The sequence below is a fragment of the Microbacterium testaceum genome (genome assembly GCF_029761935.1).
In the GTDB taxonomy this organism is placed as follows: Bacteria; Actinomycetota; Actinomycetes; order Actinomycetales; family Microbacteriaceae; genus Microbacterium; species Microbacterium testaceum_A.
Genome location: NZ_CP121699.1, coordinates 2486852 through 2544522, shown reverse-complemented (window position 1 = coordinate 2544522; position 57671 = coordinate 2486852). Strand labels below are relative to the sequence as shown.

General features: G+C 70.9%; 45 protein-coding genes and 2 pseudogenes (2 of these 47 running past the window's edge). 12 read left to right on the top strand and 35 right to left on the bottom strand.

Features of this window, described 5'->3' with window-relative positions:
• Positions 1–857: the 3' portion of a hypothetical protein gene (locus tag QBE02_RS12285; RefSeq protein ID WP_279365950.1), read on the top strand. 139 nt of this gene lie to the left of the window's left edge; only the last 857 of its 996 coding nucleotides appear in the window; the start codon falls outside the window, past its left edge; the stop codon is at positions 855–857.
• 104 nt (positions 858–961) lie between these two features.
• On the opposite strand, the gene QBE02_RS12280 is transcribed toward QBE02_RS12285, so the two are convergent.
• The 8 genes from QBE02_RS12280 to QBE02_RS12245 all read right to left on the bottom strand — a co-directional run bounded on the left by QBE02_RS12280 (position 962) and on the right by QBE02_RS12245 (position 10393).
• Positions 962–2218 carry an alpha-hydroxy acid oxidase gene (locus QBE02_RS12280; RefSeq protein ID WP_279365949.1) on the bottom strand — a complete coding sequence of 419 codons (1257 nt, stop codon included), beginning with the start codon at positions 2216–2218 and terminating at the stop codon, positions 962–964.
• Positions 2219–2408: 190 nt separating this feature from the next.
• Complete coding sequence (locus QBE02_RS12275) at positions 2409–3254, bottom strand: transglutaminase family protein (protein ID WP_279365948.1); 846 nt, start codon at positions 3252–3254, stop codon at positions 2409–2411.
• A gap of 46 nt (positions 3255–3300) precedes the next feature.
• The gene (locus tag QBE02_RS12270; protein ID WP_056224458.1) at positions 3301–4233 is read right to left on the bottom strand and encodes an alpha-E domain-containing protein; all 933 of its coding nucleotides are present in this window, start codon (positions 4231–4233) and stop codon (positions 3301–3303) included.
• Positions 4227–5957 carry a circularly permuted type 2 ATP-grasp protein gene (locus QBE02_RS12265; RefSeq protein WP_268102494.1) on the bottom strand — a complete coding sequence of 577 codons (1731 nt, stop codon included), beginning with the start codon at positions 5955–5957 and terminating at the stop codon, positions 4227–4229. The genes QBE02_RS12270 and QBE02_RS12265 overlap by 7 nt, the downstream gene beginning before the upstream one ends.
• A 131-nt stretch (positions 5958–6088) precedes the next feature.
• The gene (locus QBE02_RS12260; RefSeq protein WP_056224462.1) at positions 6089–7270 is read right to left on the bottom strand and encodes a zinc-dependent alcohol dehydrogenase; all 1182 of its coding nucleotides are present in this window, start codon (positions 7268–7270) and stop codon (positions 6089–6091) included.
• Positions 7271–7356: 86 nt separating this feature from the next.
• Entirely contained in the window at positions 7357–8076 is a 720-nt protein-coding gene (locus QBE02_RS12255; RefSeq protein ID WP_279365947.1) for a glycosyltransferase, read from the bottom strand.
• Positions 8073–9440: a PIG-L family deacetylase gene (locus tag QBE02_RS12250; RefSeq protein ID WP_279365946.1), complete on the bottom strand. Its 1368-nt coding sequence runs from the start codon at positions 9438–9440 to the stop codon at positions 8073–8075. The genes QBE02_RS12255 and QBE02_RS12250 overlap by 4 nt, the downstream gene beginning before the upstream one ends.
• Positions 9434–10393 carry an acyl-CoA dehydrogenase gene (locus QBE02_RS12245; RefSeq protein WP_279365945.1) on the bottom strand — a complete coding sequence of 320 codons (960 nt, stop codon included), beginning with the start codon at positions 10391–10393 and terminating at the stop codon, positions 9434–9436. The genes QBE02_RS12250 and QBE02_RS12245 overlap by 7 nt, the downstream gene beginning before the upstream one ends.
• Before the next feature lie 231 nt (positions 10394–10624).
• On the opposite strand from QBE02_RS12245, the gene QBE02_RS12240 reads away from it, so the two are divergent.
• Complete coding sequence (locus tag QBE02_RS12240) at positions 10625–12163, top strand: molybdopterin-dependent oxidoreductase (protein WP_279365944.1); 1539 nt, start codon at positions 10625–10627, stop codon at positions 12161–12163.
• A gap of 92 nt (positions 12164–12255) precedes the next feature.
• Here QBE02_RS12240 and rocD read toward each other — a convergent pair whose 3' ends face one another.
• The 5 genes and pseudogenes from rocD to QBE02_RS16250 form a co-directional block, all read right to left on the bottom strand.
• The gene (gene rocD / locus QBE02_RS12235; protein WP_279365943.1) at positions 12256–13473 is read right to left on the bottom strand and encodes an ornithine--oxo-acid transaminase; all 1218 of its coding nucleotides are present in this window, start codon (positions 13471–13473) and stop codon (positions 12256–12258) included.
• A complete protein-coding gene (ddaH, locus tag QBE02_RS12230) occupies positions 13470–14354 on the bottom strand; it encodes a dimethylargininase (RefSeq protein ID WP_056224470.1) in 885 nt (294 codons plus the stop codon). The genes rocD and ddaH overlap by 4 nt, the downstream gene beginning before the upstream one ends.
• A 241-nt stretch (positions 14355–14595) precedes the next feature.
• Positions 14596–16110: an alpha-N-arabinofuranosidase gene (locus QBE02_RS12225; RefSeq protein WP_279365942.1), complete on the bottom strand. Its 1515-nt coding sequence runs from the start codon at positions 16108–16110 to the stop codon at positions 14596–14598.
• A 197-nt stretch (positions 16111–16307) separates the two neighbouring features.
• Positions 16308–18788: an aldehyde dehydrogenase family protein gene (locus QBE02_RS12220; protein WP_431844597.1), complete on the bottom strand. Its 2481-nt coding sequence runs from the start codon at positions 18786–18788 to the stop codon at positions 16308–16310.
• Between the two features lie 177 nt (positions 18789–18965).
• Positions 18966–20021, bottom strand: a pseudogene (locus tag QBE02_RS16250) (proline dehydrogenase family protein); the annotation flags it as partial.
• A gap of 224 nt (positions 20022–20245) precedes the next feature.
• Here QBE02_RS16250 and QBE02_RS12215 point away from each other — a divergent pair.
• Positions 20246–21346, top strand: coding sequence for a S1 family peptidase (locus tag QBE02_RS12215; protein ID WP_279365940.1), 1101 nt, complete (start codon positions 20246–20248; stop codon positions 21344–21346).
• A gap of 150 nt (positions 21347–21496) precedes the next feature.
• Here QBE02_RS12215 and QBE02_RS12210 read toward each other — a convergent pair whose 3' ends face one another.
• From QBE02_RS12210 to QBE02_RS12205, 3 genes and pseudogenes are all read right to left on the bottom strand, one after another.
• Positions 21497–22870: a DUF4209 domain-containing protein gene (locus tag QBE02_RS12210; RefSeq protein WP_279365939.1), complete on the bottom strand. Its 1374-nt coding sequence runs from the start codon at positions 22868–22870 to the stop codon at positions 21497–21499.
• 24 nt (positions 22871–22894) lie between these two features.
• Positions 22895–23173 (bottom strand): annotated as a pseudogene (locus tag QBE02_RS16245) (DUF7380 domain-containing protein); the annotation flags it as partial.
• A 558-nt stretch (positions 23174–23731) separates the two neighbouring features.
• Positions 23732–29191 (bottom strand): alpha-L-arabinofuranosidase C-terminal domain-containing protein, encoded by a 5460-nt coding sequence (locus QBE02_RS12205; protein ID WP_279365938.1) that lies wholly within the window; start codon positions 29189–29191, stop codon positions 23732–23734.
• A gap of 313 nt (positions 29192–29504) precedes the next feature.
• Here QBE02_RS12205 and QBE02_RS12200 point away from each other — a divergent pair, with 313 nt between their 5' ends.
• Entirely contained in the window at positions 29505–30482 is a 978-nt protein-coding gene (locus QBE02_RS12200) for an acetylxylan esterase (RefSeq protein WP_279365937.1), read from the top strand.
• Between the two features lie 13 nt (positions 30483–30495).
• On the opposite strand, the gene QBE02_RS12195 is transcribed toward QBE02_RS12200, so the two are convergent.
• On the bottom strand, positions 30496–31056 hold the full coding sequence (locus QBE02_RS12195; protein WP_279365936.1) for an acyl-CoA thioesterase: 561 nt from the start codon (positions 31054–31056) through the stop codon (positions 30496–30498).
• A 142-nt stretch (positions 31057–31198) separates the two neighbouring features.
• Here QBE02_RS12195 and QBE02_RS12190 point away from each other — a divergent pair, with 142 nt between their 5' ends.
• Positions 31199–31705 (top strand): GNAT family N-acetyltransferase, encoded by a 507-nt coding sequence (locus tag QBE02_RS12190; RefSeq protein ID WP_074694718.1) that lies wholly within the window; start codon positions 31199–31201, stop codon positions 31703–31705.
• Between the two features lies 1 nt (position 31706).
• Entirely contained in the window at positions 31707–32483 is a 777-nt protein-coding gene (gene cofE, locus QBE02_RS12185) for a coenzyme F420-0:L-glutamate ligase (protein WP_074694717.1), read from the top strand.
• A 172-nt stretch (positions 32484–32655) separates the two neighbouring features.
• On the opposite strand, the gene QBE02_RS12180 is transcribed toward cofE, so the two are convergent.
• Genes QBE02_RS12180 through QBE02_RS12170 form a run of 3 tightly spaced genes read right to left on the bottom strand, consistent with a single transcriptional unit; the run spans position 32656 to position 34540 of the window.
• Positions 32656–33261, bottom strand: coding sequence for an energy-coupling factor transporter transmembrane protein EcfT (locus QBE02_RS12180; protein ID WP_279365935.1), 606 nt, complete (start codon positions 33259–33261; stop codon positions 32656–32658).
• Complete coding sequence (locus QBE02_RS12175) at positions 33255–33941, bottom strand: energy-coupling factor ABC transporter ATP-binding protein (RefSeq protein WP_279365934.1); 687 nt, start codon at positions 33939–33941, stop codon at positions 33255–33257. Before QBE02_RS12175 ends, QBE02_RS12180 begins: the two co-directional genes overlap by 7 nt.
• Positions 33938–34540 carry a biotin transporter BioY gene (locus QBE02_RS12170; protein WP_279365933.1) on the bottom strand — a complete coding sequence of 201 codons (603 nt, stop codon included), beginning with the start codon at positions 34538–34540 and terminating at the stop codon, positions 33938–33940. Before QBE02_RS12170 ends, QBE02_RS12175 begins: the two co-directional genes overlap by 4 nt.
• Before the next feature lie 53 nt (positions 34541–34593).
• On the opposite strand from QBE02_RS12170, the gene QBE02_RS12165 reads away from it, so the two are divergent.
• Complete coding sequence (locus tag QBE02_RS12165) at positions 34594–35148, top strand: TetR/AcrR family transcriptional regulator C-terminal domain-containing protein (protein ID WP_279365932.1); 555 nt, start codon at positions 34594–34596, stop codon at positions 35146–35148.
• A gap of 34 nt (positions 35149–35182) precedes the next feature.
• On the opposite strand, the gene QBE02_RS12160 is transcribed toward QBE02_RS12165, so the two are convergent.
• From QBE02_RS12160 to QBE02_RS12150, 3 genes are all read right to left on the bottom strand, one after another.
• Complete coding sequence (locus QBE02_RS12160; protein ID WP_347710262.1) at positions 35183–36697, bottom strand: cytochrome b/b6 domain-containing protein; 1515 nt, start codon at positions 36695–36697, stop codon at positions 35183–35185.
• A gap of 456 nt (positions 36698–37153) precedes the next feature.
• Entirely contained in the window at positions 37154–38131 is a 978-nt protein-coding gene (locus tag QBE02_RS12155) for an electron transfer flavoprotein subunit alpha/FixB family protein (protein ID WP_279365930.1), read from the bottom strand.
• Positions 38131–38907, bottom strand: coding sequence for an electron transfer flavoprotein subunit beta/FixA family protein (locus QBE02_RS12150; RefSeq protein ID WP_279365929.1), 777 nt, complete (start codon positions 38905–38907; stop codon positions 38131–38133). The genes QBE02_RS12155 and QBE02_RS12150 overlap by 1 nt, the downstream gene beginning before the upstream one ends.
• A gap of 246 nt (positions 38908–39153) precedes the next feature.
• Between QBE02_RS12150 and QBE02_RS12145 the strand changes: the two genes are divergently transcribed.
• On the top strand, positions 39154–39681 hold the full coding sequence (locus QBE02_RS12145) for a MarR family winged helix-turn-helix transcriptional regulator (protein ID WP_279365928.1): 528 nt from the start codon (positions 39154–39156) through the stop codon (positions 39679–39681).
• A gap of 109 nt (positions 39682–39790) precedes the next feature.
• Here QBE02_RS12145 and QBE02_RS12140 read toward each other — a convergent pair whose 3' ends face one another.
• The 3 genes from QBE02_RS12140 to QBE02_RS12130 form a co-directional block, all read right to left on the bottom strand.
• Complete coding sequence (locus tag QBE02_RS12140) at positions 39791–40579, bottom strand: enoyl-CoA hydratase-related protein (RefSeq protein ID WP_268102518.1); 789 nt, start codon at positions 40577–40579, stop codon at positions 39791–39793.
• 217 nt (positions 40580–40796) lie between these two features.
• Complete coding sequence (locus QBE02_RS12135) at positions 40797–41975, bottom strand: acyl-CoA dehydrogenase family protein (RefSeq protein WP_279365927.1); 1179 nt, start codon at positions 41973–41975, stop codon at positions 40797–40799.
• An 80-nt stretch (positions 41976–42055) separates the two neighbouring features.
• On the bottom strand, positions 42056–42790 hold the full coding sequence (locus QBE02_RS12130) for a VIT1/CCC1 transporter family protein (protein WP_279365926.1): 735 nt from the start codon (positions 42788–42790) through the stop codon (positions 42056–42058).
• Positions 42791–42940: 150 nt separating this feature from the next.
• Here QBE02_RS12130 and QBE02_RS12125 point away from each other — a divergent pair, with 150 nt between their 5' ends.
• Complete coding sequence (locus QBE02_RS12125) at positions 42941–46675, top strand: choice-of-anchor I family protein (protein WP_279365925.1); 3735 nt, start codon at positions 42941–42943, stop codon at positions 46673–46675.
• Positions 46676–46802: 127 nt separating this feature from the next.
• Here the strand turns inward: QBE02_RS12125 and QBE02_RS12120 are convergent, their stop codons facing one another.
• Entirely contained in the window at positions 46803–47519 is a 717-nt protein-coding gene (locus QBE02_RS12120) for a Type 1 glutamine amidotransferase-like domain-containing protein (protein WP_279365924.1), read from the bottom strand.
• Between the two features lie 108 nt (positions 47520–47627).
• On the opposite strand from QBE02_RS12120, the gene QBE02_RS12115 reads away from it, so the two are divergent.
• Complete coding sequence (locus QBE02_RS12115; RefSeq protein WP_279365923.1) at positions 47628–48077, top strand: GNAT family N-acetyltransferase; 450 nt, start codon at positions 47628–47630, stop codon at positions 48075–48077.
• A gap of 91 nt (positions 48078–48168) precedes the next feature.
• On the opposite strand, the gene QBE02_RS12110 is transcribed toward QBE02_RS12115, so the two are convergent.
• The 5 genes from QBE02_RS12110 to QBE02_RS12090 all read right to left on the bottom strand — a co-directional run bounded on the left by QBE02_RS12110 (position 48169) and on the right by QBE02_RS12090 (position 53725).
• A complete protein-coding gene (locus QBE02_RS12110; RefSeq protein WP_279365922.1) occupies positions 48169–49347 on the bottom strand; it encodes a thiolase family protein in 1179 nt (392 codons plus the stop codon).
• The gene (locus tag QBE02_RS12105; RefSeq protein WP_279365921.1) at positions 49347–50531 is read right to left on the bottom strand and encodes a bifunctional 2-methylcitrate synthase/citrate synthase; all 1185 of its coding nucleotides are present in this window, start codon (positions 50529–50531) and stop codon (positions 49347–49349) included. The genes QBE02_RS12110 and QBE02_RS12105 overlap by 1 nt, the downstream gene beginning before the upstream one ends.
• A 142-nt stretch (positions 50532–50673) precedes the next feature.
• Complete coding sequence (gene prpB, locus QBE02_RS12100) at positions 50674–51573, bottom strand: methylisocitrate lyase (protein WP_279365920.1); 900 nt, start codon at positions 51571–51573, stop codon at positions 50674–50676.
• Positions 51573–53099, bottom strand: a complete 1527-nt coding sequence (locus QBE02_RS12095; RefSeq protein WP_279365919.1) for an MmgE/PrpD family protein — start codon at positions 53097–53099, stop codon at positions 51573–51575. Before QBE02_RS12095 ends, prpB begins: the two co-directional genes overlap by 1 nt.
• A complete protein-coding gene (locus QBE02_RS12090; protein WP_279365918.1) occupies positions 53096–53725 on the bottom strand; it encodes a GntR family transcriptional regulator in 630 nt (209 codons plus the stop codon). Before QBE02_RS12090 ends, QBE02_RS12095 begins: the two co-directional genes overlap by 4 nt.
• Before the next feature lie 145 nt (positions 53726–53870).
• Between QBE02_RS12090 and QBE02_RS12085 the strand changes: the two genes are divergently transcribed.
• Complete coding sequence (locus QBE02_RS12085; RefSeq protein WP_056224521.1) at positions 53871–54185, top strand: YbjQ family protein; 315 nt, start codon at positions 53871–53873, stop codon at positions 54183–54185.
• A 30-nt stretch (positions 54186–54215) separates the two neighbouring features.
• Here QBE02_RS12085 and QBE02_RS12080 read toward each other — a convergent pair whose 3' ends face one another.
• The gene (locus tag QBE02_RS12080; protein WP_279365917.1) at positions 54216–54791 is read right to left on the bottom strand and encodes a TetR/AcrR family transcriptional regulator; all 576 of its coding nucleotides are present in this window, start codon (positions 54789–54791) and stop codon (positions 54216–54218) included.
• A 113-nt stretch (positions 54792–54904) separates the two neighbouring features.
• On the opposite strand from QBE02_RS12080, the gene QBE02_RS12075 reads away from it, so the two are divergent.
• On the top strand, positions 54905–55879 hold the full coding sequence (locus QBE02_RS12075) for a zinc-binding dehydrogenase (RefSeq protein ID WP_279365916.1): 975 nt from the start codon (positions 54905–54907) through the stop codon (positions 55877–55879).
• A 310-nt stretch (positions 55880–56189) separates the two neighbouring features.
• On the opposite strand, the gene QBE02_RS12070 is transcribed toward QBE02_RS12075, so the two are convergent.
• On the bottom strand, positions 56190–56669 hold the full coding sequence (locus QBE02_RS12070; protein ID WP_279365915.1) for an NUDIX domain-containing protein: 480 nt from the start codon (positions 56667–56669) through the stop codon (positions 56190–56192).
• Positions 56669–57671, bottom strand: partial view of a DUF4407 domain-containing protein gene (locus tag QBE02_RS12065; protein WP_279365914.1) — the 3' portion only. 665 nt of this gene lie beyond the right edge of the window; 1003 of the gene's 1668 nt are visible here — the last part of the coding sequence; the start codon falls outside the window, past its right edge; it ends in the stop codon at positions 56669–56671. The genes QBE02_RS12070 and QBE02_RS12065 overlap by 1 nt, the downstream gene beginning before the upstream one ends.

Here is a 57671-nt window from a genome sequence, read left to right as displayed (position 1 = left end):
TGTCGCCGGCCATCGAGGCGGGCGACATCGTGGTGTCGCGACCCGTTCCGCGGGAGGCCCTCCTGCCCGGACGGGTCGTGCTCGCGACCGATCCCGACCGGGGGGACCGCCTGCGCCTGCACCGCGTCGCCCAGATCAGCGCCGAGGGCGAACTCGTCACGAAGGGCGATGCCAACCCCGCCGCCGACTCGACCCCGCTGCACCCCGATGCCGTCCTCGGTGTCGGGGTGCTGCGGGTGCCCGTGATCGGGCTGCCGCTCGTCTGGGTACGCACCGGCCAGGTCGCTCCGCTCGCGGTCGTCGCGGCCGGATTCGCCCTCTGCCTCGCGATGGCCCTCCGCCGCGGGGTCGACAACGGTCCCGACGAGCCGTCGCCACCCTCGGAGGGCGCCCCGCCGACCCGTCGGGCTGTGCGCGCGCGACCGACGAGGGCACGCCTGTTCACCCGCGGCCTCGGTTTCGCGGTCGCCCTCGCGACGGCGGCGGTGGCCGTGAGCACCCCGGCCGCGGCCTCGTTCAGCGAGGAGTCCGCGGCATCCGGAACCGTCACCGCCGGCCGTGTCACCGGCCCGTCGGCGCTCGGCTGCGACAACGACGGCGGAGCGGTGGTGACCTGGGCGTACGAGGGGTGGGAGCCCCGCAGCTTCGACCTGCTGGTCGACGGACGCGTCGTGATCGCCGACATCCCCCCGCGGTTCCGGGCCGCGAGGGTGCCCGCCGACGGGTCGTACTCGCTGTTCCGCACAGATCGGGTGACCGTACGCACGAACGTGGGCGAACAGTGGTCGACGGAGTCGGACGAGGGCGTCGCCGTCGGCGGCGTGCTGTTCGGATTCGGACGGCCGTTCTGTCGGTGACGGGGGTCTCGCCCTCGCAGATCTTCAGCGATCCGCACGACCTCAGCGGCATCCCGCCCTCTTCGGCTGAGGATGCGCGGACCACCGAGGGTGCGCAGCGGGCGTCACACCCGCACGTCGACCGCCTGATCGGTCACCGGTACGAGCCGCGTGAGCTGCGTGACGTGGCGGGGCTCGAGCTCGTCGAGCGACGAGACGCCCAGCAGGGTCATCGTGCGCTCGATCTCGCTGCGCAGGATCGCGATCGTGCGGTCGACGCCCTGCCGCCCGCCGGCCATGAGGCCGTAGAGGTAGGCACGGCCGATGAGGGTGAAGGTCGCGCCGAGGGCGATGGATGCCACGATGTCGGCGCCGTTCATGATGCCGGTGTCGACCATGACCGTGGCGTCCTTGCCGACCTCGCGCACGACCTTCGGCAGCAGGTGGAAGGGAATGGGCGCGCGGTCGAGCTGGCGCCCGCCGTGGTTGGAGAGCACGATGCCGTCGACGCCCTGGTCGACCAAGCGTGCGGCATCCGTCACGTTCTGCACGCCCTTGACGACGATCTTGCCGGGCCACATGCCGCGGATCACGTCGAGGTCGTCGTAGCTGATCGTGGGGTCCATCGCGGCGTTCAGCAGCTCGCCGACGGTGCCGCCGGTGGTGCTGAGCGAGGCGAACTCGAGCTTGGGGGTGGTGAGGAAGTCGATCCACCACCAGGGGCGCGGGATCGCGTTGACGATCGTGCCGACCGTCAGCTGCGGCGGGATCGAGAAGCCGTTGCGCTTGTCGCGCAGGCGCGCGCCGGCGATGGGGGTGTCGACGGTGAACTGCAGGGTGTCGAAGCCCGCCTTCGCCGCGCGCTCGACGAGCCCGTACGAGATCGAGCGGTCCTTCATGACGTAGAGCTGGAACCAATTGCGACCGACGGGGTTCGCGGCCTTCACGCCCTCGATCGAGGTGGTGCCGAGGGTCGAGAGCGTGAACGGGATGCCGGCGGCCGCGGCCGCGGAGGCACCGGCCGTTTCACCCTCGGTCTGCATGAGACGCGTGAAACCCGTGGGCGCGATGCCGAAGGGCAGGGCCGAGGGACCGCCGAGGATCTGGCACGAGGTGTCGACGTCGGCGGCGGGGCGCAGGATGTCGGGGTGGAACTCGACGTCTTCGAACGCGCGGCGGGCGCGGTCGAGCGACAGTTCGCCCTCGGCGGCGCCGTCGGTGTAGTCGAACGCGGCCTTGGGCGTGCGGCGCTTGGCGATCGTGCGGAGGTCCGCGATCGTGAGCGCGGCGTCGAGGCGGCGCTTGCGCGCGTCGAGCTCGGGCTTCTTGAACTGCATGAGCTCGAGGAGCTCGCCGACCTTCGGCAGCTGACGCTGAACCATGGGGGATCTCTCTTTCATGTGGTCTGACCACATCGTACGCTCGAGAGGGCCCCACGACCAGGGTCAGTGCGCCGGCATCCTTCGATGTCGTCGACTGCTCGGGCGTTCCACTCCCGACACACGATCACCGCGAGCGAGAGGCACGACGCGACGAAGAAGGCCGGGCGCCGCGGCATCCGACTGACCGGAGTCAGGTCTCGCGCGTGATCGTGACCTTCACCTTGAGGTTGCTCTTGCCGGGACCGGCGTACACGCCGCGCAGCGGCGGGACGTCGTTGTAGTCGCGGCCGCGACCGACCAGCACGTGACGGTCGCCGATCTCGATGTTGTTCGTCGGGTCGAACCCCTGCCAGTCACCGGCGAACCACTCCACCCAGGCGTGGGACTCCCCGGTCACCGCTTCGCCGACCTCGGCGGAGGGCTTCGGGTGCAGGTACCCCGACACGTAGCGGGCCGGGATGCCGACTTCGCGCAGGGCCCCGATCGCGATGTGCGCGATGTCCTGGCACACGCCCTTTCGCGCTTCCCAGGCGTCGACCGCCGTGGAGTGCACGCCGGTCACTCCCTGCATGTAGTCGATCGCGTTCCCGATGGCCTCGGCGATCGCGTGCGCCGCGGGCCCGGGCCGGTCGTGCTGGGCGGCGATCGCGCGCGCGAGCTCGGCGACCTCGGCGTGCGGGGTCGTGCGCCGCGTCTGGGTCAGCTGCTCGACCGTCGAGATCGACCGCGCCGCCTCCGCCGCGAGCTGCTCCCAGGTGATGTCGGCGTGCTCGATGGGCCGCGGGCGCACCTCGACCAGCGAACGCGCGGTGATGGTCAGCGCGCCGTGCGGCGACAACACGTCGAAGGCCGCCACGCGCGTGCCGAAGTAGTCGACGTACTGATTGACCGAGGTCGACGGCTCGATGTCGAGCGACGAGCTCAGCACGAACTGGCTGTCGGTCGAATGCGGCAGCATGCGGGCTTCGTTGTACGAGGCGACGACGTCGCCGGGGTAGACGAACCCGGTCTGGTGCTCGATGCGCAGGCGTTTCATCGCCGACCTCCCGAGGTCTTCGCACGGACGGCGGTCACGGCATCCGTCATGAGATCTCTCCGATCCACGACGGTTCGGCCTGTGTGGGGAAGAAGCGCGAGCGGATCGCTTCCGACGCCTCGCGTGTGACCGTCTGCACCCGCTGCATGTGCTCGGGCAGCTCGGCCAGGATGTCGCTGACCGGGCGGTACTCCAGATCGTTGCGGATCTGACCGAGAGCCCGCAGCACCGTGTTCGAGTGCCCGACGCGATCGGCGCGGGGGTCGATCGCGCTCATGCAGTCCTCGGCGCGTTGGATCGAGTAGATGATCGAGCGCGGAAAGAGGCGGTCGAGCAACAGGAACTCCGCCGCGTTACGGGCGCTCGGCATGCCGCGATAGGTGCGCAGGTAGGCCTCGTACGCGCCGCACGAACGCAGGATCGTCGTCCACGACGGGCCCGACACCTCGGTGAGCGAGCGGGTGGCCAGCAGTCGCGCGGTCATGTCCGTGCGCTCGATGCTCCGACCGAGGGTGAAGAACTGCCAGGCCTCGTCGCGGTTGGTCGATGAATCGACGATGCCGATGGCCAGCGCCGCCCGCTCGCGCGTCCACTGGAAGAACTCGTGGACCTTGTCGGTCTGCAGGCGCCGCGGCATCCGGGCGTTCGTGGTGTTGAGGATCTCCCACAGTTCCGTCGACACGATCTCGCGAGCGCGCCGGGCGTTCTCGCGAGCCGCGGTGATCGAGTACGCGATGCTCGACGGGTTCATCCGATCCACCGCGAGGCGAGCGAGCACGTCGTCGCGGCGGACGGTGTCGACGTTCTCGGGCCACGCCGACCCCATGACGCTGAGCAGCGAGCGGCACGCGGTGTCCTCGTCGATCCACGGGTCCTCCAGCAGCAGCTGGAGGTGCACGTCGAGGATGCGGGCGGTGCCGTCGCTGCGCTCGATGTAGCGGCCGATCCAGAACAGCGATTCTGCGATGCGGCTCAGCATGGCCCCGTCTCCCGCGCCTGCTGCTGCTGCTCGGCCTGCGGACCGTGCTGCACGGCGGCATCCTGCTGCTGTTGCTCCTGCTGCTCCTTGCCCGAGGGCCCTCCGCCCGGGCGCGGATCGCGCGGTGAGGTCGAGGGAGCGGGCTGTCCGTCGTAGATGATCGGGATCGACTCGGTGACCGCGGCCTGGTCGGCGACGAGTCCCGAGACGCCGTTGCCCTGGCCGTACTCGACGTGCGAGGGGGCCGAGCCGCCGACGATCCACGTGTCCTTCGAGCCGCCGCCCTGGCTGGAGTTGACCACGAGCTGGCCCTCCGGCAGCGCCACGCGGGTCAGGCCACCAGGCAGCACCCAGATGTCGTCGCCGTCGTTGACCGCGAAGGGGCGGAGGTCGGCGTGACGCGGACGCATGCCGTCTTCGACGAGCGTCGGGATGGTCGAGAGCATGACCACGGGCTGGGCGATCCAGCCGCGCGGGTCGGCCGTGAGACGCTTGCGCAGCGCATCGAGCTCGGCGGGCGAGGCATCGGGACCCACGACGAGCCCCTTGCCGCCCGAGCCGTCGACCGGCTTCACCACGAGCTCGGGCAGACGGTCGAGCACTTCTTCGAGGGCACCGGGATCCTCGAGACGCCAGGTGTCGACGTTCTTGAGGATCGGCTCTTCGGCGAGGTAGTACCGGATGAGGTCGGGCACGTACGTGTACAGCAGCTTGTCGTCGGCGACGCCGTTGCCCACCGCGTTGGCGATGGTGACGTTGCCCAGGCGTGCGGCGAGCATGAGCCCGGGCGCCCCGAGCATCGAGTCGGCGCGGAACTGCAGCGGGTCGAGGAAGTCGTCGTCGACGCGGCGGTAGATCACATCGACGCGCTGCGGGCCGCGGGTCGTGCGCATGAACACCTTGCCGCCGATGCACAGCAGGTCGCGCCCCTCGACGAGCTCGACGCCCATCAGACGCGCGAGCAGCGTGTGCTCGAAGTACGCGGAGTTGTAGACGCCGGGGGTGAGCACGACGATGTTGGGCTCGTCGATCCCGGGCGGGGCCGACGCCTTGAGCGCGGCGAGCAGCTTGTTCGGGTAGTCCCCGACGGGGCGCACGCGCATCGACACGAACAGTTCGGGCAGCGTCTGCGCCATGACGCGGCGGTTCGAGATGACGTACGAGACGCCCGAGGGCACGCGCACGTTGTCTTCGAGCACGCGCATCTCGCCGTGCTCGTCGCGGATCAGGTCGATGCCCGACACCTGGATGCGCACGCCGTTCGCGCTGCGGATGCCGGCCGCCTGGCGGTAGAAGTACTGCGACGACGAGATGAGCCCCGCGGGCAGGATGCCGTCGCGCACGCAGTGCTGATTGCCGTAGGCGTCGTCGAGGAACGCCTCGAGCGCCTTGACCCGCTGCTTCACGCCGGCCTCGATGCGCGACCACTCGTCGTACGCGATGACCCGGGGGACGGCATCCAGGGGGAAGGGACGTTCCTCCCCCGCGAAGTCGAAGGTCACGCCCTGCGCGAGGTACGAACTCGCGAGCGACTCGGTGCGCCCGCGCAGTTCCTCCTGCGTCATCTGCGCGAGCGTTTGGTACAGCTCCCGGTACGCCTCGCGCGAGGGGGCGGCTTCTCCGGGACTCGCCGGAACGCCGAACATCTCGTCGAACGCCGGGATGCCGGATGCGGTCTTGCGCGGCGCCAGCGTGGAGCCGTAACCGTCGAACAGGTCACCCATGCGACGACTTTACCCAGCACCGTGTTGCGGACACGTTTCCCCGCCTCCGTCTTGCGTGAGTCGCCAGAATTCGTCGCTTGGGCGGGTCCCCTGGCGACAGATCTTGGCGACTCACGCGGGTGCGGCGCGGCTCAGGCGCCGGGGCGCAGCACGACCTTGATGCAGCCGTCTTCCTTCTTCTGGAAGGTCTCGTACAGGCCGGGGGCGTCTTCGAGGGGGGCGTGGTGCGTGACCAGGTCCATCACGCCGAGCGGGTCGGCGGAGTCTTCGACGAGCGGCAGCAGGTCGTCGATCCAGCGCTTGACGTTGCACTGGCCCATGCGCAGATTCAGCTGCTTGTCGAACATCGTCTTCATCGGCAGCACGTCAGCCTCGCCGGCGTACACACCGCTGAGCGAGACGGTGCCGCCGCGGCGGACGAGGTCGATCGAGGCGTAGACAGCGGCGAGGCGGTCGAGTCCGGCCTTGTCCATGAGCTTCTGCGCGAGGGCGTCGGGGAGCAGCCCGACGGCGTTCTGAGCCAGCTTGATGCCGCCGTTCCCGTGGGCTTCCATGCCCACGGCATCCACCACTCCATCCGCCCCGCGCCCCTCGGTGAGATCGACGAGTTCGTCGACCACCGTGTCGGTCAGGTCGTAGGTGAGCACGCCGTGGCGCTCGGCCATCGCGCGGCGCTCGGGCTCGGGCTCGATCGCGAGGACCCGGTAGCCGAGGTGCACGCCGATGCGGGCCGCAAACTGCCCGACGGGGCCGAGGCCCATGACGGCGAGCGTCCCACCCTCGGGCACGTTCGCGTATTGCACGCCCTGCCAGGCGGTGGGCACGATGTCGCTGAGGAAGAGGTAGCGGTCGTCGGGCAGGTCGTCGCCGACGCGGATGTGGTTGTAGTCGGCCAGCGGCACGCGGAGGTACTCGGCCTGCCCGCCCGGCACCTGCCCGTAGAGCTTGGTGTAACCGAACAGCGCGGCACCGCTGCCGTACTCGCGCACCTGCGTCGTCTCGCACTGCGACTGCAGTCCGCGGCGGCACATGAAGCAGTGGCCGCACGAGATGTTGAAGGGCACGACGATCCGGTCGCCGACGGCGAGGTTCGTCACGGCCGAGCCGACCTCGACGACCACGCCCATCGGCTCGTGGCCGAGCACGTCGCCCTTGTCGATGAACGGTCCGAACAGTTCGTAGAGGTGCAGGTCGGAGCCGCAGATCGCCGTCGAGGTGATCTTCACGATCGCGTCGGTGGGCTCGAGGATCTCGGGGTCGGGAACCTCCTCGACGCTCACGTTGCGCTTGCCCTGCCAGGTCAGTGCCTTCATGGTGATGCCTCTCGTTCCGGGGGATGGCTAGTCTGCGGCGAAGGTGCGGAGCGGCGGAGGTGGTTGACGAACCCCCACCCGGTGGGTCAGGCGCCGGGAGCCGCCAGCGGTGGAGCGTCGACCCAGGCGTGCACGCGCGCGAGGAACGCGGCGTATCCCGCGGGCGTGCGGCCGGTGAAACGGCCCGAGGTCTCGACCTCGTGCACGTCGCTCGCCCGCTCCCGCGCACCGAGGGTGCGTGCCGCGCGGACGAGGGCCACGTCCTCGTGCTCGACGAGATCCGGGATGCCACCCGCCCGGGCGTACGTGCTCGCCCGCACGCCCAGATTGGCTCCGTGGACGTTTCCGGGAGGTCTGCCCCGGTGATGGGTGGCACGCCAGTACGCGACGTGTCGGGCGCTGAGGTCGGCGAAGTCGGGGCGGACCGTTCCCAGCACGAGGTCGACCCCGGCGTCGGCGAGGTCGAGTTGGTGCGTGATCCAGTTCGGGGGCACAACGGTGTCGGCATCCGTCATCGCGATCCACGTGTCGTCGGCACCGGCGGTGAGCCGCCTCAGCGCGTGCGCGACGCCGATCCGACGGGCGGTGCCCACGCGACGTGCCGCGATCTCGACCGCCTCGACGGGCCAGCGCCGAACCTGGGTGGCGGTGGTGTCGCCGCACGCGTCGAGCACGACGACGACCGCGATGTCGAGGTCGGGTTCGCTCTCGCGCGCGAGCGACACCGCCCGGGTGACCGATGCCAGGCATCGACCGATCAGAGCCTCCTCGTCGTGCGCCGGAATGACCACGGCCAGGGCCCTCACGGGACGAGCCCCGACTCGGCCGCCACCGAAAGAGCGCCCGGATGCGCGTACACCTCGAGCACGAAGTCCTGCTCCTCGTGCCGCGCGAGGCGCACCAGGTCGGGTCGCGCGGCGAGCGCGTCGTGCACCTCGTCGCCGGTGCGCGGGTACTCGGCGACGGGATGCCGCCAATGGCACGCGACCAGGTGGCCGCCGGCGCTCAGCGAGGCGACGGCCGCCGTGAGCCCGCGATCCAGGTCTGCCCCCGCCCAGTAGTACGCCACCTCCGACACCACCACCAGCTCGAACTCCCCCTCGGGCCACGCCGCGGGCAGCGTCGCGAGGCGGAACTCGACGTTCTCGCGCCCCGCGAGCCGCGCCCGCGCGCGATCGAGGGCGGCGGGCGCGAGGTCGACGGCGAGCACCCGGTCGCTCCGGTCGGCCAGCTGCGCGGTCAGAGCACCCGTGGAGCACCCGGCCTCGAGCGTCGAGCGATACGTGCGCCTCGGGAGAGCCGCGAGGAGGACGGCGCGCTTGCGCTCTTCGTACCAGCGCGAGTCGAAGCCCCAGGGGTCCTCGTGCCGGGCGTACATGTCGTCGAAGTACTCGCGGCCGACGCTGCCCGCCGGGGTCGAGGGCTCCTCCGGAGCGATGAAGACCTCCTCATCGCGGACGAAGTGGGCGTGCACGCGCGCGTGGATCATGGCTTCGTCGCCCGGAGCGGCCGACAGCGGCTCGAGCTGACTGCGATGCGCGTGGAGAGCGCGGGTCTTGAGGGCGCGCGCACGAGGCTCGAGGGCGAGGTGCTCGACGCGATCCCACGGCACGTCGTCGGGGCCGCCCCAGTGCCACAGCCAGATCGGGAAGGCGCGCGATCGCACGCCGCGCGCGGCGCAGACCTGCTCGACGATCTCTCCGACGACCCGGTGGTCGCGGTGCCCGTCTCCTCGCCAGGGCGACACCACCAGCACGCGCCGGCCCGCCGCGGCGTCGATCGCTTCGCGGAGCGCCTCGGCGATGGCATCCCGATGCTCGTCCGTCCCGCCGTCGGGCAGACCGAGGAAGACCGGGTCGGCCACCAGCCCCACGATGCGTGCGGCGTCGACGAGTTCTCGGCGGCGGAGCAGGGCGAGAGTGGCGGGGCTGTGCGTCGGCGACTCGGGGTGAGAGCCTTCGCCGTCGGTGACGACGAGGAGGTCGATCCGGATGCCGCGTGCGACCGCGGTCGTGATCAGCCCCGCCGCTCCCAGGCTCTCGTCGTCGGGGTGCGCGGCGACAACGATCAGGTGGTCGACGTCCAGATCGAGAGATGGCGAGTCGCGGCGGAGGGCGTCCGCCCAGACGCGCTCGTCGGTCCCGGGTTCGCGATGGTCGAAGCTCACCACGTGCCCGCTCCCGTCGCGATGTCGGCGCCGATTCTCGCGATATCGCGCTCGCCGTGGTGCTGGCGCAGGTAGATCTGCAGATCGGCGACGCGTCGCGCGTGCGCCTCATCCGCGACGAGGGGCAGCGGCCCGAGGGCGTGCGCGGCTTCGGCGAGGGTCGTCTCGACGGCCTTCGCGACGACCGTGCGGGCGCGGGTGGCACGCAGACCCTCGGATGCCGAACCCCCCGCACCGAAGACCGCCGCCGTCTCGCGCAACACGGTGCGGGCGACCCAGAGCGCGGTGTCGGCGCGAGCGAGGTGCACGCGCGAAAGCTGGTCCGCTCGGTCGGACGCGGCGGCCTCGCGCAGCGCGCCGCGGAGCGGCAGGGCTCCGCCCCACCAGCACGCGGCCACCCCGACCCCACCGTGCGCGAAGCCGGGTCGACGGAGATACCAGCCGGGCTCGCCCACGGGGACCGCGACCGCTCCATCGACGTCGATCGGGGCACTGACGACCCGCTCGAGCCCGCGCGCGTGCCAGGGACCGGTCCGCACCCTCACGGCCGGGTCTCGCAGGTCGAGCGCGAAGAGCTGCCGGCGTTCGTCATCGACCCACGCGGTTACGAGAGCGCGGTCCAGGTCGGCGGCGAGGGAGCACCAGGGCTTGGAGCCGTGCAGCATCCAGACGCCGTCGTGGTGCCGTGCCTCGAGGCGCATGCCCGATCCCTCCGCGGCGAAGACACCCCACGACCCACCCGGTTCGAGGTCGACGTCGATCCCCTCGCGGGTGGCTTCGGCGAGGATCGACAGGGCGTCGAGGTGCGGCTCGAGCACGCGGGCGACCGCGACATCGCGCGCAGCGACCGACGCGAGCAGCTCCCAGGTCGCACCGAGCGAACGCGGCGGGACGAGGCTCGTCGCCCAGGCGAGTGTGGCAGCGACGTCGGTGGCGGAGGCACCGTCGGCATCCATCCGCCGGAGAGCCGCACGGACCTCATCAAGACAGGGGGCGTCGTCAGACAGAAGGAGGGGGGATGCCGGCTGGCCGCGGTGGTTCACCGCGACAGCGTGCGGACGACGGGAAGAAACCGACAGATCCTTGACACGGGGGTCCATCCCGCACAAGCGGAGCGACGGATGCCGGTTGGCTGTGAATACCGCGCGCCCGGCGCCCGAGCGCCCGGCGCTCTCTAGGCTCCCTTCGTGACCCCCGCATCTTCCCGCCGCCGCGACCTCGCGGCGATCGTCGCGTCGATCGCCGCCACCGTGTTCGGCGCCGGCCTCGGCGAGCTCGCCGCGGCGATCGTGTCGCCCACAGCGAGCCCCTTCGCGGTCATCGGCGGCGGCATGATCGACCTCGCTCCGGCCTGGGCCAAGAACCTGGCGATCGACCTGTTCGGCACGGGCGACAAGGCCGCCCTGCTCGTCGGGATCGCGGTCCTGCTGCTGATCATCGCCGGGGTCGCCGGCGTGCTCGAGCGCCGGAAAGCCCCGTGGGGACGAGTCGTCCTCGTCGCACTGGGTGTGATCGGCGCGATCGTCTCGATGACGCGGGCGGATGCCGGGACGCTGTCGCCCCTGCCCTCGCTCGTGGCGGGGGTGGCAGCCGCTCTGGTGACCGGGCTGTTGGTCGCCCGGCTCCGCCGGCGTTCCGCGCAGTCCCCCGCCGACGACGGCGTCTCGCGCCGCAGTGTGCTCGCCCTCTCGGGCGTGGCCGTGCTGGCCGGGGTGATGGCCACCGCCGGGTCCTTCGCGCTGAGCGGGGGTGCGCGAGCGGTGAGCGCGATCCGAGCGGCGCTGCGTCTGCCCACGCCGGCCACCACGACGACGGTTCCCGCCGCCGCCGACCTCGGCATCGACGGGCTCGCGTCGGTGATCACGCCCGCCTCGGACTTCTACCGCATCGACACCGCGCTCGTCGTGCCCCAGGTGGACCCCTCGACCTGGACCCTGCGCGTGCACGGTCTCGTCGAGCAGGAGGTCGTGCTGCGGTGGGACGACCTGGTCGCCCTCCCCCAGCAGGAGACCGTCGCGACCCTCGTGTGCGTCTCGAACGAGGTGGGCGGCTCCCTCATCGGCACCGCGCGCTGGCTCGGCGTGCCCATCCGCGACATCCTCGTCCGCGCGAAACCGACCGCCGAGGCCGACATGGTGCTCTCGCGCTCGGTCGACGGGTTCACGGCATCCAGCCCCCTCGAGGCCCTCACCGACGACCGCGACGCGCTCCTCGCGATCGGCATGAACGGCGAACCGCTGCCGATCGAGCACGGCTTCCCCGTGCGCATGGTGGTGCCCGGTCTGTACGGCTACGTCTCGGCGACCAAGTGGGTCAGCGAGCTCGAGGTCACCCGTTTCGACCGCGCCGAGGGCTACTGGACCTCGCGCGGCTGGTCGGAGCGCGGACCCGTGAAGCTGCAGTCGCGCATCGACGTGCCCCGCTCGGGCGCGCAGGTCGCCGCGGGCGACACGGTCATCGCCGGGGTCGCGTGGCAGACCCACGTCGGCGTCTCGGGTGTCGAGGTGCAGGTCGACGACGGGCCCTGGCAGAAGGCGACGATCGCGACGGCGATCTCGGCTGACACGTGGGTGCAGTGGAGCCTGCCGTGGAACGCCGAGAGCGGCTCGCACGTCATCCGCTGCCGCGCGGTGTCGGCCACCGGCGAGACCCAGACGAGCGCGACCGCGGCCCCCGCCCCCGACGGCGCGACGGGCTGGGATCAGCGCACGGTGTCGGTGGCCTGAGCCCCCTCGCGTGAGGTGCCAAATTTTGTCGCTTGGGTCGTCTCCGAAGCGACAATTCTTGGCACCTCACGCGGGTGTGGAGCGGGGAGCGCTCAGCCCGCGAGCACGTGCCGGATCTGCTCGACGGCCCAGTCGAGCTCGGTCGCGCGGATCGTCAGCGGTGGGGCGATGCGGATGGTCTGACCGTGCGTGTCCTTCACGAGCACGCCGCGAGTAAGCAGCTTCTCGGCGACCTCGCGACCCGTGCCGTACGACGGGTCGATGTCGACGCCGGCCCACAGACCCGCTATGCGCACGGCGGTGACGCCGTGGCCGACGAGCGTCTGCAGAGACGCCTCGAGGTGCGCCCCCAGCGCCTTCGCGCGGGTCTGGAATTCTCCGGATGCCAGCATCTCGACGACCCGCAGACCCACGGCCGCAGCCAGCGGGTTTCCCCCGAAGGTCGACCCGTGCTCACCGGCGTGGATGACGCCGAGCACGTCGTCGTCCGCGACGACGGCCGACACGGGCAGGATGCCGCCGCCCAGCGCCTTGCCGAGCAGGTACACGTCGGGCACGACGCCCTCGCGGTCGCAGGCGAAGGTCTCGCCCACGCGTCCGAGGCCCGACTGGATCTCGTCGGCGATGAACAGCACGTTGTTCGCCGTGCAGATCTCGCGCACACGCTGCAGGAACCCCTCGGGCGGGATGACGACGCCGGCCTCGCCCTGGATGGGCTCGAGCAGCACCGCGGCGGTGTTCTCATCGATCGCGGCGGCGATGGCATCCGCGTCACCGTACGGCACGTGCACGAAGCCCGGAGCGTACGGACCGAAGTCGTCGTGTGCCGTGGGGTCGTCGCTGAAGCCGACGATCGTGGTCGTGCGGCCGTGGAAGTTGCCGTTCGCGACGATGATGGTCGCGGCATCCGGGGCGATGCCCTTGGTGCGGTAGCCCCACGCGCGTGCGACCTTGATGCCGGTCTCGACGGCCTCGGCACCGGTGTTCATCGGCAGCACGGTGTCTTTGCCGCAGAGCTGCGCGAGCGCCGTGGCGAAGGGCCCGAGACGGTCGTTATGGTACGCGCGGCTGGTGAGCGTCAAGCGGTCGAGCTGCTCGCGCGCGGCCGCGAGGATCGCCGGGTGGCCGTGGCCGAAGTTCAGCGCGGAGTACGCCGAGAGCAGGTCGAGGTAGCGCTTGCCCTCGACGTCGGTGACCCACACGCCCTCGGCGCGCGAGACGACGACCGGCAGCGGGTGGTAGTTGTGGGCAAGGTGCGCGCCCTCTTCGGCGATGAGACGGGCGCCGAGGTCGTCGACGGCGGTGCTCATCGGGATCCGCCTCGCAGTTCGAGGGTGCAGCACTTGATGCCGCCGCCGCCGAGCAGCAGCTCGGAGAGGTCGACCATGACGGGGGTGTAGCCGCGCTCGCGCAGCTGCGCCTCGAAGCCGACGGCGCGCGGCGAGATGATCACGTTCTTGCCGTCGCTGGCCGAGTTGAGGCCGAAGACCGCGCCATCGGCATCCGCCACCCGGATGGCGTCGGGGTAGCGCTCGCGGAGGATCGCCTGACTCTTCTCGTCGAACGCGGTGGGGAGGTAGGCGATGTTCGCCTTCTCGACGCCGCCCGGGCCCTCGACGGGGTCGAGCACCGAGATCGCGGTGTCGAGGTGGTAGAACCGCGGGTCGGTGAGCGTCAGCGACACGACCTCGCGCGAGAAGACCTCGCCGACCTCGCGGTGGCTGTCACCGGTCGAGCGGAAGCCGGTGCCGGCGAGGATCGTGTCTCCCACGAGGAGGAAGTCACCCTCGCCCTCGTTGACCTCGACGGGCTCGGCGACCTCGAAGCCGTTCGCCGCGAACCAGTCGATGAACGCGGGGGCCTCGGCGGCACGCTCGCGGAAGCGGAACTTCGGGCCGTACGCGATGCCGTCGATCACGAAGCCGCCGTTGGCCGTGTAGACCATGTCGGGCAGACCCTCGAGCGGGTCGATGAGCTCGATCTCATGCCCGAGCGAGACGTAGGTGTCGTAGAGCGCCTGCCACTGCTGCACGGCGAGGTTCGTGTCGGTGGGCCGCGAGGGCTCCATCCACGGGTTGATGCTGTAGCTCACCGTGAAGTGCTCGGGGCGGCACATGAGGTACCGGCGGTGCTGCTGCACGCGCGCGCCCGTCGAGGACTCGGCGGCGGTGGCGGTGGGGGTAGCGGACATCTCTGCTCCTCGGAGGAAAGGTGCGGCGGACGCTGTCCTGGGGCCCGGTGGCCCTTCGAACCCGTGCGGCGCTCATCGGATCGATGTGGCGCCGTGCGGGGAAAGGTCGGTCCGAGCACGCCGGTGCCATTCTCGCACGCGCCCGCACGCGAGAGCGAGCGGCGCGGCGCGGCGGTCCGCTGCGAAGGGGGTCGCCCTTCACGGAGACGCCCGCGAAGGGCAACGACCGCTGACGCGCGACTCAGCCGACCCGGCGCAGCGACACCGCAGCCCACGCGACCGGCGGCAGAGTCAGATACAGGATGCCGCTCCCCAGGCGCGTCTGCACCGTTCGCGGCCGCACGCGTTCGGGGTCGTCGAGAGTGTTGGACGCCCCGGGGTCGTCGTCGTGCAGCAGGTGCGTCTCGACCACCTCGACCTCGCCGAAGGCGCTCACGTCGATCTCGAGGTCCACCGGTCGCTCGAGGCCGCGGTGGACGAGGAACACCGCGACGGCTTCCGCTGCGTCGTCGACGGTGGCCACGGCATCCACCGCGGAGACCGTTCCGTACCGCGCCGTGTCGATCGTGGGCGCCTCGACCCGCAGACGCACCGCCTCGCCCCGCGCGAGGTGCGAGGTGAGGGCGAAGGGGAAGAACGTCGTCTGGCGCCACGCGGGGCCGCCGGGCTCGGTCATGATCGGGGCGATCACGTTCACGAGCTGTGCGAGCGAGGCCGAAGCGACGCGATCGGCGTGTTTCAACAGCGAGATCAGGAGACTGCCGAAGACGACGGCATCCAGGACCGAATACACGTCTTCGAGCAGGCGCGGCGCGATGGGCCAGTCGTCGATCGCAGTGGGCTTCACGGCGTCGACGCGGTCGATGTACCAGACGTTCCACTCGTCGAACGAGATGTCGATCTTCTTGCCGCTGCCGCGGGCGGCGCCGACGTGGTCGGCGGTGGCGACGACCCCCTCGATGAAGCGGTCCATGTCGACGGCCGAGGCGAGGAACGAGGCCGCGTCGCCGTCGTGCTCTTGGTAGTACGCGTGGCACGAGATCATGTCGACGTCGTCGTAGGTGTGGGTGAGCACCTCGCGCTCCCACTCCCCGAACGTGGGCATCGCGGCCCCCGACGACCCGCACACGACCAGTTCGATCGAGGGGTCCATCTGCCGCATGCCCCGGGCGGTCTGCGCCGCGAGCGTGCCGTAGTCGTCGGCGGAGCGGTGACCGAGCTGCCACGGTCCGTCCATCTCGTTGCCGAGGCACCACACGCGCACGTCGAACGGCTCGGCGCGGCCGTTGTCGATCCTCCGCTGCGACAGCGCGGTGCCACCGGGCACGTTGCTGTACTCGAGCAGGTCGAGCGCCTCGAGAACGCCGCGCGTACCGAGGTTGACGGCCAGCATGAGCTCGCTGCCGGCCTTGTCGAGCCAGTCGGCGAACTCGTGCAGGCCGACCTCGTTCGTCTCGGTCGAGTGCCACGCGAGGTCGAGACGGCGGGGGCGCTGCGCGCGCGGGCCGACGCTGTCCTCCCAGCGGAACCCCGACACGAAGTTGCCACCGGGGTAGCGGATCATCGACACGCCCAGCTCGCGCACGAGCTCGAGCACGTCGGTGCGGAACCCCTGCTCATCCGCCGCCGGGTGGCCCGGCTCGTAGATGCCGTCGTAGACGTGACGACCGAGGTGCTCGACGAACCCGCCGAACAAACGTCGGCGCACGGTGCCGATCGCGAAGCGGGGGTCGACGGTCAGGTGGGCAGCGGTCATCGGTGCTCCTCGGGGTTGCGACGACGCTACCCCGGCGCGGGCGTCACGCTAAACGTTTTCGAAACCCGGTGCAGGCGGCCGAGGACGCATCCCTTCGGCGAAGCCGCACGGAACGGGCACCGATCACGTGCGTCCTCGGCGAACGAGTGCGTCCTGGGCACCGGCCGGGCCGGGCGGCGCCGAGGACGGGACACCGCTCAGATGACCGCGGCACTCCACGCGTCGACCGCGCCGAAGCGGAACGCCCCGATCGACACCGCCTGCTCCCGCAGGAACGGCAGCAGCTCGAGGCGACCCGCGGTGGTCACCTCGTTCGCGTACACGGTGAGCGAGACGTCCCCGCCGACCGTCTCGGCGACGGCCGTGCGCAGGGCGGCGACCGTGTCGGCCGGTCCGACCAGGCGCAGGCGACCCGGTCGCGGGGCCGTGACGAGGGTGTCGGCGTCGTCGGCGGCGGCATCCGGGATGCCACCCGCCAGGCGCTGCAGCCACTCGGCATCGCTCTCGACCGACACGGCGACACCGCTCTCGCCCAGCAGGTGCCGGACCGCCGCGGGCAGACCCACCGGCGTACTGAGGCTGAAGGTCGACCCCGACCGGACGGCGGCGACGAGGACGCGCAGGACCGCCTGCCACGCGGCGTCGGCGGTCGCACGCACGGCCACGTCGACCGGCCGGTAGCGACGGAGGTTGCGCTCGACGCCCAGGCGCGAGACGTCTCGCACGCGACCGAACTCGCGGTCCCACGCGACGGCGTCGGCGAGCGCTCCGCGACGGAGCCAGTCGAACGCCTCGTACGACAGGGTGGGCTGGGCCGCCTCGATGAGCGCCGTGATCCGCGAGTCGAGGCCGCGCAGGTGCAGGGTCGACGACGACGCCCCGCCCGTCGAGGGGCGCCACGAGCCGAGGGTCACGAGGCGGTTCGGCCCGCCCGACATGGCGCCGTCGCCGGCGGACGCCTCGCCCCAGCCGCCGAGCGGCTCGCGCTGGATCACCGCTCCGGTCGAGGGGCGGTTCACCCGCAGGACGGCCGCCTCGACGCTGTCGAGCCAGAGGTCGAGGTCGGCCTCATCGCGGGTATGGAGGCCCGCCACGAACCCCGATCCGATCGCGTTCTGCAACTCGATCGCGCGGGTGACGGTGGGAGCGTGCAGGATGCCGAGCACCGGCGCCGCGACCGCGGCCCGGGTCAGGTGGGAGCCGGCGGTGACGCCCGTGCGGACGCCGGGCGACCAGAACCGGCCGGCCGTCTCGGGCCCGAGGTCGAGCTCTCGCGGCTCCACGAGCCACCGCTCGCCGTCACCGAGGACGGTCAGGGCGCGCCGCACCTCTCCCGCGGGTTCTTCGACGAGCGGGCCGATGTCGGACAGCGGGTCGTCGGACGGCCCCACGCGCAGCGACGAGACGGCATCCTTCAGCTGCTCGGTGAAGCGCGAGGACCGCCCGACGGCGCCCACGAGGATCACGAGCGACACGGCCGTGGCGGCCTGACCGGCGCGCGCGAAGGCGCCGCTCACGATGTCGGTCACGGCGGCGTCGAGGTCGGCCGAGGGGGCGACGATCGCGACGTTCCGTCCGGCCGTGAACGCCTGCACGGGCAGCGCGGGGCGCCACGCGGCGAAGCGTTCGGCGGTGGTGCGCGCGCCGGCGAGCAGCACACGGTCGACGCCGGGGTGCGCGATCAGGGCCCGCCCGGACGCGTCTTCGTTGAGGTCGACGTAGGCGAGCAGGTCGCGCGGTACTCCCGCGGCCCACAGCGCCTCGGCCACGACGGCTCCGGCACGACGAGCGCGCGGCGAGGGCGTCAGCACCACTCCGGACCCCGCGACGAGAGCGGCCAGCGTCTCGGCGGCGCAGAGGCCGACGGGGGCGTTCCATCGGGGGGCGACCACGCTCACCCGATCGGGCACGAACACCGCCCCGGGGACGCGGTCGAGTTCTTTCGCCGTCGCCGCGTAATAGGCGGCGGCATCCACCGCCTGGCTCACTTCGGCGTCGGCTTCGGAGAGCAACGCCCCTCCCTCCGAGGCGAGCACTTCGATCACCTCGGCGCGGCGCTGCTCGAGGCTGCGCGCGGCCGACTGCAGGACGGCGGCGCGGTCCGCGGCGGCGAGCGCACCCCACGGCTCGGCGGCGGTGCGCACGCGGTCGATCACCGCGTCGAGTCCCGCCTCGTCGTCGACGCGCCCGGCGGCGGCGGTGGCGTCGCCGGCGGTCGAGTCGGACACGCGGCCCAGGACGGCGACCGCCCAGGCGCGGTCGGCGGGCACGGTCGGATCGGTGTCGGCGACGTTGCGGAACCCGGGGGCGCCTCCGGCGAGCTCGGCGCTCTCGCGGGCCGAGAACACGGCCGTGTCGACGAACGACTGGCCGCCGAAGAGCATCTGCTGCACGTCCGGTCCCAGCGCGGAGGTGTCTCCGGATGCCGCAGCCTCTCGCGCGATGCCCAGCACCGCCTGCGTGAGCCCGGGGTCGGCGGCGTCGTCGCCCACGCGTTCCCGCAGGATCGCCGGATCGCCCTCGACTCCGCGCCGTGCGACGCGCGCGGCGGGCCCGGGGAGCTCGGCGGCGGCGAGAGCGCGACGCACCCGGGCCGCGATCGACGCGGTTTCGGGTGCATCGTCGGCACCCGGGGGGTCGGCGTCCGCTTCGTCTGCGCCGGCGGGCGGATCGGGCACGGCGAGGGGGAGGTCGGGCGCTCCGGCCACGGCTCGCGCGTATCCGGCGGCGAGGCCGGCGACGACGGCGTCGAGGTCATCGGGATGCGCGGCGGGGGCCGTCTGCACGTACCCGTCCCCCGGCAGCCAGGCGGTGGTGTGCGGCAGCGCCAGCACGACCTCGGTCTCGGCCTCCGCCGCGAGGGCGAGCGCCAGGGCGGCGCGCTCGGGGTCGGCGGTGGCGACCTCGACCGCGAACCCCTCCTGCCCGCGCGCGCTCAGCGCCTCGCGCAGGCCGCGCACGAGCGCGGCGTCCACGTCGTCGCGCGCCGTGACCGAGGGGGCGGGCCACCCGTGACGCGCCGCCGACACGGCATCCGGGGTCTCGATGACGGCGTCGCTCAGCCGCACCGTCAGGCGGGCACCGCCCGCCGAGGTGCGAACGCGCGCCCACGCCGACAGTTCGCGGACCGCGGCGGCCGTCTCGGCGACGGCGATCGGCACCTGGATGCCGGCCCGCAGACCGGTCAGACGGGGCTCCTCGAGAACGCGGGTGAGAACGGCGACGGTGAGATCGAGGTCATCGCGCCCCTCGGCGACGAGGGTCACGTGCGTGCGCGCGGCGACCGCGTCGAGGAACACCGGCAGCAGGCGCTCGGCGGCGTGTTCGACTTCGGCGTCGAAGGCCCACGGCGACGGCGCGACCACGACGTCGGAGATCGCGAGCGAAATCCGTCCCACGTCCTCACGAGCGAGCAGCGATCGGATGCCGTCGAGCCGGCGTCGCGCCCCGGCATCGCCGACCACCGCGGGGCCGACCAGGCGCACCTCGACCGGGGACTCGAGAGCTTCGAGGGACGGCCCGAGGCGCTCGGGCCGCGCGTCGAGGACGAGGGCCGAGACGAGATCGCGCAGAGCCCGACGCGCGATCGGCACGGCGGGACTGGGCAGGACGGGGGCGACGGCACCGCCCACCTGCAGAGCGCCGCGGACGAACCAGTTGAGCGACGTCGGCAGATCGTCGACGAGGCGGTGCAGCGCGGAGGCCGCCGAGGTGAGGGACTCCGGGCGCGAGATCCCGTCGATAGCAGCGGCCAGGAAGTCCGCCGCGGAGGGGTCCGTGGGCAGCGCGCCGCGGCGAGACGAGTCGGTCGGCCGCGTTCGGCGCGAGAGAGTCCCGGCGATGCGAGCGGCACGGCCGGGGCGGTCCGTGGAGAGCGCGGGAACGGGGGTGCCGGAGTCGTTCGTGCTCATGCCCGTCAGCCTAAACACCGCGCGCGTGGCACCTCGGCGGCCCGCCGCGCAACCCGAGGATCGGCCGCCCGCGCCTGTCAGCGTTTTTGTTGGACTTCGATCAGATATTCATAGCAATTCCTTCGCTTTTCGTCCGGGTCGTGTTTGTATGGCGGTGGGTACCCCGCCATTTATCCCCCTGGATGGAAGGTCACTCCAACGTGAACCGCATATCGAAAACCGTCGTGGGCGCAGCCGCCCTCGGCCTGTTCCTGACCACCGCCGCCACCGCCCCCGCGCTGGCGCAGACCCCCACGTCGTCGCCCGACGCGGCCGTCGACGGAGTCGACGCGCAGCTGCTCGAGGCGATGGCCGCCGACCTCGGCACTGACGTCGCCGGCGCGCAGGACGTCCTGCGTTTCCAGGCCGATGCCGTCGGCACGGCAGACGAGGTCGCCGCCGTCTCGGGCGACGCCTTCGCGGGCACGTGGCTCGATGAGTCCACGCGCACGGTGTACGCCGCGGCGACCACCGACGCCGCTCGCGCCGCCGCCGCCGATGCGGGCGCCGTGCCCGTCGCCGCGGAGCACTCCCTCGACGATCTCGAGGCGATCGCCGCGAAGATCGAGTCGAGCCCCGTGCCCGACGTCATCCCCTCGTGGTGGATTGACGTCGAGGCGAACGACCTCGTCGTCGATGTGGTCGCCGGCGGCGATCAGGCCGCCGCCGACTTCGTCGCCACGCTCGACGCCCCCGCGGGCGCCGTCCGTCTCGAGACCGGAGCCCAAGCCCCCGAGACGTTCGCGACGATCCAGGGCGGTGTCGCCTACAACATCAACAACCAGAGCCGCTGCTCCGTGGGCTTCGCGGTGCAGGGCGGGTTCGTCACCGCCGGCCACTGCGGCGTCGCGGGCGACAGCACCACCTACGGCACCTTCCAGGGTTCGTCGTTCCCCGGCAACGACTACGCCTGGGTGAGCACGCCCAACCACACCCCGGTCGGATCGGTGTCCAACTACGCGGGTGGCAGCGTCGCCGTGAAGGGCTCGACCGCGGCCGCGGTCGGCGCGACCGTCTGCCGCTCGGGCTCCACCACCGGCTGGCACTGCGGCCAGATCCAGGGCTTCAACTCCACGGTGCGCTACGCCGAGGGGTCGGTCTCGGGCCTGATCCGCACGAACGTCTGCGCTGAGCCGGGCGACTCCGGCGGTTCGCTCCTCGCGGGCAACCAGGCCCAGGGCGTCACCTCCGGAGGCTCGGGCAACTGCTCGACCGGCGGAACGACGTACTTCCAGCCCGTGAACGAGATCCTGCAGACCTACGGCCTGCGCCTGCTCACGAGCTGATCCCCCTCCGGGTGTACCCCGTTGCCCGGTCGCCTTGCGGCGGCCGGGCAACGTTCTTGTCGTCTGAGCACGGACGCCCCGGTCACCTCTCGGCAACCAGGGCGTTGTTCCTGCTCGCACAGGTCCTGGCTAACGAGGAGCCTGAGAACATCAGAGACCTGGCTCGCTCTCCGCCTCATTTTCGTGCGCAGGCTGTCGGTCGCGTTCCGCAGGCTCGTGGCTGTCGGCGGTCCGTGTGTCGTGTATCCGATTCCAGAACGGGACGAAGGCCAGGCGGAGAACGAACCACCAGCAATAGAGCGCGTGCACAGAGCCAACCGAGGCGTCGCTCACGAGCCCGTGCGCGAAGTCGTTCCGCAGATTCGGTCCGATAGGGCCACAGAACAACGCCCGGATCTCGAACGCGATGTCCTCCCCGAAAATCTCGGGTACGGCATCTCGGCCCATCAAGGCGGATAGGCCAATCTCTTGCTCCACGCCTCGATCCATAGTGCTCGTCTGCTGTCCGGCATTGCGTAGGTGCAGCCTCACGATGTTCTCGACCTGCGGGGCGAGTAGCTGCGCGGCGGTGAGGAAGTCGCCGTCGTATCCGTAGTACAACGCCTGCGCTATGAGCCGCTCCCTATCCGACGGAACAATCGAGCTTCCACGCGTGATCGCGACAAAGTCTCCGAGCATCAAACGGTGCTCGTTGCTGAGCGCCATCCACGCAGGCGCGAGCATTCCCTGAACCGTTAAAGAAACCCTGATCTCGTACGCCTGGATCATCTGCCGCCAGGTCGCCGGGTCCTCGCCATAAATTGGCTCACCGCCCCGCCCGCCCGATCGGTGTATCACTCGGCCGTCGCGCGCGAAGTGAACATTCGAGAAAAGAGTTTGGAGCGGATGCTCCGCGAGCAGTCGCTCGGCTCGGTCGCGCTCGTCCTGCAGAGAGCTGAAGGACGAGAGGTTGACGAACGCCCTCAGCGCTTCGAGAGCTTCTTTTCCACTCACGGCCTCAATACTGTGGTCTCGCGCCTCTGATAGGTCAACCGACTCTGACTCGAACACCCCCATCGTTCCCAGTGTTGCTGCGCCGGCCGCCCGTATGCGTCTGCCCAGCTCGGTCGTCAGCTCGGATACCCCAAGCGTCTCCCGCCGCTTCCGAGGAATCATGCGGAGCGTCTTCATCGCTCGTTCGTACAGGTACCCTGAGCGCGGGTGCGAACCGGCATCCGCTCCAACATCGAGACCCTCAGCCTCCGTGATCAGGCTGGTCACAACTGCCAGACGGTCAACCGAGACTTCATCGGGGTTCCCAGCTACCTCGTGCCACCTCGCAGCGCGGTCGCGATAGCCCCGCGCTGCCTCCGTTTCGGCGAACGAAGCAAGTTCGCGCATTCGCTCCGCTAACGCGTCCGCCCTATCGCGCGCGAGGTTGTGCTTGTCGAGCAGATCCGCAACCGAACCGGGGAACTCAGAGAGGTCTGCGCTCAACGCATGATCGGTCAGGGCTCGCGCCAGAACGTCGAGGCTGGCAGCCATCGGCTTCCCACCGCGACGACCCACCAGGAGTGCTCGATCCCATATGTCGCGATCCCGATGCCACCTCCCGGCCTCGACCGTTGCTTCGATGACAGCATTCAATTCGGCCTGATACCAACGCGCGCGATCTGCGCCCGTCGTGCTTCGTATGGCCAGCACGTCAAACACACGCGCACGAAACAAGGCGTCAGGCAGCACACCCGAGACGACCACGAGAACGTCGATCTGTGAGTCAATTAGATCGCTCGGCATCGCGGTGCGGCCCTCACTCAAGTTGAGCATCGGCTCGTATGGGGCCCCCAGTCATCGGCTCGCGGGCTGAACGAGGCGACTTGGCTCAGCAGGCTCGCCAGCTCCACAACGTCATCGGACCCTCCGGCGTCTCGAGCCTCTTGGAGCCGAAACCATAAGGAGGGAATCCGTTCCTCATCATCAGCCGGAGTCACTCGGAAGACACCGGAGCGTTCTAGGTCGTCCAGTGCGGCTCGCCATCGATCCGCAAACTCGCTATCAACTTCATCGGCGCCGGTCACACTCAGCAACCTAACGGTCACGTTCGACACGCGCTGCAGCGCCCATCTCTTCGACTTTGACCAGGACGAAGACCCGGCCTACAGCGACTCCGCATTCGCCGCCTGACGATCGGGATGGCCCACAGCGCGAACGACACCACACACTCCTCCAGGCCGTCGCGCCGGATCGCCATGGGCCACGCGCTCGTCTCGGTCTTCTTCGGCACGTTCGCGATCACCATGGCCATCAATCTGATCACCGGGCGCCACTCACAGAGCATGAGGTGGCTTCATCCTCTCCGCGAGGGGATGCCCCGGCCGCTCGTGGCGACCGGGGCATCCCCCGGCGTCAGCCGATCGCCCGGCGGCGGCGCTTCAGGGCCGCCCCGACCAGCACCGCGAGCAGTCCGAGGGCGAGGGCCGCACCCGAGACCACGCCACCGGTCACCGCCAGCGGCGACGGGGTCGAACCGGCCGGCGCACTCGGAGCCGCGGGAACGACGGGGGCGGCGCCACCCGCGGCGGCCCGGACCTCGATACCCACCGCTGCCTCGACCCCGCCGATACGCGCGATCACCCGGTGCGCGCCCGCGGGGGTGTCCGCGGGGAGGATGACGTTCACGAGGAACGCCCCACCGGCATCGGTGCGGACCGCGCCCAGCTGCACCGGAGTGGAGCGCAGTTCGAGCTCCCCGTCGGCGTTCGCGGGCCAGCCCGTTCCCGACACCGTCACGACGCCCCCGGCGACGAGGTCGCCCGAGACCGACAGGGTCGGGTCTCCCGCGGTCGCGCCGACCGCGGTCGATCCCGTCCCGCTGATGTTGCCAGCCACATCGACCGCCCGGTACGACACGGTGGTCGCGCCCGCACCGACGCTCACAACGGCCTGCCCTCCGGACGCGGTCGTCCAGGTCGCCGCGTCGCCGACGCGGTACTCCAGGCGCGCCACTCCCGACCCGCTGTCGCTCGCGGCGAGCGTGACCGTGCGGGCTGCGGCATCCACCGTCGTGGTCGTCGTCGGGGCCGTGCGGTCGACCTTCACCGTCGCCGCGACGAAGGGCGAGACGTTCCCCGAGGCGTCAGTGGCCTTGAAGGTCACGTTCGACGTCCCCTCCGCCGGGGTCACCGCGCCGGTGTACATCGCCCAGGTGTTCCCCCCGTCGGCGCTGACCTCGAGGCGCGGTGCCTGGTCGATGTCGTCGGTCGCCGTGGCCGTGATCGTCGGCGGGGACACGTACCACCCCTCGGCTCCATCGGGCGAGACCGGATCGGTCTTCACGGCCACCGTGGGCGCCGTCGTGTCGGCCGGACGCGTGTGCATCCGCACGAACGTCACCGAGTACGGCTCGAACGAGTGGGTGAAGGTGCTCGAGACCGGCATCTGCGAGGTCTTCGGCGCGACGGGCGTCGATGTCGCCGTGTTCAGCGCCGTCGGGGCCGCCTGCAGGGTCGTCACGTCCGCGGTCGGGAGCACGGTGAGCCCACCGAGATCCACCGTGGTCACCGCGGCCTTGGCCTGGGCGTTGACGACCTTGAGGATCACGTCTCCGTTGGTGTCGTCCGTCGTCATGACCTGCGCGAACGGTTCGACCGCCGTGTTGGTGAACTGCCCCTGCTGCACGCCGTCGGCGAAGAGGGTCACCCGGGCGCCGCGCACCTGGATGCGCAGGTCGTAGGTCCGACCGGTCTCGACGCGGGGGGTGCCCGTGTCGGCGACAATCGACTTCGCCCCACCCACGGCCTTCTCCACGACGCTGCGGGTGTTGCCCCACCCGCCGAGGTTCCACCACAGGTAGTCGGCCGACCCCTTCACGCCGAAGCCGACGAGGAAGCCCTCGGCGCCGGCGAGCTTCGTGGCCTTGAGCGAGACGTCGTAGTCGGTGGCGGTCAGTGCGGGGCCTGCGACGAGCGTGTTGTTCGCCGTCGTCGAGGACTGCACGTAGCTGCCGTCGGCGGCCGACCACGATCCGGCGCCCGAGACCTTCGACCACCCGTCGTCGTTCTTGTCGGCGAAGTCGTCGGAGAAGAGCGTCTTCCCGTCGGGCGTCGTCACCTTCACGTCGTCGTACCGGGCCGAGGTGCTCCACGTCGACAGGCCGACGGCGCCGGCGAGATCGGTGGATGCCAGATCCCCGCCCGCCGTGGTCGGAAAGACCCGGTCGCCGACGTTGCTCATGAAGAGCTTCTGCACCTCGTAGTTCGCCGAGCCCCACACCTGGTCGCGATCGAACCAGATCAGGTCGGGCCGCCACTGCGTGCTGCTCGTGTCGGCGAGCAGCGGCGCGTACGAGGCCATCTTGACCACGTCGGCGTTGCGCTCCAGGCCGGTCATGTACGCCGCCTCCGACAGCGCGTTGGCGAAGCGGTTGTCGAGCGAGGCGTACTCACCGATCCAGACCTTCGGACCCTGACGGTCGTAGGAGTCGTACCGGTGGTTGTTCGAGAGGAACCACGACGGGTCGTTGTAGTAGTGCTCGTCGACCATATCGACCTTCTGGGCCCGGTTCTGCGCCCAGTGCTGATCGAACACCGCCCCGGTGTCGTCCGGGCCCGAGTTGCTGATCAGGATCATGTCCGGGTACTTGGCGGCGATGGCATCCCGGAACTTCACGAAGTTCGCCATGAAGGCCTCGGGGTAGTTCTCTTCGTTGCCGATCTCGATGCGATCGAGGGCGAAGGGAGCGGGGTGCCCCATGTCGGCACGAAGCTTCCCCCAGGTCGTGGTCACGTCGCCCTTGGCGAACTCGATGAGGTCGAGCGTGTCCTGGATGTGCCGCTGCAGCTGCGCCGGATCGGTCGCCTGCAGCGCCTGTCCGCACCCGTTCAGGAGCGCGGGGACGTCGGGGACGGGTGTGGCGCCGATGTCCTCGGCGAACTGGAAGTACTCGTAGTACCCGAGGCCGAGGGACTGGTTGTACCCCCAGAAGTTGGCGTTGGTGGCACGGGTCTCGACCGGGCCGACGCTGTCCTTCCACTGGTACGAGCGCGCACGCTCGTAGTTGGAGCCCGCCGAGTAGTCGGCGTGGCTGTTGACGTTGACGATGCACCCGCCCGGGAAGCGGACGAACTTCGGGTGCAGGTCGGCGATCTTCTGAGCGACGTCCTTGCGCAGACCGTTGGTCCGGCCCATGAAGGTGTCGCGCGGGAAGACCGAGACCTCGTCGAGGCGCAGCGTCCCGGTGCCGGCGGCCTGGACGAGCACGCGGGCCGCGTCGGTCGTGGCCGTCGCCGTCACGGAGCCGCGGTACTTCACCCAGCCGTCGCCGCCCACGGTCGCCGTGAACGGGTTCGACAGCGCGGTGCCGTCGGCCGAACGCAGCACGAGCGAGACGGGGGTTCCGCCGGTCGCCGTGGTCCGCGCCCAGAACGACACGTCGTAGGTCTCGTCTTTCGTGAGGGCCACACCCGTGTCGAAGCCGGCGTTCTCGACGCCGTAGGTCCCGGCCCCGTTGCGGAGGTCGAGCTGCAGGTACGTGCGGTTGCGTTCGTTCATGCGCTTGTCGTCGTTGACCGGCTGCGCCGAGCCCGCGCCGCCGCCGAGGGCCACCGGCGTCCACGCGGTCATCCCCGTGAAGCCCCGGTTGTCGACGGGCAGGAACTCGAACGAGCGGTTGCGCACGAGCTCGGCGTACAGACCGCCGTCGGCGGCGTTGTTGATGTCCTCGAAGAACACCCCGTACATCGCGTCGTCGATCGCGGCACCGTCCTTCGACGGGTCGGCAGTGATCGAGTAGTCCGCGGTCTCATCGGTCGGATACGCCGCGAGCAGTCTCTGCTGCTCGGCCGCGCTGATCGGCAGGACGGTTCCGTGGCGCGGGCGCGCCGGGAGGGTGGCATCCAGAACCGAGGTCCAGTTCCCCGACGCGATGTCGCGGGTCTCGAACATCATGTAGCCCTGACCGCCGTGGTAGCTCGGCTGGTCGATGAGCATGTACCAGTGACCGGCCTCGGCGTTGTCGGCGAACACCGTGGGACCCTCGCCGTTGGTGAACGTGCCGCCCCAGGGGTTGGGCTGTCCGACGCCGATCTGCTCCTTCACGAGCTGCCAGCCGGGGGTCGACGTCGTGGTCGGAAGCGATCCGGTGACCGTGGCGGTGAGCGTGCTCGAGCGCTCCTGACGCACGGTCATCGACGCCTCGTCCTTGATGAAGCGGTAGTAGGTGTCGCCGTCGCGCACGACGGTGGCGTCGATGGTGCCCTTGCCCGCGCCGCGCTTGACGTCGACCCAGGGCTGCGGCTCGCTGAAGGTGACGAAGTCGCGAGTGGTGACCATCATCATGCGGTTGTAGGTGTCGGCCGCCTTGCGACCCGTGGTGGACGCGCTCGGGTAGAGGTTCGAGGCCCAGTAGACGACGTACTCCCCGCGATCGGCGTCCCACGTGGCCTCCGGCGCCCAGGTGTTGCCCGCGAACTCGCTCGAGACGGTGATCTGGCGCAGGGGGCTCCACGTCGTGAGGTCGTCGGACTGCCAGACGTTGAGCTTGCGGCTGCCGACCTCTTGCGCGCGGCCGAAGTCGCCGTTGTAGAGGTCGAACATGTTCAGGTCGGTGGAGAGCATGTAGAAGCGGTCCCCGTCGGGCGAGCGCATGACGAACGGGTCGCGGATGCCCTTCTCCCCCTGGTCCGACGTGAGGACGGGCTTGCCGTCGTTGAGGGTGAGCCAGTTCTTCGGGTCGTCCCCGCGGCTCGTGGCGAACGAGATCTCCTCGTCGGTGGTGGTGCTCTCGCCCGTGAAGAAGGGGAAGAAGTAGCCCTCGAGCTTCTGCGCCGCCGGCTTCGGCTGCACGATGAGCTCGATCTCGCGAGTGGTCTGGCTGGAGCCCTTCGCGATCGTGGCGGTCAGTTTCACGGTCACGGCGGCGGATCCCGTGGCGGGCCGGGTGACCTCGCCCGTGGGGGTCACGACCTGCGCGTTCGACGACGACCAGGTCACCGTCGTCCCGTTCGTCCCGGTCGCGGGCAGCGTCACGTTGCCGCGCACGTCATCGGCATCCGGGATCGAGAGGGCCTGCGCGGCGGTGTCCACGTCCTGCTGGTTCGTGGGGGTGCCCTGTGCGACGAGCGCCTTGACGTCGTCGTCGCTGAGCGCGCTGTCGAAGACGGCGACGTCGCGGACGCCGCCCTTCCACACGCGGTCGGGGTACGAGGAGCGCCCGATGTAGGCGACCAGGCCCGAGCCGAACTCGGCGACCGATCGCGAGGTGGCGACCGTGCCGATCTTGGTGCCGCCGAGGTAGGCGGTGATCGAGGTGGGGGTGATCACGGTGGTGTACAGCGCCCACTCGGAGGTGGCGGAGGGACCCGGGATGCCGCGGGCTCCGTCCGTCGGCGCGATCCCCCGCTCGAGGGTCCAGGGCTGCGCGATCCGTGGTCCGTCCGTCAGCACCGACTTGACCTGACCGGCCGGGTTGGCGGGATTGAGCAGCCAGTACTGCTGGGGGAGGTTCTCTGTGGTGCCGAAGAACATCGCCGCCTGGTTGCCCGCTCCGGTGCGGTCCTGCAGCCAGGCCGAGACGGTGACGGTGCTCTTGCCGTCGAAGAGACCCGTGGGCAGTTCGACGTAGGCGGCCGAGGAGCCCGAGGCTCCGCCCGGCAGCGAGAGGGCGTCTCCGTCGACGCTCGAGCCGGTGCCGCGGATGACCGCGTCGTGTCCGTGCCCCGAGGAGTCGGGGACCGTGGTTCCGGTCGTCGCGGCGAAGTCGTACGACGCCAGCGGCGTGGGCAGCGGCGCCGCCGAGGCGGCGACGGCGGGGACCAGGCCGCTCAGGACGACGGCCGCAGCCGCGACGAGCGAGCCCGCGCGTCGCACGATTCCCCTCCGGCTCCGGTCCTCGGAAACAGGTCGTGACAGCACCATGCTCGTCCTCCTCGACGATGGGTGTCCGGCGGGGGCCGGCGCGACGCGAGCATCTCAATGTGAGCGCTCACTATCCGCAATATTGGAGGCGGCTGGGAATGCTGTCAAGCATATATAGCAACGTTGAACCGGAGAGGCGGCGAGAATGTGAAGCCTCACATTTGTTGCCGTCGACGCGGAATCCCCGCGCGCTGAGCGGGGGCCGCCGCCCCCGGCGACGCCACCCGTTGCTACTGTCGGTTCGCCCCGGACACCAGGAGGAACCATGGCCGTCACCTTCACCGACATGTCGATCGAGCTTCTGCGGGCCTATCGGCCCGCCCTCGAGGCACCGGCCGATCTCGAGGCGTTCTGGGAGACCACGATCGCCGAGGCGCGCGCTGCGGCTCGGCCCGCCACCCTGACCCCGATCGACGCCCCCGTGCGCGCCCTGAGCGTCTCCGACCTCACCTTCACCGGCTTCGACGGCGACGAGATCCGCGGCTGGGTCGTGCGCCCGCACGGCGACGCGCTCCTGCCCGCCGTCATCGAGTACATCGGTTACGGCGGCGGCCGCGGCCTGCCGGGAGAGCGTCTGAACTGGGCGACCGCCGGCTACGTGCACGTCATCATGGACACCCGCGGCCAGGGATCGACGTGGAGCGTCGGCGACACCCCCGACCCGCACGGCTCCGCGGCCGCTTTCCCCGGCGTCATGACGCGCGGCATCCGGGATCCGCACGACTACTACTACCGCCGCCTGTTCACCGACGCCGTGCGCCTGGTGGACGTGGTGCGCGAGCTCCCCGGGGTCGATCCCTCGCGGGTCGCCGTCACCGGCGGCAGCCAGGGCGGCGGGCTCTCGATCGCCGCGGCGGCCCTCGCGGGCGACGCGGTCGCGGCGGTCCTGCCCGACGTGCCCTTCCTGTGCGACTTCCCCAACGCCATCACGCGCACGCCCTCGGCACCGTTCACCGAGATCACGCGCTATCTCGCGGTGCATCGCGACGACACGGCGAGCGTGCTGCGCACCCTGTCGTACGTCGACGGCGCGATCCTCGCCCGACGCATCACCCAGCCCGCGTTCTTCTCGGTGGCGTTCATGGACGACGTCGTGCTGCCGTCGGGCGTCTTCGCCGCGTTCCACGCCCTCGCGTCGGACGATGCGGCCATCGAGGAGTACCCCTACAACGGCCACGAGGGCGGCGGGCACCGCCACTGGATGAAGCAGGTGGCCTGGCTCGACGCCCGCTTCGGCATGTGATGGCGAGCCCGCGTCACTCCCAGACGCTGGGCGCCGGGCGCTTCGTCGACGGGAGGGCCGAGCCCGCCGCCCAGTCGTGCACCCACGGCTCGATGTCGGGCAGGCCCTCGGGACGCCCGACCGCGGCGAACAGCTCGTCGTGCGGGACCGTGCCGCCCGTGCGACGGAGGATGCGCGCGCGGATCATCGCGCGCGCGAAGATCTCGCCGTTCACCAGCGCGCGGTGCTCGAGGTACACCGCCCGGTCGTCGTGGCCGATCAGCCGCGTCTCGAGCTCGAAGCGCTGCCCCAGCTCGAGGGAGCGGCGGAACGTGATCGTCTCGGCGGCGACCACCGCGTACCAGCCCTGCTTCGTCATCGCCGCGAGGAGCCCCGTGCGGGTCAGCAGGTCCCAGCGCCCGAGGTCGAAGAGCGACAGGTAGCGGCCGTTGTTCATGTGCCGCAGCAGGTCGATGTCGGTGGGCAGCACCCGGATGGACATCCGCGCGACGGTGTTGGGGTCGAGGGGGCCTTCACGACGAAGGCGACGGCGGGCACGAGCGAGCACCAGCAGGGTGCGCCAGAGGACGTTCACGAGGGGCGAGCGTAGCGATTCGACCACGGAACGGCGATGTCGTTGTGCGTCATCGACAACTCCGGCCCGGCGGCGCATAGCGCATCCGATGGCCGATCCGCCCCGATTTCACCCGCGCCGACGCCCCGCGTAGAGTCGCGCCATGACTGCGGAAGCCCGAACCGACATCGTCGTCCGTCCGGTAAGAGATGTGGATGCCGAGGCCCTCGGTCGCGTGCACGCCACCTGCTGGCACGAGACCTACGACCACCTGATCAGCAAAGCCGCCCTCGAGGCCGTCTCGCCTCGTCGCATGGCCGAGCTCTGGACCCACTGGGCCGCCCAAGGCGAGGATTATCGCATGCACGCGGCCCTCGTCGACGGTGAGATCGTCGGCTTCGTCGGCTCGGGTCCGGCCCGCGACGACGACGCTCCCCGCGAGCGCGAGCTGTACTTCATCTACCTGCTCGACGCGTACCACGGCACCGGCATCGGCCAGCAGCTGTTCGATGCCGCGATCGACGGCGGCGAGGGCGCGTACCTGTGGGTCGCCGACGACAACCCGCGCGCGCACCGGTTCTACCAGCGCAACGGTTTCGCCCTCGACGGTGCCTCGCACACCGAACCCTTCCTCGGTGAGGAGCTCACCGAGGTGCGCTTCGTCCGCTGACGTGCTGCAGATCTGGGCCCTCGACGGCATCCGCGAGATCACTCCGGGCGATGACCTCGTCCGGGTGATCGTGGATGCCGTCTCTGCCCGCGCGGACGACGACGGCGCCCTGCGCGACGGCGACATCGTCGTGGTCACCAGCAAGGTCGTCTCGAAGGCCGAGGGACGCATCATCCGCGCCGACGACCGCGAAGACGCCATCACGCGCGAGACCGTGCGTCTCGTGGCATCCCGCACCTCCCCCACCGGGCACGTCACGCGGATCGTCGAGAACCCGCTCGGCATCGTCTCGGCCGCCGCCGGGGTCGACGCGAGCAACACCCCCGAAGGCACCGTGCTGCTGCTGCCGGTCGACCCCGACGCCTCGGCCCGCGCCCTCGCCACGGGGCTACGGGCCGCGACCGGAGCGCACGTGGGCGTGATCGTCACCGACACGCTCGGGCGCGCGTGGCGCGAAGGCCAGACCGATCACGCGATCGGAGCCGGCGGCATCCACGTGTTCGAAGACCTCCGCGGGACGACGGATGCCGAGGGCCGCCCCCTCGTGGTGACCCTGCCCTGCGTCGCCGACGAGATCGCCGCCGCCACCGACCTCGTCAAGGGCAAGGCCGCGCGCCGACCGGTCGCGATCGTGCGCGGACGCGCCGACCTCGTGGGCGACCTCGACCTGCCCGGCGCCCGCTCGATCGTGCGCGACCCCGCGCGCGACATGTTCCGCCAGGGCGCCGACGAGGCGTACGCCGAGGGCTTCGCCGCGGGGCGGGCCGCCGCGGGCTGAGCGCGCGGGCTGCCGTCGCGCGTCAGACTGCCTGGCGCCTCGCCATCGCGGGCCGGGCGGACGGAACCATGTCCCGAAATGCGCAGACCGTGTCCCGATTCTGGCTGGCTGGAGCCCTTCGACGCAGCCGAAAGTGGGACATGCTCGCGCCGCGAGCGGTCTGGGGGGGCGGTCAGCGGATGCCGCGAGCGGCGAGACCCTCGCCGAGGTCGTCGGCGTGACGAAGAGCCGACACCAGCAGCGGCAACGCTCCCCGCAGCAGCGACGGGCGCAGCCCACGCGCCCGCTGGGCATCGCGCACCTCGGACGCGAGCCGCGCGAGAACGGGGATCGTGGTGATCGTCAGCGTGAGCAACAGCGCCGCGCGGCCGGGGTCGACGCCGAACCGTGCGAGCGGGGAGAGCCCGCGTTCGAGCGCGTCGAGCAGCGCCGAGACCGGTGTGCTCACCGGCACGAGGCCCGCGATCAGCAGCGCCGCCACCACGCGGCTCGTGTTCGCCACCGCGGGCTCACGGCCGAGGAAGAGCAGCTGGCCAGCGGCGGTGACGACGATGACCCACCGCAGCCCCCACGTCGCCTCCGCCAGAACGCCGAGGCCCCGTCCGACCCCCATACCGCTCCCGGCATACAGCACGACCGGCACCAGCAGCACGAGCGCGGTTACCCAGGTCGACGGCAGCGCCGCCACCGCCACCGCGACCACCGCGAGCATCGCGAGCTTCGGACCCGCCGGCATCCGGTGCAGCCATCCGGTCGCCGGAACGTACAGACTCAGCACGCCAACGCTTCCTCATAGGCGTCCACGACCTCGGAAGAGGCTCCGGATGCCGAGACCCGGCCGTCCGCCATCAGCACCGCGCTCTCGCAGCGTCGGGCAAGGGCGAGGTCGTGCGTGACGAGCACGAGCGCGTGACCGGAGTCGGCGAGCAGGTGATCGGCCACGCGACGCGCATTGCGCCCGTCGAGGAACGCGGTCGGCTCGTCGGCGATCACCAGGGCGGGCTCGCGCACGAAGACGCCGCAGAGGGCGAGCAGTTGCTTCTGGCCGCCCGACAGGTCGTGCGCGGGGCGATCGCCGAGCCCGTCGAGCCCGAATCGGCCGAGAGCGGCGGCGACGCGGGCATCGCGCTCGGCCCGCGGGAGACGGTCCGAGCGCAACGACAGCGCGACGTCTTCGGCGACGGTGGGCATCATGATCTGCGCGTCGGGATTGCTGAGCACCAGCGCGACCTTCGAGCGCAGCGCCGCGGGTTCTCGGTCGGGGTCGCACCCCAGCACGCGCAGGTCTCCCTCCGTGCGCCGCGCGAGTCCGGCGAACAGGCGAGCGAGCGTCGACTTGCCCGAGCCGTTGTCACCGATCAAGGCGATCGTGCGCGCCGACAGGTCGAGCGACACGTCGCGCAGCACCTGGCGTCCGCCGAGGCGGACGTCCAGCCGCTCGCAGCGGATCACGCTCACGCCGCGACGCCGACCCGATCCCGCTCGAGCGAGACGTCACGCCACGTTCGGCGGAACCCGCGCGGGTAGGCGCGCACCAGCGTGATCACGACGAGGGTCGCGATGGCGGCCTTCAGCAGGTCACCCGGAACGAAGATGAGGCTCGACAGGGCCGTCTCGCCGAGCGGAAGTCGCGTCACGAGACTCTGAACCGGGATGCCGATCGCGTAGATCGCCACCACGCCCCCGGTGATCATGGCCAGCGCCGTGCGCCAGACGACCGGGCGGCGGCCGCCCGCGTGCACGATCAGACCGATGACAGCGGCGCCGAGGATCCATCCCAGCGCGTAGCCTGCGGTCGGCCCGACAAAGACGCCGAACCCGCCGCGGCCGCCCGCGAGCAGTGGCAGGCCCACGGCGACGAGCGCGAGCAGCACGGTGACCGAGAGCGCGCCGAGCCACGGCCCGAGCACGGCCCCTGCGAGCATCACGCCCAGCGTCTGCGCCGTGATCGGCACGCCCCCGAAGACCGGGAAGCTACCGGGCAGCCCCAGCACGGCGATGAGCGCGGCGAAGACGGCGACGCGGGCGAGGTCGGTGGCGTCGAGGGTGCGAGTCATGAGGGACCTTCCTGAACGGTGTTCACTGAACGGCGTTCACTATACTCATTCGCATGGCACCCCGAGGGCATACGGCTGACGACGTCGCGCGCACCGCGCTGCAGATCCTCGACGACCACGGCCTGCCCGACCTCACGATGAGACGTCTCGCGACCGCCCTCGATGTGCAGGCGAGCGCCCTCTACTGGCACTTCCCGAACAAGCAGTCCCTGCTCGCGGAACTGTCCGACCGGATCGTCGGGCGCATGGCATCCGGCCCCTCCGTCGACCTCGTGGCAGAGGCCCGCGCCCTGCGCGAGGCCCTCCTGGCCTACCGCGACGGCGCCGAAGTGGTCTCGAGCACGTTGGCCATGGGACTGGGGTCATCGCTGCCGCACGACCGACTCGCGGCGACCGTGACCGCCGAGGGCTTCGACGACGAGACCGCCCGACGGGTCGCCACCACGGTGCTGCACTACGTACTCGGCTTCGTATGGCACGAGCAGCAGCGCCTGCAGTACGACAGCGCAGGGGCTCGCGCGGGCGCGGCGGGCGGACTCGCCGACGACGACTTCGCCTCGGGGCTGGACCTCATCGCCGCGGGGTTGCGGGCGCGCGGACGCGTCTGACGCGGCGGCCCTGCGGTCTCGACCCGCGACGGCCTCAGCGCTGCTTGACCTCGCCGAACAGGCGCGCGATCGGCACGAGCACCGCCGGCCGCGCCGCCACCCAGGCCGCGGCCATCACGACGAGCGAGGCGGCGAAGATCAGCAATCCGGTCGGGTCGCTCGTGTACGCGGTGGGGTCCTCCGATCCGCGCGCGGCGTACATGTGGTTGAGGTTGCGCAGCGCCCCGGTGGCCAGCACGAGCGCGACGTGCACGACGATGAACGCGACGAAGAAGAGCATCGTGGGGAAGTGCACCTTGCGCGCCCACTCGGCCGGGTACAGCTTATTGAGCCGCTCGGCGTCCTTGGGCCACACCCCCGACAGGCGCACACCGCTGATGATCGCGAGGGGCGCGGCGACGAAGGTGATCGCGAAGTACGACAACTGCTGCAGGCTGTTGTAGTTCACCCACCCGTTCTCGGTCGGCCAGTCGAGAGAGGCGTACTGCAGGGCGGCCGACAGCGCGTTGGGGAAGACCTCCCACGACGTCGGCACGATCCGCATCCACTGCCCCGTCACGAACAGCAGCACGACGAAGACCACGCCATTGGCGATCCACAGGATGTCGAGCGCCTGGTGGAACCACAGCGCCAGGCTGATCCGCCGCTTCTTGTTGTTCCGCGGCGACCAGAACGCCGCCGGTCGCTTCTCGCGCCGCACCTGCCACCCGGTGCGGATGATCAGCAGCAGGAAGAAGCTGTTGAGGAAGTGCGACCAGTTCAGCCAGGCCGGAAGACCCACGGGCGCCGACGCGGGCAGGTGGTACTCGCCGGGGAATGCCGCGAGGAACTCCCGCCCGGGCCCGATCGCGAGCACGAAGCGCGCGATCAGCACGGCGATGCCGACGAGAGCCAGCGCGAAGACACCGAGCACCGCGGTCGAGCCGAGCAGCTGCACGGGTGAGAAGTCGGCGAGCCGCGTCTGCGCCTCGGCACGCGGCGGGGCGGTCGGACGCTTCTGCGCGAGGGCGGGCGGCGTCGCGCGGTTGCGGGCCGCGGCTCCCGGCCACACCGTTCGCGGAACGGTGAGGGGCGGGCGCGGGGATGCCACGGCGTCCGTCGCCGACGCGGCGGGGCTCACCTCGTGGGCGTCGATCGAAGCGGCGGACGCCGCCACCGTCTCGCCGGAACGCGCCGCCGTCCCGGCTTGCACGCCGGAGTCGGTTCCGTTCACCGTCGCGGGCGCCGGTGTCTCGGCATCCGCTCCGGAATCGGGTGCGCTCACCGACATCGCACGAGCGGGCTCGACGTCTTCGATTCCGGCGCGATTCTTCTCTTCGGCAGCGGCGGGCTGCGCGGAGGGGGGCGGAACGGCGGATGCCTGCGGCCAGGGCGCTCCGCCGGGCTCGCGCGGGAGTCCCCGACGCACGCCGGTCGACTCCTCGCCCACCGGGGTCGCGGCATCCGACCCAGGAGCGGACGCGTGGGCATTCCGGGCCTCGGGGCCGGATCCGCTCGCCATCGCGGGCGCCGGGTTGCCGGCATCCGCGCTCGAATCGGATCCACTCACCGGGATCGGGCGTGCGGTGTCGGTCGATCCTGTCCCGGCGCGCTTCTCCGATGCTGATGCGGCACCAGGATGTGCTGCGATGGGCGGAACGGCGGATGCCGGCGGCCATGGCTCCCCGCCGGGCTCGCGCGGCAGCCCGCGGCGCACACTGCCCGCCGGAGTATCCGCCGCGGCCGGCTCAGGTGCGGTTGGCGCCTCGGCCGCCGGCGACCCGGGAGCGGGCGACGCCTCGGCCTCGGGCGAGGCAGGAGTGGCCGGCGCAGAGGCAGGGGCTTCGGACGGCTGCACCGGATGCGCACCCACGGGCGCCTCGGGGGCGGATCCGTCGCGCGGACCCGCATCCGTGCCCTCGGCCCCGTCGCCGCCTGCGGGCGCGTCCGAGGCCGCGGGCGGCCAGGGCTCCCCACCGGGGGTGCGCGGCAGCCCGCGTCGCGGGGTGCGGGGTGTGGACGCCATCTACTCTCGGGAGGACTTCTTCTGGGCGTCGAGCGCGCTGATGAGCTGCGGGACGACGGTGAACAGGTCTCCGACGATACCGAAGTCGGCGATCTCGAAGATGGGGGCTTCCGGGTTCTTGTCGATCGCGACGATCGTGCGCGCGGTCTGCATGCCCGCGCGGTGCTGGATGGCCCCCGAGATGCCGAGCGCGACGTACAACCGCGGCGACACCGTGACCCCGGTCTGCCCGACCTGGGCGGCGGCGGGCACGTAGCCCGCGTCGACCGCGGCCCGCGAGGCGCCGACCGCGGCACCGAGAGCGTCAGCAAGCTGCTCGACGAGCGCGAAGTCCTCGCGCGAACCCACGCCTCGACCGCCGGCGACGACCGCCGCGGCCCCGCGGAGTTCGGGACGCGACGAGGCGACGGCGGTCTCGGCGAACCCTTCGACGCGGGCGTGGGGAGTTCCGGATGCCACGACCTCGAGGCTCTCGACCACGAGCGGTCGCGCGTCGAGACGTGCCTCGACGGAGCCGGGGCGGAGCGTGGCGGCGAGGGGGCCGAAGGTGGGAGCCCCGTCGACGGTGAAGGCCCCACCGAAGGCCGCGTGATGGGCGACGACACCGAGGTCGTCGCGGCCGACGCCGACGACGTCGGTGGCGAGGGGCATGCGCAGGCGCGCGGCCAGGCGCGCGAGCGCGTCACGCGACTCGACGGCGTGCGAGGCGAGCACCAGATCGGGATTCTCTCTCGCCACCGCCGCGGCGAGCGCGTCGACGACCGGACCGGTCAGGGCGTCGGCGTCGGTGACGGCGGTGAGCACGCGCGTCGCGCCGAGCGCGGCCGCCTCGGACGACGCCTTCTCGAGGGAGCCGGCGGTCGAGGCGACCAGAGCGACGGGGTCTCCAACGGTCGCTGCGGCGGCGAGCAAGCCCGGAGCGGAGGCGGCCAGCGCTCCGCCAGGCAGCACCTCGAGCAGCACGAGAGCGGTGGCCATCACGCCACCCCCTCGGCCACGAGGAAGGCCGCGAGTCTCTCGCCCGCATCTCCCTCGTCCACGATCTTCGTGCCGGACGCGCGCGGCGGCCTCTCGGCGACGGAGAGCATGATGTACCGCGCGACCGCGGAATCCTCGACCTCGACGCCGAGTTCGGCGGCATCCACGGTCTCGTACGGCTTCTTCTTGGCCGCCATGATTCCCTTGAAGGTCGTGAAGCGCCCCTCGGGCATCGCCTCGGTGATCGACACGACGGCCGGAAGTTCGGCGGACACTCGCATGGTGCCGGCGTCGCTCACGCGATCGCCCGACACTGCGGTGTCGGAGACGTCGAGACTCGACAGGGCCGTGAGCTGCGCCACGCCCAGCATCTCCGCGACCATCGCCGGCAGCACGCCCCCTCCCCCGTCGGTCGACAGGTTGCCCGCGATGACAAGATCGAATCCGGTGCGCCGGATGGCCGCGGCGAGCACCTCGGCGGTGAGCACGAGGTCGGCCCCACGCAGGGTGTCGTCCGCCACGTGCACGGCCGAGGTCGCCCCCATCGCGAGGGCCTTGCGCACGGTCGCCGTCGCGGTGGCCGGCGCCATGGTGACCACCACGACCTCGGTGCCAGTGTATCCGTCGGCGTAGGCGAGGGCGGCCTCGACGGCCCGCTCGTCGATCTCGTCGAGCACGGCGGCAGCGCCCGCGCGGTCGGTGAGCCCGGTCTCGAGGTCGAGCCGGCGCTCACCCCAGGTGTCGGGCACTTCTTTGACCAGGACCACGATCTTCATCGACGGGGCTCCTTCGGTGAGGGGGCGGATGCCGCGACCTCGCAGCAACGGGAGAGTTCAGGGCGCATAGTGGTCGGTGACTCCAGCCGCGAACGCCAGGTCCCTGAGCCCGTCGACGGGACCGGGATGACGCGCGGGAGTTCGGAGAGACTCCACCGCGCAGACCAGGTCCTCGAGCCCGTCGAAGCGACCGGATGCCGCGTACCCGAGCCGCGCGAGCGGTACCGTGAATCGCGAGGAGGACCGATGACGCGACGACTGCCTGTCGACCCGATCGCCGAGGCGAAGCGCCAGTGGCTCGCGCACGGCTGGGACGACGCCGCCGACGGCATGACCGTGGTGACCTCGGTGATCCGCGCGCACCAGCTGTTCATGGCGGCGATCGACCGCGCGCTCAAGCCCTTCGACCTGTCGTTCTCGCGCTTCGAGATGCTGCGGCTGCTCGCCTTCACGCGAGAGGGGCGGATGCCGATGGCCAGCGCCATCGCGCGCCTGCAGGTGCATCCGACGAGCGTCACGAACACGGTCGAGCGCCTCGCGCGCGACGGGTACGTGACGCGCGAGCCGCATCCGACCGACGGCCGCGCGGCGTTGCTCGCGCTGACCGAGGAGGGGCGGAATCGAGTCGATGAGGCCACGGACGCGCTCAACATCGTGTTCGCCGACCTCGGCCTCGACGACGACGACGCGACGGCGCTCGTGCGGATCATCGCGCGCTTCCGCAAGGGTGCGGGCGACTTCGCCGACCCGGCTCCCGTGCCCGATCCGCTCTGAGCCGGCACGATCCCTGGCGCCGCGCTCCGCGATGCGCGCGGGCGGGCGGACGACAGCGCACCGCCGCGGGCGTTCTCACCCGCGACTCGCTCCCACCACCCGCGCCCGCTCATCGGTGCGTGAACGACGGCGCGCGCTTCTCGCGGAACGCCGCCATCCCCTCTTTCTGATCGGCCGTGTCGAACAGGGCCGCGAAGGCCTGACGCTCGAACCGCACGCCCTCGGCGAGGGTCGACTCCAGCGCGACGTCGAGCGCCGCCTTCGCCGCGTACAGCGCGGGCAGCGGCTTCTCGGCGATCGTCTGCGCGACCTTCTCGGCCTCATCGAGCAGGTCGGCCGACGGCACGATGCGCGAGACGAGACCCGCACGCTCGGCCTCGGCGGCGTCGATCATGCGTCCGGTCAGCACGAGCTCGGCCGCCTTGTAGTACCCCAGGGCACGCACGAGCCGCTGCGTTCCGCCCATGCCCGGGATCACGCCCAGCTGCACCTCGGGCTGCCCGAACCTCGCCCGGTCGGAGGCCAGGATCACGTCGCACATGAGGGCGAGCTCGCATCCGCCGCCGAGGGCGTACCCCGACACCGCCGCGATCACCGGAGTGCGCACGGCGGCGAACCGCGCCCACGCGCCGAAGTGGTCGGTGAGCATCATGTCGAGACCCGACTTCTGCTCCATCTCTTTGATGTCGGCGCCCGCGGCGAAGGCCTTCTCGCTGCCGGTCACCACGATCGCCCCGATGCCCTCGTCGGAATCGAAGGCCTCGGCGGCGGCGACCACGTCGCGCATCGACTGCGTGTTGAGGGCGTTCAGCGCCTCGGGCCGGTCGAGGAAGATCCACCCCACGCGGCCCCGCTGCTCGACGCGGATCGTCTCGTATCCGGCATCCGGCTCGGTCATGGTGACTCCCGTCGTCTCGAGTGATGGTCGCGGCGGTTTCGCCCGCCCTCGAATGCTCGCACGCCCCACCGACATCGATCGGGGGTCTTGCCGCGGCGCGTCGGCGCCAGCGCTCTTCGCGGCAATACCGGACCGGTTCGGGGCGCATTCTGCAGTTTGAGGCGAGAAATTCACGCCCCGAGTGACGGAATTCGCCCCAAAACGAGAAAAGCGCACCTCACGCGGCGAGGACGCTGCGGCCGACGATGAGCCGCATGATCTCGTTGGTCCCCTCGAGGATCTGGTGCACGCGCAGATCGCGCACGACCTTCTCGATGCCGTAGTCCTGCAGGTAGCCGTAGCCGCCGTGCAGCTGCAGCGATTCGTTGGCGACGCGGAAGCCGACGTCGGTCGCGAACCTCTTCGCCATGGCGCACCGGGTCGCGGCATCCGGAGCCTTCGCATCGAGCGCGGTCGCCGCATCGCGCACGAGCAGTCGCGCGGCTTCGAGCTCGGTCGCCATGTCGGCCACCGCGAACACGACCGATTGCTTCTCGGCGAGGGCTTCGCCGAACGTGAAGCGCTCGTGCACGTACGAGATCGCACGGTCGAGCGCCCAGCGCGCCCCGCCGATCGAGCACGTGGCGATGTTGAGGCGGCCGCCGTTGAGGGCGTTCATCGCGATCGAGAAGCCGCGCCCCTCACCGCCGAGCAGATTCTCGGCGGGAACGCGCACCTCATCGAGGATCACGGGGCGCGTGGGCTGAGCGTTCCACCCCATCTTCTTCTCGTTCGGTCCGAACGACAGCCCCTCGGCGTCGGCGGGAACGATGAAGGCGCTGATCCCGCGTGCTCCGGGCTCCCCGGTCCGCGCCATGACGACGTAGACCGACGCCTCGCCGGCGCCCGAGATGAACTGCTTGACCCCCGTCAGCACGTAGGTCTCGCCGTGCCGGATGGCCGAGGTGGTGATGGCCGCGGCATCCGACCCGGCACCCGGTTCGGTGAGGCAGTAGGCGCCGAGGTCTTCCATGGCCACCAGCGACGGCAGCCACCGCTCGCGCTGCGCGGCGGTGCCGTACGTGTCGATCATCCACGCCACCATGTTGTGGATCGTGATGTAGGCCGTGACCGTCGGATCGCCGTAGGCGAGCTCGTCGAAGATCGCCACCGCGTCGGCACGCGACAGCCCGGCGCCGCCCACGTCGTCGTTGACGTAGACGCCGCCGAGACCCAGCTCCCCCGCGCGGCGCAGCACGTCGCGGGGGAAATGCTTCTCGGCATCCCATTCGAGGGTGTGCGGGGCGAACTCGGTCGCGGCGAAGTCGCGCACGGCGTCGAGGATGGCGTCGCGCTCGTCGGAACTCAGGGTGCCGGTCGACGGGGCGTCGAGCGCGGGAGCAGGGGTGGTGTCCATGCGGCTCTCCTTCGGAAGGCGACGGCGTCGTCGCTCCCCTCAGATTAGCTGGACGTCCTACTAATTGATAGAGGTACCGACTACGAGGCGGAGACCCCGAACAACGCACCGACCGCGTAGGTCGCGGCGAGCGCGAGCGCCCCGCCGATCACCGTGCGCAGCACCGCCCGCCCGCGCCGCGCCCCACCGAGCACGGCGGCGACGTAGCCCGTGATCGCGAGCGCGATGAGCACGGCGACGAAGGTGAGCGGAACGCGGATCTCGACCGGCGCGAGCAGGATCGTCGCGAGCGGCAAGAGGGCGCCGATGGTGAAGGCGACCGCCGAGGCGAAGGCCGCGGCCCACGGGCTCACGACGTCTTCGGCGTCGATGTTCAGCTCGACCGAGAGGTGGGCCTTGAGGGCGTCGGATGCCGTGAGCTCGTTCGCCACGCGCGTCGCGGTGTCGCGCGACAGACCCTGCGCCTCGTACATGCCCACGAGCTCGGCGAGCTCGGCCTCGGGATCTTCGGCGAGCTCGCGCTTCTCCTTCTGGATGAGGGCGTGCTCGCTGTCGCGCTGGCTCGACACGGAGACGTACTCACCGAGTGCCATCGAGATGGCGCCACCGACGAGGGCGGCGAGACCCGCGACGAGCACCGGACCGGTGTCGCTGGTGGCGCCCGCGACACCGACCACGACCGCGGCGGTCGAGACGATGCCGTCGTTGGCGCCGAGCACGCCGGCGCGCAGCCAGTTGAGTCGTTGGGAGAGTCCCTGGCGGTGGGGCTCATCGGGGTGCGCGCCGGGGGCGGCCGCCGAGACGTTCTCATTCATGGGACGAGCGTAAGACCGCCCGGAGGCATCGGGGACCGACGCCGGCGCGTTCCCTCCCCGTTCACCGGGTCGTCACGAACTGCAGGCAAAATCCACAAGATCGCGCCGCCCGCGCGGGTCGCTCCCCCACCCGAACCCGAGGACACAGCCATGCCTTCGACCTTCCTCCGCCGCGCCGCCGCGTTCACCGCGACGACCGCGGCGGTGTGCGCGCTCGCCCTGTCGAGCGCCACCGCGGCCTCCGCCGCGATCGTCCCCCAGCCCGTCTCGAACAGCGCCGCCGGTGCCGCCCTGTCGGTCACTCCGGTCGGCTCCTACGACACCGGCGTCTACAAGGAATCCGCGGCCGAGATCGTCCAGGCCTACCGCGACCGCCTCTTCGTCGTCAACGCGCAGGCCGGTACCGTGACGGTGCTCGACAACAGCGACCCCAAGAAGCCGGTCAAGCTGTTCGACATCTCCTCGAACGGTGTCGCCAACTCGGTCGCGGTCCGCGACGACGGCCTCGGCGTCATCGCCTTCGAAGCCACCACGAAGACCGACCCCGGTCACCTCGTCTTCTTCGACGCCAACAAGACGGATGCCGCGAGCGCGAAGCTCGGCGAGGTCACCGTCGGCGCTCTTCCCGACATGGTGACCTTCTCGAAGGACGGCTCCTACGCCGTCGTCGCCAACGAGGGCGAGCCGGCGGCGAACTTCTCGGTCGACCCCGAGGGCTCGGTCAGCGTCATCGCGCTGTCGTCCGCGCTGTCGGCCCCCGCGCAGAGCGCCGTCAAGACGGCGGGCTTCCGCGCCTTCGAGCCCGGCGGGAGCAAGACGCTCGACTCCAAGGTTCGCGTGTTCGGCCCCGACGTCGCCGCCCCGAACCAAGGTGCCGAGCCCCTGTCGACCAACCGCGTCTCGCGCAACCTCGAGCCGGAGTACATCACGACCGACGGCACCGTGGCCTACGTCACCCTGCAGGAGAACAACGCCGTCGCGACGGTGGATCTCACGAAGGCCGAGGTGACCGGCATCCTGCCCCTCGGCTACAAGGACTGGGGCACCGTCGGACTCGACCCGAGCGATAAGGACGGCGCGAACATCCGCACCGTCGCCGGCCTGAAGGGCCTGTACATGCCGGACGGGATCGCGTCGTACTCGGCGACCACCAACGGCAAGGCGGCGACGTACCTCGTCACCGCGAACGAGGGCGACGGCCGCGAGTGGGGCACGTTCACCGACGAGGCCCGCATCAAGGACCTCGGCAAGAACGGCCTCGGCGCGGTCTGCGCCACCTCACCGCTGGCCGGCCGCTCGGCCGACACCGACCTCGGTCGGCTGAAGGTCGTGACCGACCTCGGCAAGACCGCCGACGGCTGCTACAGCGAGCTGTACGCCTACGGCGGCCGCTCGTTCTCGATCTGGGACACCAAGGGTGCCCTCGTCTTCGACTCGGGCGACCAGTTCGAGCAGAAGCTCAAAGAGGTCGCCCCGCAGCTGTTCAACGTCTCGAACGACAACAACACCGTCGACGACCGCAGCGACGACAAGGGCCCCGAGCCCGAGAACGTCACGATCGGCGTGGTCGACGGTCGCACCTACGCCTTCATCGGCCTCGAGCGCGCGGGCGGCGTGATGGTCTACGACATCACCGACCCGACCAAGGCGACGTACGTCACCTACGTCAATAACCGCAACGCCGCAGCCGACGTCAAGACGGCCGCCGCCGGAGACCTCGGCCCCGAGGGCATCGCCTTCGTATCGGCCCTGCGTTCGCCGACCGGCGTGCCGCTGCTGGTCACCGGCAACGAGGTCTCGGGCACCACCACCGTGTTCGAGGTCCGCCCGACGCAGCCGAAGACGCCCGACCTGCAGATCCTCACGATCAATGACTTCCACGGCCGCCTGCTCCAGGAGACCGGGGGCGTCGCGGGCGCCGGCGTGCTCGCGGGGGCGGTCGAGAAGTACCGCCAGCAGAACCCGAACACGCTGTTCGTGTCGGCGGGTGACAACATCGGCGCGAGCGCCTTCGAGTCGTTCATCGACCAGGACACCCCGACGATCAAGGCACTGAAGGCCGCGACGCTCGATGTCAGCGCGGTGGGCAACCACGAGTTCGACCGCGGCTTCGCCGACCTCACCGGCCGGGTCATCCCGGCTTACGGCAACAACTCGGGAGCCCTCAGCGACTTCGCCCTCGGGGCCAACGTCTACAACAAGGGCACGAAGACCCCCGCTCTGAAGCCGTACACGATCAAGCAGGTCGGCAACACGAAGGTCGCGTTCGTCGGCACCGTGACGCCCCAGACCGCGGGCATGGTCGACCCGTCGAAGATCACCACGATCGAGTTCGGCGACGAGACCGAGGCCATCAACCGCGAGGCGAAGAACGCCCGCGCGGCGGGTGCCGACATCGTCATCGTCCTCGTCCACGACGGCTCCGAGAGCACCAACTGCACCACGATCGCGACCGAGACGACCGACTTCGGCGCCGTCGTCCGCGGCGCCTCGGCCGATGTGAACGCGATCGTCTCGGCGCACACGCACCAGAAGTACTCGTGCACCATCGGCGGTCGCTCGGTCATCCAGACCGGCTCGTACGGCACGAACCTCGGCACGCTCGACATCGACCTGAACGCGAACGGCACGCTCGCCTCGATCACGCCGGGTGTGCGCGCGCTGCTCGACCCCGCGGTGACGCAGTACATCGCCTATCCGCAGGCGGCGACGGCGAAGATCGTGGCCGAGGCCAAGTCCACCGCCGACACGAAGGGCAAGGTCGAGGTCGGCACGATCACCGCCGATATCACCCGCGCCAAGAACAGCACGGGTGGTGAGGACCGCGGGGCGTACTCCACCCTCGGCAACACCGTGGCCGACGTCTACCTCTGGGCCGCGAGCGAGAACCCCTCGTTCAACGGACAGGACGCACAGATCGCGTTCATGAACCCCGGCGGCCTGCGCGCCGACCTGCTGTACGGTTCCGACAACGGTTCGGTGTCGTACCGCGAGGCGGCGAACGTGCAGCCCTTCGGCAACACCCTGGTGACGCTCTCGCTCACGGGGGCCCAGCTGAAGCAGGTGCTCGAGCAGCAGTGGCAGCCCTCGGGTGCCGCGCGACCGGTGCTCGCGCTCGGCGTCTCGAAGGGCTTCACCTTCGAGTACGACCCGAACGCCGCCGCCGGCTCGCACATCAGATCAGTCCAGCTGAACGGAAAGGCGATCGACGAAAAGGCGTCCTACCGCGTCGTGACCAACTCGTTCCTGGCGGCCGGCGGCGACAACTTCACCGCCTTCGCCCAGGGCACGAGCAAGGCCGACTCCGGTCAGATCGACCTGCAGGCCACCGTCGACTTCTTCACCGCGAAGAAAAGCATCGCCCCGTCGCCGCTGGGTCGGGCCTACCTGACCGGCACGAAGCCCGTCGACGAGGGAACTGCCACGCCGACGCCGACCCCGACCCCGACGACGAGCCCCACGGGTCAGCCCGGCGGCGCACCGACGTCGTCGCCGTCGACCTCGGTCACGGTGAGCGCGAGCGCGACCCGCGTCGAGCAGGGCGGATCGTTCACGGTCACCGTCTCGGGGCTGAACGCGGGCGAGCAGCTGACGGCCACGCTGAACAGCACGCCGATCATCATCACCGGCATCCCGGCCGCCGATGCCTCGGGCACGGTGACCTTCCGGGTGAGCGTACCCGCGGCTCTCGAGCCCGGCGCGCACACGGTCGTCATCGCGCGCGCCGACGGCACCGTGCTCCCCGCGCTCGCGATCCAGGTCGCCCGCAAGGGCACTCTCGCCGCGACCGGGGCACAGGGCCCCTGGGGCATCGCCCTCTCGGGCGGCATGCTCGTGGTCGCGGGCGGTCTCGCCTTCGCACTGCGCCGCCGCCGCACGGTCTGACGCTGGGCAGCGGAACGGCCCTCACCCCTCCGGGTGGGGGCCGTTTCCCGTCGCGCGAGTCGCCAGATTCTGTCGCTTCGGTCCCCGCGCAAGCGACAGAATCTGGCGACTCACGCGGCAGCTCCGGTCAGGCGCGGAGCACCTGGATACGGACTCCGGATGCCGCGGACTCGACGCGCCAGACCTGCCCACTGCCCCGGACGGCCGGGGCCGCCTGCGCCGACATCACCAGGGCCGTGTGCTCGTCGATCGCCACGCCCTCGGCGACGAGCCCCGCGTCGATCACGGCCACGAGACGCGACAGGGTCCCCCACTGGGCGGCGTGCACGTCGACGGCGAAGTCCAGAAGCCCCAGGCCCGGGCGCACCTCGACCTCCTCGAGCTCTTCGGCCGCATCCTCTGAGCCGACCTCGACGCCGCGCACGCGGTATCCGCCGACGAGCGCGGGCCCGGCGGCGATCGCCGATCCGGCCGAGAACCCCGCGTACGGGACTCCCTCGCGGACGCGGTCGGTCACGGCATCCCGGATCTTTTTGAATGCGTCCAGGTACGCCGGGGTCAGGCCGCCGCCCACGATCAGAGCATCGGCCTCGAGCGCCGCGGCCGCGAAGACCTCACCCTCGACGATCGACTCGACGCGGATCTCCGCCGCTGCCGCGCCCGCGCTCTCGAGCATCGCCGTGAAGCGCGCGACCGACGAATCGTCGTCGGCTTCGAGCACGAGCAGCAGCGCGATCTCGGGCGCGCGATCCGCGGCTCGCTCTCGCGCCTCGGCGACGAAAGGACGCAGAAGCTCGCCGCAGCGCGCGACATCGCGCCCGCCGCCCAGAAGGAACACGCTCATACGACCAGTATCCCGGGGCCGCGCCGCGCGTGAGTCGCCAGAATGTGTCGCTTCGACCGGCCCGCCGGCGACAGAATATGGCGACTCACGCGGTTCTAGGCTTCAGGGGTGGAGTTCCGCCTGCGCCCGGCCGTCGCCGGTGACATCGAGTGGCTCGTCGAGCTGCGCGCCGAGGTGCTGCGCGCCGACCTCGAACGCCTCGACCGCTTCGACGAACATCGGGTGCGCCAGCGCCTGCGCGACGGCTTCCACCCGGAGTGGACGCGCATCATCGTCGTCGACGGGGCGGATGCCGGCTCCATCACGGTCCGGCCCGACGAAGCGAGCCGCTGGATCGAGCACTTCTACCTGGCATCCGCTCTCCAAGGCCGCGGCGTCGGCGGCGCCGTGCTGGGACAGGTGCTGGCCGAACCGCACGACGGCCCGACACGCCTGAACGTGCTGCAGGGCAGCCCCGCCCGCCGCCTCTACGAGCGCGCCGGCTTCACCCTCGACTCCGAAGACGAGGTCGACGTGTTCCTGTCTCTCCGAGCCCCCGCACACGCCCACTCCGCGTGAGTCGCCAAGAATTGTCGCTTCGGGCTACCCCTCGGCGACAAATTCTGGCGACTCGCGCGGGGGCGGGGCGGGGCGGGGCGGGGCGGGCGGCTCAGTACCGCCGCAACAGCGCGGCCAGGGCCTGGCCACCGCCGATGCACATCGTTACGACCGCGTACTCGAGGTCGCGACGCTGCAGGTCGAGGGCCGCGCGCACCGTCAGGATCGCACCCGTCGCCCCGACCGGGTGGCCGAGGGCGATCGCGCCGCCGTACGGGTTCACCTTTGCCGGGTCGAGACCGCCGTCGCGGATCACCGCGACCGCTTGAGCGGCGAAGGCCTCGTTCAGTTCGATCACGTCGACGTCGGCGGGGGTGAGCCCCGTCTGCTCCCACAGCCGCTGCAGGGCGACGACCGGGGCGTAGCCCATGATCTCGGGGTCGACGCCCGCGGTGGTCACGGCCTCGAGGGTCGCAAGGCCCGTCAGTCCGCGCTCGCGCACGTCGTCCTCGCGCATCAGCACCGTCGCTGCGGCACCGTCGTTGATGCCCGAGGAGTTGCCGGCGGTCACCGAGCCGTCCTTCTCGAACGCGGGTCGAAGCCCCGCCAAGGCTTCCATGGTCGTCCCCGGCCGCGGGTGCTCGTCGACCGACACCTCGACGGGCTTCCGGCCACTGGTGGTGACGGGCACGATCTCTTCCGAGAAGGCCGCGCGCGCGGCATCCGTCGCAGCTCTCCGCTGACTCTCGACGGCGAACGCGTCCTGCTCTTCTCGAGAGACGGAGTATCGGGATGCCACGACCTCGGCCGTCGTTCCCATGTGTCGGCCGCTGAAGGGGTCGGTGAGGATCGCGAGCGTGCCGTCGAGCAGGGTCCGGTCGCCGAGGCGCGAGTTGCCGCGGGCGCCATACTCGAGGAAGGGCGTGCGCGACATGCTCTCGTCACCACCGGCCACGGCCACGTCGATGCCGCCCCAGCGCAGCTCCTGCGCCGCCGACCAGATCGCCTGCAGGCCCGAGCCGCAGAGACGGTTCACGGTGAAGGCGGGCACGCGCGTGGGCAGCCCCGCGGCGAGCGCGACGCGGCGCGCGTTGTAGGCGTCGGGGCCGTTCTGGGCGATGCAGCCCATGACGACTTCGTCGACGTCGTCTTTCGCGACGCCGGCGCGACGCAGGGCCTCCGAGACCGCGACCGCACCGAGCTCGTACGCGTCGACGCCCGACAGGGCTCCGCCGAACGACCCGATCGGCGTGCGCGCTCCCGAGACGAGGACGATCCTGGGCGCCGACATCAGCCCGCGGCTTCCTCGGGGCGTTCCTGGGCCTCGAGGTCGTCGGCATCCGGAACGTAGCCCTCGATGTGCCGCTCGTCGGCGCCGACGTACTCCGACAGCGGACGGATCAGCGCGTTCGAGGCCTGCTGCTCGCGGATGTGCGCGGTCCAGCCCGTCACGCGCGCCGCGACGAACAGCGGGGTGAAGGTCAGCGTGTCGAAGCCCATCAGGTCGTAGGCGGGGCCCGAGGGGTAGTCGAGGTTCGGGTAGATGCCCTTGCGCTCGACGAACTGCGACTCGAGGGCGTCGTAGAGGGCGGCGACGTCGGGGCGGTCGTAGTGCTCCACCAGGGTGTCGAGCGCGGCCTTCATCGTGGGCACGCGCGAGTCTCCCCGCTTGTAGACGCGGTGGCCGAAGCCCATGATCTTGCGCTTCTCGGCGAGGGCGGTGTCGAGCCACGGCCCGACGTTCTCGGCCGATCCGATCTCGGTGAACACGTGCAGCACGGCCTCGTTCGCGCCGCCATGCAGCGGGCCCTTGAGGGCGCCGATCGCGCCGACGACGGCGGAGTAGAGGTCGCTGAGGGTCGACGCGATCACGCGCGCGGTGAAGGTCGAGGCGTTGAAGGAGTGCTCGGCGTACAGGATCATCGAGCGATTGAATGCGTCGACGACGACCCCGTCGGCCTCCTCGCCGAACGTCATCCACAGGAAGTTCGCCGCGTAGTCGAGGTCGTCCCGCGGTTCGATGAGCTCTTCGCCGCGGCGGCGGCGCTGGCCGTACGCGACCACGGCCGGAAGCTGCGCCCACAGGCGGATGCTGCGCTCGAGGTTCTCTTCGGGGGTGCCCACGGCATCCATCACGTTCGAGATCCCGGCCGTCTCGCGAGCACCGATGACGCTGACGGCGGTGCGCACCTCGTCCATCGGGTGGGCGCTCGTGGGCAGCAGGTCGATCGCGGCGCGGACGTCGTCGGCCACCGCCCGGTGCGCTCGCTCGACCCGTCGCAGGTCGGCGAGCTGCGCGGCATCCGGAAGCTCTCCGTTCCACAGCAGGTACGCCACCGCCTCGAACGACTGCGTGGCCGCGAGCTCCTGCACGGGGTATCCGCGGTAGAGCAGGCTGTTGGTGTCGGGGTTCACCTTGCTGACGGCGGTCTCGTCGACCGTGATGCCGGCGAGGCCCTTCTTGATGTCGGTCATCGTCTCTCCCTTGAGTCGTGTGCGGTGTTCGTACGGGGGCTCATGTCCCGATTTCGGTTGTCTGAGCCCTGTCCAGACGACCACTTTTGGGACATGGTTCGCGCATTTCGGGACATGGTCACCTCACTGTCCACGCGGGGCCTCAGCGCTCGACGGTGAAGTCGAACACGTCGGCGTCGAAGCGGGTGTAGCCCTCGTAGTCGATGAGGTCGTAGAGGTCGGCGCGGTGCTGCATCTGTCCGAGCTGCTCTCGCAGATGACCCTCGGATGCCAGGGCGTCGAGGCCCCGACCCGCTTCGCCCATCGCGAGGCGCAGCAGCGAGACCGGCCAGATGACGAGGTTCACGCCGGCGTCGCGCAGCTGCTGCGTCGAGAACAGCTCGCTCTTTCCGAACTCGGTCATGTTCGCGAGGATCGGCACCTCGAGCGCCGAGCGCATCGCCTCGAACTCGCCGAGGTCGCGCATCGCCTCGGGGAAGATCGCGTCGGCGCCGGCGTCGACCAGGGCCTTCGCGCGGTCGATCGCGGCATCGAGCCCCTCGACGGCGCGCACGTCGGTGCGGGCCATGATGAGGAAGTCGGGGTCGCGCCGGGCGTCGACCGCCGCGCGGATGCGCTTGATCGCGGTGTCGGCATCGACCACGCTCTTGCCGTCGAGGTGACCGCAGCGCTTCGGGTTGACCTGGTCTTCGATGTGGGTGCCCGCGAGCCCCGCGTCTTCGAGGGTCTGGATGGTGCGCGCGACGTTCATCGGCTCGCCGAACCCGGTGTCGGCGTCGATGATCGCGGGCAGCTCCGTCATGCGGGCGATCTGCTGTCCGCGACCGGCGACCTCGGTGAGCGTGGTCAGTCCGATGTCGGGCAGGCCGAGGTCGGCCGAGATGACCGCGCCCGAGATGTAGACGCCCTCGAAGCCCTTGCGCTCGATGAGTCGAGCCGAGAGCGGGTTGAAGGCTCCCGGCATCCGGACGAGTTCTTCGGATGCCAGCTTCTCGCGCAGCGCGCGACGCTTCTGCTGCGCGGTGGTCTGGGCGTAGAGCATCAGAACAGCCCCTTCGGCGCGGGTGCCAGGGCCAGCACGCCCGGCTTCGCGACGATCGAGAGCTGCATGACCTCGGCCGGGGTCAGCTCGGGCAGGCGCTGCACGAGCTCGAGGAAGCGCTCGATCTCGTCGGGCTGCAGCACGGGCTCGGCGAGCAGGCGGAACTTGCGCACGTAGTCCTCGCGGGCGAACGGCCGGGCGCCGAGCGGGTGGGCGTCGGCGACGGCGATCTCGTCCTCCACGGTCGACCCATCGGTGAGGGTGATGACGACGCGACCGCCGAACGCCTTCTCGTTGGGGTCTTCGGAGTGGTACCGGCGCGTCCACTCGGCGTCTTCGGCCGTGGTGACCTTGTGCCACAGCTCGACGGTGTCGGCACGGCCCGCGCGCTCGGGGGTGTACGAGTCGACGTGGTGCCACGCGCCGTCCTGCAGGGCCACGGCGAAGATGTACGGGATCGAGTGGTCGAGTGTCTCGCGCGACGCGCTCGGGTCGTACTTCTGCGGGTCGTTCGCCCCCGAACCGATCACGTAGTGCGTGTGGTGGCTCGTGTGCAGCACGACGGATGCCACGTTGGCGGGGTCGCGCAGCTCCGGGCGCTCGGTGCCGAGGCGTCGGGCGAGGTCAATCCACGCCTGCGCCTGGTACTCGGCGGAGTGCTCCTTCGTGTACGAGTCGAGGATGCCGCGCTTGCTCTCTCCCTCGGCGGGCAGGGGCACGTCGTACGAGGCGTCGGGGCCGTCGAGCATCCAGGCGATGACGCCGTCCTCCCCTTCGTAGATGGGCGAGGGACTGGTCTCGCCGCGCATCGCGCGGTCGACGGCCTCGATCGCCATCTTGCCGGCGAAGGCGGGGGCGTGCGCCTTCCACGTCGAGATCTCGCCCTTGCGCGACTGGCGCGTGGCCGTGGTGGTGTGAAGGGCCTGGCCGATGGCCTGGTAGATGGTCTCCTGGTCGAGATCGAGCAGGGTGCCGATGCCGGCTGCGGCGGCGGGACCCAGGTGGGCGACGTGGTCGATCTTGTGCCTGTGCAGCGAGATCGCGCGCACGAGGTCGATCTGGATCTCGTAGGCCGTGGCGAGGGCGCGCACGAGGGCGGCGCCGTCGCGACCGATGTGCTGGGCGACGGCCAGCACGGGCGGGATGTTGTCGCCGGGGTGCGAGTAGTCCGCGGCGAGGAAGGTGTCGTGATAGTCGAGCTCGCGTACGGCCACGCCGTTGGCCCAGGCCGCCCACTCGGGGCTGGAGTGCCGCTCGAGCGCGCAGCCGAACACCGTGGCGCCCGCTCCGCCGATCGACACGGCGTGATCAAGCGCCTGCTGGCGCGCGGCGCTCACGGGCTGACGGGTCAGCGAGGCTGCGGCGACCGCGGCGTTGTCGATGAGGCGGTTGACGATCATCTCGGTCACGTCGTCGTCGACGGCCACCGGGTCGACCGCGACGCGCGCGAGCGCCCAGGCGAGCTGGCCCTCGCGGGCGAGGTTCTCGTCGCTGCGGTGCACGCGCACGTGGTGGGTGATCGTCATGAGGGGTCCTCCGTGAGGGCTTCGAGGATGGTGGTGAGGGCGTTGTGCAGGTGCACGTGGGTGGCGTGGGCGGCGAGTTCGGGGTCGCCGGCGCCGATCGCTCGCGCGATCAGTTCATGCTCCCCCGTCGACGCCGAGAGGCGAAGGGGGTTGTCTCGCGCCATGCGTCGCACCCGTACGAGATGGGTGCGGACGCTCCGGAGCGCGGCGGAGAGGTAGGCGTTGTCGACGGCGTCGTCGATCGCGGAGTCGAAGCGGGCAATGAGGGCGTAGTACGCGTCGGCGTCCGCGGTGTTGACGCCGGCGAACTCGGTCGCGAGGTCGAGGAAAACACCGCGGTCACCGCGCCGGGCCGCGAGGCGTGCCGCCTCGGTCTCGAGCGCGCGACGCAGATCGAAGAGGGAGCGGATGTCGTCGACGTCGATGCCGGCGACGACGGTGACGCGGGCCGAGGCGTGAGCGACGAGACCATCGGATGCCAACCGGCGCAGCGCCTCGCGAAGCGGGGTGCGACTGACGCCGAGCCGGGTGGACTGGTCGACTTCGCCCAACACGGTGCCCGGCGAAAGCACCCCCGTCTGGATCTCGTCGAGGAGCGTCGCATATGCGCGTTCACTCGCTCGCATGCTGCCCCCTCGCCGTCATCACTCCAGTGTATGCAATCTACGCCATATACGGCGAATATGCCGCTCCTGGATGCGTCTTAGGTATACACAAAGTGCTTCCGCGCACCCCCTCGCGCACCGCTACCTCACCTGCCACACTGAGCGCATGCTCGTCACGACCATGAACGATGTCCCCGGCCGTCAGATCGTCGAAGTGTATGGCGAAGTGACCGGCCTCACCGTGCGCGCTCGCAACATCGGGGTGCAGTTTGGCGCCGGCCTCAAATCGATCTTCGGCGGCGAGCTGCAGGGTCTCACCCAGCAGCTGCAGGAGAGCCGTGACGAGGCGAAGCAGCGTCTCGTCGAGGCGGCCCAGGCCGTCGGCGCCGACGCGGTGATCGCGATGCGCTTCGACACCAGCGAGGTGGCGCAGAACTTCCAAGAGGTCGTCGCTTACGGCACGGCCGTCAAGCTGGGCTGACCACACCCCCGAGTGGGCGCGGCGGCGGAATCAGCTCCGCCCCCACGACTCCAGGGTCGAGGGGATGGATGCCAGCGTCCCCAGCGCCGCGTCGCGATCGGCGCGCGCGAGGGTGAGGCCGGCCACCACGAGCGAGGCGCAGACCGCGGCGAGCGCGTCCACGGCATCCGGGGTCAGGCCGGGGCGACGGTCGGCGACCGCCGAGCGGATCGCGGCGCGCATCTCGGCCGCGTAGTCCGAGACGAGCGTGCGCACCTCGGCGTCGTCGCTCGCGAGGGGCGAGGAGCCGGCGTTGAGCAGCAGGCACCCCAGGCGAGCGCGCGGGGCGTCGGCCTCGATGGCCGAACGCATGTCGTCGACATAGGCCTCGAGGGCGCCGGGGTCTCCCCCGCCCAGTGGGCGCAGGCGCGTGCGGACCACATCGTCGAGGTAGGCCGAGAGGACGGCGTCGAAGAGTCCGCGCTTGCTGCCGAAGGCGTTGTACAGGCTCGAGCGGGTCAGGCCCGTGGCGTCCTCGAGTTCGGCGATACCCGTCTCGGCGTACCCACGCCGCCAGAACACGTCGCGCGCGGCGTCGACGACGGCGGAGCGCTCGAAGCTCGGCATCCGGCCCATGTTCTTCCTCCGTCTTTCGGCTGTGCAGCGTCTTCCGGGTTGCATTCGCAGGCCCGAGGTCTATATTAGACCGGTCGTTACAAAATAACCACAGGAGGCATTCCATGCGCGCAGTCATCCACCACGAGTTCGGCGAGCCGGCCGACGTCGTCGGAACCGAAGAGGTCGAGACCCCGACCCCCGGGCCCGGTGAGGTGCGCCTGCGCGTGCTCATGTCGCCGATCCACAATCACGACCTGTGGACCATCCGCGGCACGTACGGCTTCAAGCCCGAGCTCCCCGCCCGCGCCGGCACCGAAGCGGTCGGCGTCATCGAGGAGCTCGGCGAGGGCGTCGAGAACCTGACCGTCGGTCAGCGCGTCGCCACCGGCGGCACCTTCGGAGTGTGGGCCGAGCAGGTCGTCGCCAAGGCTGCGGGCCTCATCCCCGTCGCCGAGGGTCTGAGCGACGAGGTCGCCTCGCAGCTCGTCTCGATGCCCTTCAGTGCCATCAGCCTGCTGCACTCGCTCGACCTGAAGGCCGGCGACTGGATCGTGCAGAACACCGCCAACGGTGCCGTCGGCCGCATGGTCGCGCAGATCGCAAAAGCCCGCGGCGTCAACGTCGTCGGTCTCGTGCGCCGCCAGAGCGCCGTCGAGGAGCTCGCCGCCCAGGGCATCGACAACGTCGTGTCGACCGACGCCGACGACTGGCGCGAGCAGGCCCTCGCCCTCGTCGGCGACGGCACGGTCGTCGCGGGCGTCGACTCGGTCGGCGGCCCCGCGGCCGGCCAGGTGCTGTCGCTGCTGAGCGAGAACGGCACGCTCGTGATCTTCGGATCGATGGGCGCCGGCACACTCGAACTCGGCGCCGGAGACCTCATCTTCCGCCAGGCCACCGTGAAGGGCTTCTGGGGCAGCGTCGTCAGCAAGACGATGGATGCCGAGACCCGCGGCGCCCTGTTCGGCGAGCTGTCGCGCTACCTCGCCGATGGCACCCTGACGCTCCCGGTCGCGGCCACCTTCGGTCTCGACGACATCGTCGAGGCCGTCACCGCGAGCGACGCTCCCCGCGTCGGCAAGATCCTGCTGCGTCCGTGATGTCTCGGGCTCGCAGTGCCGCTGTCTGGCGGCGCCGCGAGCCCGGATCCGCCCCGCTTCGCGTGCGGAACTCCTGAGATCCGCACGCCGACGGCCCCGGCGCCCCCGCAATCCCGCGGGTCGGCGTCGGGGCCGTCGACATCTCTCCGGAGTTCTGCACGCGACCTGCCGCGGAACCTCTCTGCAGGCCCGATCAGACCGCGCGTGCAGAAGTCCGGAAATTCTCACGCGAACGGCCCCGGCGCACCCGCAATCCCGCGGGTCGGCGTCGGGGCCGTCGCCGTTTCTCCTGCGTTCTGCCCGAGACGCGTCAGGACGCGGGCAGCTCCGCCAGCGCGGCTTCGAGGGCGTCGATCGCCGGGCGCTGGCCCTTCACGAGCGCTTCGCGCGCGGCATCCGGAGCCATCCACTCCGCGCGGTCGACCTCGGGGAACGAGGCCGTCTTCCCGGAGCGGGGCGGCCACGCCATCTCGAATGTGCCGAACGTGAAGTCGGATGCCGTGAACCCGGCGCCGTCCCCCACGAAGACGACCACCTTCTTGCCGCTGGCGTACGCGAAGGTGCCGAGCTCCGCCCACTCGACCTGGGGCGGCTCGACGCCGAGCTCTTCGCGGAACTCGCGGCGCGCGGCATCCAGAGCCCCCTCGGATTCGGGGTCGAACTCGCCCTTCGGGATCGACCAGGCACCGGCGTCCTTCTTCGCCCAGAACGGTCCGCCCATGTGCGCGATGAACACCTGCGGCTCCGGCGTCAGCCGGTACAGCAGCAGTCCCGCGCTCCACACGACCATCAGGTGACGGTGGCCGGCACGCGGTTCGCCTCATCGGCGATGATGTCGGCGCGCTTGCGGAACGTCCGCGCCGAGACGCGGTCGAGGGCGATCTGACCGCGCATCTTCTCGGCCTTCTCGTACAGAGAGGGACCACCGAACCCGGTGAGCACCTTCACGAGCACGGGCAGCAGCTCGATCATGAAGAAGAGCGCGGCGATCAGGTAGTGCGCCCAGCGCAGCGTCGGTTCGCGGTCCGACAGGCGTTCGAGGGCCGTGATCTGACTGAGCAGGCCCACCGCTCCCGCGTTGCCGTCGGCGACGGACGACGCCCGCGCGTTGTACGCGGCGAGCGCCGACTCGTATTGCGCCCGCGCGGCGGGCAGCTGGTCCTCGGCCTGCTGCTTGTTCTGGTCGGCCGACGAGGCGGCGGCCTCGGCCCCGGCGGAGTTCGCGGCGGCGAGGGTCGATTGCGCCTGCGCGAGCTGGGTCGACAGCGAGTCGTAGGCCGACTGCGCCTGAGCGAGCTGCGCCTGCGCCGCGTCGGAACTCGCGCCGTTGCCGGCGACGCCCGTACAGCCCGGAACCGTCCCGGCGCCCTGGCCCGTGAGCTCGCACTGGTACACCGCGCGCGCCTGGTCGATGACCGTCTGCTGCGCGGCGAGCTGCTGCGTCAGCTGATCGACGCTCTGCTGAGCCGCGGCGGATTCGGCCGAGGTCGACGAGGTTCCGGTCACGATGCCGGTCGCCGCCTGGTTCTCGAGCGCCGACACCTGCGCGCTCGCGGCGTCGAGCGCCTGCTTCTCGGGGCCGCTGGTCACGGCATCCTGGTCGGTGAGGGCCTGTGTGACGTTGGTGGAGTTCACTTCGCGCACGATGTCGTTCTGGAACACCTGCAGCACGAGCGGCTCGGCGACGACGATGCCGATCAGTGCCGCCATGATCACGCGGGGCATGGCCAGGCCGAGCAGGCGGAAGATGTTCTTCGTCGAACGCATCGTCGAGGTGAGGAAGCGGTCGAGG

What these genes read in the sequence shown, in the direction of transcription:
- QBE02_RS12280 (WP_279365949.1), bottom strand. Translation starts at nt 2,218, where the DNA reads ATGGTTCAGCGTCAGCTGCCGAAGGTCGGCGAGCTCCTCGAGCTCATG.
- QBE02_RS12275 (WP_279365948.1), bottom strand. Translation starts at nt 3,254, where the DNA reads ATGAAACGCCTGCGCATCGAGCACCAGACCGGGTTCGTCTACCCCGGC.
- QBE02_RS12270 (WP_056224458.1), bottom strand. Translation starts at nt 4,233, where the DNA reads ATGCTGAGCCGCATCGCAGAATCGCTGTTCTGGATCGGCCGCTACATC.
- QBE02_RS12265 (WP_268102494.1), bottom strand. Translation starts at nt 5,957, where the DNA reads ATGGGTGACCTGTTCGACGGTTACGGCTCCACGCTGGCGCCGCGCAAG.
- QBE02_RS12260 (WP_056224462.1), bottom strand. Translation starts at nt 7,270, where the DNA reads ATGAAGGCACTGACCTGGCAGGGCAAGCGCAACGTGAGCGTCGAGGAG.
- QBE02_RS12245 (WP_279365945.1), bottom strand. Translation starts at nt 10,393, where the DNA reads ATGGATGCCGACGGTGCCTCCGCCACCGACGTCGCTGCCACACTCGCC.
- rocD (WP_279365943.1), bottom strand. Translation starts at nt 13,473, where the DNA reads ATGAGCACCGCCGTCGACGACCTCGGCGCCCGTCTCATCGCCGAAGAG.
- ddaH (WP_056224470.1), bottom strand. Translation starts at nt 14,354, where the DNA reads ATGTCCGCTACCCCCACCGCCACCGCCGCCGAGTCCTCGACGGGCGCG.
- QBE02_RS12225 (WP_279365942.1), bottom strand. Translation starts at nt 16,110, where the DNA reads ATGACCGCTGCCCACCTGACCGTCGACCCCCGCTTCGCGATCGGCACC.
- QBE02_RS12210 (WP_279365939.1), bottom strand. Translation starts at nt 22,870, where the DNA reads ATGGCTGCCAGCCTCGACGTTCTGGCGCGAGCCCTGACCGATCATGCG.
- QBE02_RS12200 (WP_279365937.1), top strand. Translation starts at nt 29,505, where the DNA reads ATGGCCGTCACCTTCACCGACATGTCGATCGAGCTTCTGCGGGCCTAT.
- QBE02_RS12190 (WP_074694718.1), top strand. Translation starts at nt 31,199, where the DNA reads ATGACTGCGGAAGCCCGAACCGACATCGTCGTCCGTCCGGTAAGAGAT.
- QBE02_RS12170 (WP_279365933.1), bottom strand. Translation starts at nt 34,540, where the DNA reads ATGACTCGCACCCTCGACGCCACCGACCTCGCCCGCGTCGCCGTCTTC.
- QBE02_RS12165 (WP_279365932.1), top strand. Translation starts at nt 34,594, where the DNA reads ATGGCACCCCGAGGGCATACGGCTGACGACGTCGCGCGCACCGCGCTG.
- QBE02_RS12155 (WP_279365930.1), bottom strand. Translation starts at nt 38,131, where the DNA reads ATGGCCACCGCTCTCGTGCTGCTCGAGGTGCTGCCTGGCGGAGCGCTG.
- QBE02_RS12150 (WP_279365929.1), bottom strand. Translation starts at nt 38,907, where the DNA reads ATGAAGATCGTGGTCCTGGTCAAAGAAGTGCCCGACACCTGGGGTGAG.
- QBE02_RS12145 (WP_279365928.1), top strand. Translation starts at nt 39,154, where the DNA reads ATGACGCGACGACTGCCTGTCGACCCGATCGCCGAGGCGAAGCGCCAG.
- QBE02_RS12140 (WP_268102518.1), bottom strand. Translation starts at nt 40,579, where the DNA reads ATGACCGAGCCGGATGCCGGATACGAGACGATCCGCGTCGAGCAGCGG.
- QBE02_RS12135 (WP_279365927.1), bottom strand. Translation starts at nt 41,975, where the DNA reads ATGGACACCACCCCTGCTCCCGCGCTCGACGCCCCGTCGACCGGCACC.
- QBE02_RS12130 (WP_279365926.1), bottom strand. Translation starts at nt 42,790, where the DNA reads ATGAATGAGAACGTCTCGGCGGCCGCCCCCGGCGCGCACCCCGATGAG.
- QBE02_RS12125 (WP_279365925.1), top strand. Translation starts at nt 42,941, where the DNA reads ATGCCTTCGACCTTCCTCCGCCGCGCCGCCGCGTTCACCGCGACGACC.
- QBE02_RS12120 (WP_279365924.1), bottom strand. Translation starts at nt 47,519, where the DNA reads ATGAGCGTGTTCCTTCTGGGCGGCGGGCGCGATGTCGCGCGCTGCGGC.
- QBE02_RS12110 (WP_279365922.1), bottom strand. Translation starts at nt 49,347, where the DNA reads ATGTCGGCGCCCAGGATCGTCCTCGTCTCGGGAGCGCGCACGCCGATC.
- QBE02_RS12105 (WP_279365921.1), bottom strand. Translation starts at nt 50,531, where the DNA reads ATGACCGACATCAAGAAGGGCCTCGCCGGCATCACGGTCGACGAGACC.
- prpB (WP_279365920.1), bottom strand. Translation starts at nt 51,573, where the DNA reads ATGCTCTACGCCCAGACCACCGCGCAGCAGAAGCGTCGCGCGCTGCGC.
- QBE02_RS12095 (WP_279365919.1), bottom strand. Translation starts at nt 53,099, where the DNA reads ATGACGATCACCCACCACGTGCGCGTGCACCGCAGCGACGAGAACCTC.
- QBE02_RS12090 (WP_279365918.1), bottom strand. Translation starts at nt 53,725, where the DNA reads ATGCGAGCGAGTGAACGCGCATATGCGACGCTCCTCGACGAGATCCAG.
- QBE02_RS12085 (WP_056224521.1), top strand. Translation starts at nt 53,871, where the DNA reads ATGCTCGTCACGACCATGAACGATGTCCCCGGCCGTCAGATCGTCGAA.
- QBE02_RS12080 (WP_279365917.1), bottom strand. Translation starts at nt 54,791, where the DNA reads ATGCCGAGCTTCGAGCGCTCCGCCGTCGTCGACGCCGCGCGCGACGTG.
- QBE02_RS12075 (WP_279365916.1), top strand. Translation starts at nt 54,905, where the DNA reads ATGCGCGCAGTCATCCACCACGAGTTCGGCGAGCCGGCCGACGTCGTC.
- QBE02_RS12070 (WP_279365915.1), bottom strand. Translation starts at nt 56,669, where the DNA reads ATGGTCGTGTGGAGCGCGGGACTGCTGCTGTACCGGCTGACGCCGGAG.